This is a genomic window from Micromonospora sp. NPDC001898, from assembly GCF_042891255.1.
In the GTDB taxonomy this organism is placed as follows: domain Bacteria; phylum Actinomycetota; class Actinomycetes; order Mycobacteriales; family Micromonosporaceae; genus Micromonospora.
On record NZ_JBIATC010000003.1, the window covers coordinates 147444 to 192419 of the forward strand.

General features: G+C 74.4%; 37 protein-coding genes (1 of these 37 cut by a window edge). 23 read left to right on the top strand and 14 right to left on the bottom strand.

Annotated elements, in window-relative coordinates:
* On the top strand, positions 1 to 1145 hold the 3' portion of the coding sequence (locus ACFYZF_RS08665; RefSeq protein ID WP_387017337.1) for a sensor histidine kinase. 10 nt of this gene lie to the left of the window's left edge; only the last 1145 of its 1155 coding nucleotides appear in the window; the start codon falls outside the window, past its left edge; its stop codon occupies positions 1143 to 1145.
* Complete coding sequence (locus tag ACFYZF_RS08670; protein WP_387017339.1) at positions 1142 to 1801, top strand: response regulator; 660 nt, start codon at positions 1142 to 1144, stop codon at positions 1799 to 1801. The genes ACFYZF_RS08665 and ACFYZF_RS08670 overlap by 4 nt, the downstream gene beginning before the upstream one ends.
* A 141-nt stretch (positions 1802 to 1942) precedes the next feature.
* Here ACFYZF_RS08670 and ACFYZF_RS08675 read toward each other — a convergent pair whose 3' ends face one another.
* Positions 1943 to 3334, bottom strand: a complete 1392-nt coding sequence (locus tag ACFYZF_RS08675) for an MFS transporter (RefSeq protein ID WP_387017341.1) — start codon at positions 3332 to 3334, stop codon at positions 1943 to 1945.
* Between the two features lie 228 nt (positions 3335 to 3562).
* On the opposite strand from ACFYZF_RS08675, the gene ACFYZF_RS08680 reads away from it, so the two are divergent.
* Positions 3563 to 4048, top strand: a complete 486-nt coding sequence (locus ACFYZF_RS08680; RefSeq protein ID WP_387018367.1) for an iron chaperone — start codon at positions 3563 to 3565, stop codon at positions 4046 to 4048.
* Between the two features lie 63 nt (positions 4049 to 4111).
* Here ACFYZF_RS08680 and ACFYZF_RS08685 read toward each other — a convergent pair whose 3' ends face one another.
* Both ACFYZF_RS08685 and ACFYZF_RS08690 read right to left on the bottom strand, forming a co-directional pair.
* Positions 4112 to 4609: a GNAT family N-acetyltransferase gene (locus tag ACFYZF_RS08685; RefSeq protein WP_387017343.1), complete on the bottom strand. Its 498-nt coding sequence runs from the start codon at positions 4607 to 4609 to the stop codon at positions 4112 to 4114.
* A 153-nt stretch (positions 4610 to 4762) separates the two neighbouring features.
* The gene (locus ACFYZF_RS08690) at positions 4763 to 5734 is read right to left on the bottom strand and encodes an NAD-dependent epimerase/dehydratase family protein (RefSeq protein WP_387017345.1); all 972 of its coding nucleotides are present in this window, start codon (positions 5732 to 5734) and stop codon (positions 4763 to 4765) included.
* A gap of 310 nt (positions 5735 to 6044) precedes the next feature.
* Between ACFYZF_RS08690 and nudC the strand changes: the two genes are divergently transcribed.
* Together nudC and ACFYZF_RS08700 are read left to right on the top strand one after the other, a co-directional pair.
* Complete coding sequence (gene nudC, locus ACFYZF_RS08695) at positions 6045 to 6977, top strand: NAD(+) diphosphatase (protein ID WP_387017347.1); 933 nt, start codon at positions 6045 to 6047, stop codon at positions 6975 to 6977.
* A gap of 537 nt (positions 6978 to 7514) precedes the next feature.
* A complete protein-coding gene (locus ACFYZF_RS08700) occupies positions 7515 to 8858 on the top strand; it encodes a hypothetical protein (RefSeq protein WP_387017348.1) in 1344 nt (447 codons plus the stop codon).
* Positions 8859 to 9005: 147 nt separating this feature from the next.
* On the opposite strand, the gene katG is transcribed toward ACFYZF_RS08700, so the two are convergent.
* A complete protein-coding gene (gene katG / locus ACFYZF_RS08705; RefSeq protein ID WP_387017350.1) occupies positions 9006 to 11282 on the bottom strand; it encodes a catalase/peroxidase HPI in 2277 nt (758 codons plus the stop codon).
* 23 nt (positions 11283 to 11305) lie between these two features.
* Positions 11306 to 11734: a Fur family transcriptional regulator gene (locus tag ACFYZF_RS08710; RefSeq protein WP_387017352.1), complete on the bottom strand. Its 429-nt coding sequence runs from the start codon at positions 11732 to 11734 to the stop codon at positions 11306 to 11308.
* A 290-nt stretch (positions 11735 to 12024) separates the two neighbouring features.
* Here ACFYZF_RS08710 and ACFYZF_RS08715 point away from each other — a divergent pair, with 290 nt between their 5' ends.
* The 6 genes from ACFYZF_RS08715 to ACFYZF_RS08740 are packed head-to-tail and all read left to right on the top strand — an operon-like array spanning position 12025 to position 18038.
* Positions 12025 to 12957 (top strand): STM4015 family protein, encoded by a 933-nt coding sequence (locus tag ACFYZF_RS08715; RefSeq protein ID WP_387017354.1) that lies wholly within the window; start codon positions 12025 to 12027, stop codon positions 12955 to 12957.
* A gap of 7 nt (positions 12958 to 12964) precedes the next feature.
* Positions 12965 to 13912: an STM4015 family protein gene (locus ACFYZF_RS08720; RefSeq protein ID WP_387017356.1), complete on the top strand. Its 948-nt coding sequence runs from the start codon at positions 12965 to 12967 to the stop codon at positions 13910 to 13912.
* Between the two features lies 1 nt (position 13913).
* Positions 13914 to 15044 (top strand): STM4014 family protein, encoded by a 1131-nt coding sequence (locus tag ACFYZF_RS08725; protein ID WP_387017358.1) that lies wholly within the window; start codon positions 13914 to 13916, stop codon positions 15042 to 15044.
* Positions 15032 to 15835: an STM4013/SEN3800 family hydrolase gene (locus ACFYZF_RS08730; protein WP_387017360.1), complete on the top strand. Its 804-nt coding sequence runs from the start codon at positions 15032 to 15034 to the stop codon at positions 15833 to 15835. The genes ACFYZF_RS08725 and ACFYZF_RS08730 overlap by 13 nt, the downstream gene beginning before the upstream one ends.
* Positions 15832 to 17157 (top strand): STM4012 family radical SAM protein, encoded by a 1326-nt coding sequence (locus ACFYZF_RS08735; protein ID WP_387017362.1) that lies wholly within the window; start codon positions 15832 to 15834, stop codon positions 17155 to 17157. The genes ACFYZF_RS08730 and ACFYZF_RS08735 overlap by 4 nt, the downstream gene beginning before the upstream one ends.
* Positions 17154 to 18038 carry an STM4011 family radical SAM protein gene (locus ACFYZF_RS08740; protein ID WP_387017363.1) on the top strand — a complete coding sequence of 295 codons (885 nt, stop codon included), beginning with the start codon at positions 17154 to 17156 and terminating at the stop codon, positions 18036 to 18038. The genes ACFYZF_RS08735 and ACFYZF_RS08740 overlap by 4 nt, the downstream gene beginning before the upstream one ends.
* A 167-nt stretch (positions 18039 to 18205) precedes the next feature.
* Here ACFYZF_RS08740 and ACFYZF_RS08745 read toward each other — a convergent pair whose 3' ends face one another.
* From ACFYZF_RS08745 to ACFYZF_RS08760, 4 genes are read right to left on the bottom strand one after another with little or no spacing between them, the layout of a single operon-like run.
* Positions 18206 to 20278 (bottom strand): beta-galactosidase, encoded by a 2073-nt coding sequence (locus tag ACFYZF_RS08745; protein WP_387018369.1) that lies wholly within the window; start codon positions 20276 to 20278, stop codon positions 18206 to 18208.
* A gap of 22 nt (positions 20279 to 20300) precedes the next feature.
* Complete coding sequence (locus ACFYZF_RS08750) at positions 20301 to 21278, bottom strand: carbohydrate ABC transporter permease (RefSeq protein ID WP_387017365.1); 978 nt, start codon at positions 21276 to 21278, stop codon at positions 20301 to 20303.
* Positions 21275 to 22309: an ABC transporter permease gene (locus ACFYZF_RS08755; protein WP_387017367.1), complete on the bottom strand. Its 1035-nt coding sequence runs from the start codon at positions 22307 to 22309 to the stop codon at positions 21275 to 21277. Before ACFYZF_RS08755 ends, ACFYZF_RS08750 begins: the two co-directional genes overlap by 4 nt.
* The gene (locus ACFYZF_RS08760; protein WP_387017368.1) at positions 22306 to 23973 is read right to left on the bottom strand and encodes an extracellular solute-binding protein; all 1668 of its coding nucleotides are present in this window, start codon (positions 23971 to 23973) and stop codon (positions 22306 to 22308) included. Before ACFYZF_RS08760 ends, ACFYZF_RS08755 begins: the two co-directional genes overlap by 4 nt.
* Before the next feature lie 227 nt (positions 23974 to 24200).
* Here ACFYZF_RS08760 and ACFYZF_RS08765 point away from each other — a divergent pair, with 227 nt between their 5' ends.
* The 3 genes from ACFYZF_RS08765 (at position 24201) to ACFYZF_RS08775 (ending at position 29241) form a co-directional block, all read left to right on the top strand.
* On the top strand, positions 24201 to 25421 hold the full coding sequence (locus ACFYZF_RS08765; protein WP_387017370.1) for an ROK family protein: 1221 nt from the start codon (positions 24201 to 24203) through the stop codon (positions 25419 to 25421).
* Between the two features lie 258 nt (positions 25422 to 25679).
* The gene (locus ACFYZF_RS08770; RefSeq protein ID WP_387017372.1) at positions 25680 to 28184 is read left to right on the top strand and encodes a glycoside hydrolase family 3 C-terminal domain-containing protein; all 2505 of its coding nucleotides are present in this window, start codon (positions 25680 to 25682) and stop codon (positions 28182 to 28184) included.
* 52 nt (positions 28185 to 28236) lie between these two features.
* A complete protein-coding gene (locus ACFYZF_RS08775; RefSeq protein ID WP_387018371.1) occupies positions 28237 to 29241 on the top strand; it encodes a LacI family DNA-binding transcriptional regulator in 1005 nt (334 codons plus the stop codon).
* A gap of 122 nt (positions 29242 to 29363) precedes the next feature.
* Here ACFYZF_RS08775 and ACFYZF_RS08780 read toward each other — a convergent pair whose 3' ends face one another.
* From ACFYZF_RS08780 to ACFYZF_RS08790, 3 genes are read right to left on the bottom strand one after another with little or no spacing between them, the layout of a single operon-like run.
* On the bottom strand, positions 29364 to 29945 hold the full coding sequence (locus ACFYZF_RS08780) for a GerMN domain-containing protein (protein ID WP_387017373.1): 582 nt from the start codon (positions 29943 to 29945) through the stop codon (positions 29364 to 29366).
* A complete protein-coding gene (locus tag ACFYZF_RS08785; RefSeq protein ID WP_387017375.1) occupies positions 29942 to 31321 on the bottom strand; it encodes a sensor histidine kinase in 1380 nt (459 codons plus the stop codon). The genes ACFYZF_RS08780 and ACFYZF_RS08785 overlap by 4 nt, the downstream gene beginning before the upstream one ends.
* A complete protein-coding gene (locus ACFYZF_RS08790; RefSeq protein ID WP_387017377.1) occupies positions 31318 to 32004 on the bottom strand; it encodes a response regulator transcription factor in 687 nt (228 codons plus the stop codon). The genes ACFYZF_RS08785 and ACFYZF_RS08790 overlap by 4 nt, the downstream gene beginning before the upstream one ends.
* A gap of 152 nt (positions 32005 to 32156) precedes the next feature.
* On the opposite strand from ACFYZF_RS08790, the gene ACFYZF_RS08795 reads away from it, so the two are divergent.
* The 9 genes from ACFYZF_RS08795 (at position 32157) to ACFYZF_RS08835 (ending at position 39632) form a co-directional block, all read left to right on the top strand.
* Positions 32157 to 32603, top strand: a complete 447-nt coding sequence (locus ACFYZF_RS08795; RefSeq protein WP_387017379.1) for an STAS domain-containing protein — start codon at positions 32157 to 32159, stop codon at positions 32601 to 32603.
* Between the two features lie 31 nt (positions 32604 to 32634).
* Positions 32635 to 32904 (top strand): GlsB/YeaQ/YmgE family stress response membrane protein, encoded by a 270-nt coding sequence (locus ACFYZF_RS08800; protein WP_387017381.1) that lies wholly within the window; start codon positions 32635 to 32637, stop codon positions 32902 to 32904.
* A 38-nt stretch (positions 32905 to 32942) separates the two neighbouring features.
* Positions 32943 to 33242, top strand: a complete 300-nt coding sequence (locus ACFYZF_RS08805; protein ID WP_387017382.1) for a BON domain-containing protein — start codon at positions 32943 to 32945, stop codon at positions 33240 to 33242.
* Positions 33243 to 33842: 600 nt separating this feature from the next.
* Positions 33843 to 34910, top strand: a complete 1068-nt coding sequence (locus ACFYZF_RS08810; RefSeq protein WP_387017384.1) for an ABC transporter substrate-binding protein — start codon at positions 33843 to 33845, stop codon at positions 34908 to 34910.
* Between the two features lies 1 nt (position 34911).
* Complete coding sequence (locus tag ACFYZF_RS08815) at positions 34912 to 35952, top strand: ABC transporter substrate-binding protein (protein WP_387017386.1); 1041 nt, start codon at positions 34912 to 34914, stop codon at positions 35950 to 35952.
* A gap of 2 nt (positions 35953 to 35954) precedes the next feature.
* On the top strand, positions 35955 to 36839 hold the full coding sequence (locus ACFYZF_RS08820) for an ABC transporter permease (protein ID WP_387017388.1): 885 nt from the start codon (positions 35955 to 35957) through the stop codon (positions 36837 to 36839).
* The gene (locus ACFYZF_RS08825) at positions 36836 to 37627 is read left to right on the top strand and encodes an ABC transporter ATP-binding protein (protein ID WP_387017390.1); all 792 of its coding nucleotides are present in this window, start codon (positions 36836 to 36838) and stop codon (positions 37625 to 37627) included. The genes ACFYZF_RS08820 and ACFYZF_RS08825 overlap by 4 nt, the downstream gene beginning before the upstream one ends.
* The gene (locus ACFYZF_RS08830; RefSeq protein WP_387017391.1) at positions 37624 to 38544 is read left to right on the top strand and encodes an ABC transporter substrate-binding protein; all 921 of its coding nucleotides are present in this window, start codon (positions 37624 to 37626) and stop codon (positions 38542 to 38544) included. Before ACFYZF_RS08825 ends, ACFYZF_RS08830 begins: the two co-directional genes overlap by 4 nt.
* Positions 38545 to 38549: 5 nt before the next feature.
* Entirely contained in the window at positions 38550 to 39632 is a 1083-nt protein-coding gene (locus ACFYZF_RS08835; protein ID WP_387017393.1) for an LLM class flavin-dependent oxidoreductase, read from the top strand.
* Between the two features lie 719 nt (positions 39633 to 40351).
* Here the strand turns inward: ACFYZF_RS08835 and ACFYZF_RS08840 are convergent.
* Together ACFYZF_RS08840 and ACFYZF_RS08845 are read right to left on the bottom strand one after the other, a co-directional pair.
* Positions 40352 to 41299: a diacylglycerol/lipid kinase family protein gene (locus ACFYZF_RS08840; RefSeq protein WP_387017395.1), complete on the bottom strand. Its 948-nt coding sequence runs from the start codon at positions 41297 to 41299 to the stop codon at positions 40352 to 40354.
* Positions 41300 to 41399: 100 nt separating this feature from the next.
* Positions 41400 to 44750, bottom strand: a complete 3351-nt coding sequence (locus tag ACFYZF_RS08845; protein WP_387017397.1) for a hypothetical protein — start codon at positions 44748 to 44750, stop codon at positions 41400 to 41402.
* Positions 44751 to 44976 lie beyond the last annotated feature (226 nt).

Here is a 44976-nt window from a genome sequence, read left to right on the forward strand (position 1 = left end):
TTCGGACGGTTCCGGACTCGTGGCGGCGGTGGGACGTCACGGTCCGGGATCTCCCGTTGGCGCTGCTGCTCGTCCTCGCGTCGGTGGTGCCGGCGCTGCACAACCACGGTACGCAGCTCGGCGATCTGCCGGGGCGTCCCTTCGACGCGCTGACCGTCGTGGTGGTCGCCCTGGAGTGCCTCCCACTCGCCGTCCGCCGACGCTGGCCGGCCCTCTGCCTCGCCCTGGTGTCGGTCGGCTTCGCGATCGACCAGCTCCGCGGCTATCACACGGTCGCGGGCTCCGCGCTGGCCATCGCGCTGGTGAGCGCGGGGGTTCACCTGGAACGCCGTCGGCGTACCACCATGGTCGTAAGCTCCGCCGCGTACGTGGCGCTGGCCGTCGCCCTCGACCGGCTCGGGTCGACCGAGGGCGTGACCGGTTTCGCCACGTTCTACCTGGCGCTGGCCCTCGCCTGGGGCATCGGGGCCTGGCTGCGGCAGTCCCGGGCCGCCGAGGCCGAGCGCCGCCGCCACGTCGCCGTGACCGCCCGCGCCGCCGAACGCACCCGCATCGCCCGCGAACTCCACGACGTGGTGACCCACCACGTGACAGCGATGGTGGTGCAGGCCGAGGCGGCGCGCTACCTGACCGCCGCCCCCGAACGCCTCGACACGAGTCTGACGGCCATCACCGACACCGGCCGGCGGGCCATCACCGACCTGCGGCACCTGCTCGACCTGCTCAACCCCGACCACAGCGCCGAGCCGCGTACGCCGTCCGTCGGCGAGCTCCGCGCCCTCGTGGAGCAGACCCGGCAGGCCGGGCAGCCGGTGGAGTTCACCGAGGAGGGCACGCCGGCCGAGACGACCGGCGGCGCCGAGCTCGCGGCGTACCGGGTCGTGCAAGAGGCGCTGACGAACACCCTCAAGTACGCCCACGGCAGCCGCACCACCGTTCACGTGCACCATGGCGAAAGGGAGATCACGGTGGAGGTCAGCACCGACGGCTCGGGCTCGTACGCCGCGGCCCCCGGCGGGGGCGGGCGCGGCCTCGCGGGGCTCCGCGAACGGGTCGGCGTGCTCGGCGGCGAGTTCAGCGCGGGACGGCGGGTGGGTGGCGGCTTCGTCGTGCGGGCCCGCATTCCCACCGGGAGCCCGTCGTGACCGCGCCGGTCCGGGTGCTGGTCTGCGACGACCAGGCGCTGATTCGCACCGGCTTCGCCACGATCATCGACGCGCAGCCCGACCTCGAGGTCGTCGGCGAGTGCGGGGACGGGCGCGCGGCGGTCGACCTCGCCGGCCGGCTGCACCCGGACGTGGTCGTGATGGACGTACGGATGCCGGTGCTCGACGGGATCGGGGCGACCCGCCTGCTCGCCGGCGCCGGGGTGGCCCACCCCGTCAAGGTGCTCGTGGTGACGACGTTCAACCTCGACGAGTACGTGTACGAGGCGCTGCGCGCGGGAGCGAGCGGGTTCCTACTCAAGGACGCCCCGCCGGCGCAACTGCTGCACGGCATCCGCACGGTCGCGAGCGGGGCCGCGCTGCTGGCGCCCGAGGTGACCCGGCAGCTCGTGGGCAGGTACGCGGCGCGGATCCGTCCCGCCGAGGGCACGCCGCAGAACGTGGGGCTGACCCCGCGCGAACTGGAGGTGTTGCGCCTCATCGCCGACGGCCTGTCCAACGCCGAGATCGCCGCGACGCTGGTGATCAGCCACGAGACCGTCAAGACGTACGTGTCGCGCATCCTCACCAAGCTCGACCTGCGCGACCGGGTGCAGGCGGTGGTCTACGCCTACCGCGCCGGCCTGGTGACCTGAGAGCGCCGGCGGGGCCGCCAGGCAGGCCCTCACGCCCCCTGACGCGGTGAGGCATGGAGAAGACCGAGCAGGCGAGGGCCGGGCGTCGGCCCGCTCCCCCCGTGAGGAGCGGGCCGACCGTAGGCGGGAGGTCCGGCCCCGCTAGGCGGGCTGCTCCGCGTACGGGCGAGTCCGTTCGGCCCACCGCACGACGTACGGCGTCACCAGCCCTCCCGCGACGAACACCCCGCCGAGCAGGAGCCAACCAGGGACTCCCCAGGCGATGCAGAAGAGCGCCAACACGGTGGGGGCGACCACGTTCGCCAGGCCGGCCCCGAACCCGAACAGTCCCATGTACTGCCCCTGGGCGTGGGCGGGAGCGAGGCTGAATCGGAGTTCCAGCGAGCCGGCCGTGTGCCAGAGTTCACCGATCGTGTGGACGATGACGCCGAAGACGATGCCGATGAGCGCAAGGCGCGAGGAGAGTCCTGCCGCTGCGGCCATCGCAGCCATGCCGACGAAGAACGCCACACCCGCACGCCGCATGGCTCTCCCGGCGGTGATGCTGTCAGTCACTCCCCGGCTGGCCCTGATCTGGAGCAGCACCACCAGGGCGGTGTTGACGAATGCTCCCGCGCCGATCAGCCACCGTGGTGCGCTGGTGTGTCCGACGATCCAGAGCGGCAGTGCGAATATCAGCACCTGATGGTGGACCGACATGATGCCGTCGAGCACGGTCACGGCCGCGTACGACCGGTCCTTCAGCACCCCCCAGCGGCTGGCCGTCTGTGGTGCGGGCACGGGCGGCAGCGACGGCAGCGCGGCGATGACGGCGGCGCTGGCCGCGAAGGTGAGCGCATTACCCAGCACCAGGGCCAGGTAGGCCGGACGCGAGTCGTACTGCACTGCGAAGCCGGCGGCCACGGCGGAGCAACTGCCGGCGAGATTCGCGACCGAGCGCAGGTACGCGCGGTATCTGGTGAGATCGGCACCGCCGACTCCGCGAACCAGCGGGCCGCGCGCGGCTCCCCCCGCCGAACGAGCGAGCTCGCTCATGCACAGCGCCACCAGGAACATCCAGAACGACTGTACGAGGACCAGCGCCGCCATCGCCACGCCCTGAATGACGAGCATCCACAGATAGATTTCTCGCGGTCCCCGTCGGTCGGCGAGGTGCCCGACCGGCACGCCGGTCAGGAGGCCAACCGCGGCCGCGATGCCCATTCCGATACCGACCTGCGCCAGGGAAAGCCCGACGACACGGGTGAAGAAAAGCGCGGCGCTGACCATGAAGACGCCGCTGCCGATCATGTTGACGAACGTCGCCAGAGCGAGGATCCGCTGCGGACGCGTATCCGGAATCAACCCCCGCCGGACCAGCATCGACGGCCTTTGCTCCTCCTCATCGGTCGAGTTTCCACCCGATGGATGGCTGTTTTTCTGACCCCGTAAACCCTGCACGGACTTCGGATCCTTCCCCCGTTGATTCGGCTGCGAATTTAGCCAGATCACACGGGGCTGGTAATCAGTAAATCGCTCGATACCGGTGACCACCGGCCCGTGCTAAATTTCTTAGCGTCGGGAAGAGACCGGCAGGTTCAGCCGATCTCCGTCGGCCACGGTCTGCGGTACGGGCATCGCACAGGTCCCGGCGACCTCGCCGCGTGGCGCGGCCCTCCCGCCGACGGACCGGTCAGGATTCGAGAAGGCGCGGCCCGTCACCTGCGGCTAGCGTGGATGACCACGCCGACCACGGTGACGGACGAGAGGAGCGGCACGTACGTGAGCGCTGCGTCGAAAGCCAGCAAGGAGAGCAGCCAGGGCAGGTCCTCCGGGGAGAGCTTCTCCGAGGTCGAGCGCTCCGCCATCAAGGACCGCGCGGCGGAGTTGAAGGCGGAGGCTCGCCGCAGCAAGAGCGCGAACAAGGCGGCGGCCGACGAGAAGGATGTGCTGGCGAAGATCGCCGAGATGGCGCAGCCGGACCGTGCGGTGGCCGAGCGCCTGCACGCCATCGTCGCGGAAACCGCTCCGGAGCTGGCCCCGAAGCTGTGGTACGGCCAGCCCGCCTACGCCCGGGGTGGAAAGGTGGTCTGCTTCTTCCGCAGCGGCCAGGTGGACAAGGAGCGCTACTCGTCGTTCGGGTTCACGGCGGAGGCGAATCTCGATGAGGACCACGGCATGTGGGCAACGTCCTTCGCCGTGACGAAGTTGAGCGAGAAAGGCGAGGCGGCGGTCAAGAAGCTGCTCAACAAGGCCATGCGCGGTTGACCACCTCAGCGAGCGGGCGGGCCACGCGTTGAGTAGGTTGCAGTACCAGTGCGACCGGGCGCGTCACGAGGCCGGCGGCAGCGCGAGCCAGTCCCGCCAGGTGATGTCACGGCCGATGCAGCGGGGCTGCTGGAAGGGCCAGTCGGCGGCGATCCACTGCGGCACCAGCGCGTCGAGCGCACGCTCCGCCTCGCCGCCGACGAGGTCGTCCACCACCCACCAGGAGACCTCCGCGTCCGCGCCGGTGCGCTCGGGCGGGTCGATGTAGACGCAGCCGAGGATCGCCGTCTCCTCCTCATCCAGCAGCGCGTAGTTGAACGACTGGTGCGCGGCGATCTCCTTCTCGTGCCGCAGGAGGTCGATGCGGTCCTCCTCGTACGTCATCGTCTCGCTGGGCCAACCCCAGGCCGGGCCGAAGATCTCCCACAGGCGTTCCCGGGAGCCCATCACGGCGGGGTAGTCGATCGCGGTGTCCGCCTCGCGGATGGGCCGGAGGTGAAGCGCGGTGCCGGGCACGGGCACACGGACGGGGTGGACGAAGTCGTCGGGCAGCCAACTCATGAGGGCCGAGACTACAACCGGCCGGAGGCCTTCGCGACGAACTTTCAGTGGCGGCCGGGCCTCGACGCATCCGCTGCACAACCGCCCAGGAAGCGTCCGGGTGGATTCCTGCTTCGCTGCGCGGTGCCGGCACGGATGCCGGTTTTACCTGCTTCATACGGTGAGCGGTCGGGCTACCTCCAACTTTCCGTGGTCGATCAGCCAGCGGACGGATTCGAGCACGGCGGCCTGCGGTTCGTAGCGCGGCGCGTAGCCGAGCAGGGTTCTGGCCTTCTCGATGCTGAAGCAGTGGCTGCGGTATAGGTGTTCCCAGCTCATCTCGGCGTGCTCCGGCGTCGTGGTCTGACGGAATTCTTCCCAGGTCACCGATTCCAGCGACCCGGTGTGCCCGAACCAGCCGGCGGCCTCGTGGGCGTACCCGCGGACGGTCAGCGCGGTGGGGGCGACGATGCTGAAGTCCTCGCCCGCCGCCGCGTCCCGACGCTCGATTGCTTGCTCGAAGGCCTGGGCGACGTCGGCGGCGTGCACGTGGTGCATCAGCTCGACGCCGCTACCGGGGACCTGCAGCGGACGCCCGGCCGAGAGCGTCTGCCAGACCGCGGGGTCGACGTTGCCCAGCGGGCCGATCGGGTGCCAGCCGGGACCGACGATGTGCCCGGGGTGCAACGACGTGGTCACCAGGCCCCCGGAGTCGGTCTCCTCCTTCAGCATCCGGGCGATGCGGTCCTTCTGGATCCCGTACTCGCCGAACGGGGCGGTGCCCGACGCTTCGGAGATCGGCACGTGGTGACTGGGCCCGTAGCGCCAGACGGACCCACAGTGCAGCAGGTGCCCGGCCCGGCCGCGGAGGCTCCCGACCAGCGCGGTGGCCGACTCCAGGGTGAAGCAGACCAGGTCGACCACGATATCCGGGCGGAGCCCGGCCACCCTGTCGCCGAAGGTGCCCTCACGGTCTTCCCGCTCCCGGTCGGCGACGACCCGGTGCACCTGCTGCCACTCGGGCCCGTCGGCGTAGGGGGTGCTGGTGCCGCGGCTGATGCTCAGTACCTCGTGGCCGGCGCGCACCAGCCGGGGGACGAGGAATGTGCCGATATGGCCACTTCCGCCGATAACGACGACTCGCATGACTGTCCCATCAATGTCCGGGGCCGTGGGGCCGTGTCTTCGGCGTACCGGCCCAGCTCGGGACGGCCGGCGTGCAGCTAGGGTAGAGCTGTCCGCATGGTGGGCCCGGCTGGTCGGGTTGGGCAGGACGAAGGTGAGCCGGCGGTGGCCGTACCCCTCTTCGGTGAGCAGTGCCCGCAGGCCGGCCATGGCGACCCGCCGGGGAGCGCGTTGGTCGTCCGATGCCGGCTGATCTCCCCGGCGGATCGCGGCTGATGGACGGAAGGGCTCATCGCCCCTCGGATGCTGGGGTCCGTGGTAGAAACCCCGCGTGGCGTTCGACGATCTGGCCTACACCGGGACACCGCACGACCGAGTCCCGGGCCGGCGTGCTGACCCCGAGTGGGTTGCCGGCCAGCTCGCCCGCCCCGACGTCCGGCTGGTGCCGATGTGGCGGGACCGCTGCCTTCTCGCCGCCGGCGTCCCGGTCGTCGCGACCGGCGCCCGGGGCCGAGAGATCGCGGCCGCAGCCGACGAGTTGGTGCTGCTCGGCTTGGACGACGGCACGCCCGTCTTCGCCGCCGACGTGAGCGCCGCCGCCGAGCCCGCCGCGCTGCGGTTGTGCGCCGCGCAGACGAGCACCGATCTCCGTACGTTGGCAGCCAGCCAGCCGCACCCGCACGCCGCGACCCTGGCGTACGCCCGCGGTCTGCTCCATTGGAACCGCCACACCCGCTTCTGCGGCGCCTGCGGGTCGCCCGCCCGCAGCGCCCAGGCCGGCCACGTCCGGGTGTGCACCGGCCCGGAGTGCAATCGGCTGCTGTTTCCCCGGATCGAGCCGGCCGTGATCGTGCTGATCGAGATCCCCGGCCCGCAACCGCGTTGCCTGCTGGCCCGGCACCACGGCGCGGGCCCGGACAACTTCTCGTTGCTGGCCGGCTTCGTCGAGATCGGCGAGAGCCTGGAGGGCACGGTACGCCGCGAGGCCGCCGAGGAGGCGGGCGTCGCGGTCGGCCCCGTCACCTACCAGGGCTCCCAGGGATGGCCGTTCCCGTCCGGGATGATGATCGGGTTCATCGGGCAGGCGCTCGACGAGCGGATCGACGTCGACGGTGCGGAGCTGCTCGAAGCGCGCTGGTTCACCCGCGCCGAGGTGGTCGAGCGAATCGTCAACGGCCCCGGCGCGGGGCCTGTCGACTCGATCGGCGGATGGTTGCTGCGCTCCTGGGCCGGACTCGGCGCGGCAGCGGAAGACCGTCCCTGACCCGACCGGACTTCAGCTGTCCGGCTCAATCGCAATGGAACAGCGAAAGAAACCAAGCGTTGATCGCGAACTTTCGTGAGGGGAGTCGGCGCGGGCCGGTGCCCCTGGCGCAGCGGATGCGTTCCTCGACACGGGGCCGGGTGCCGTGGCGGGCTTCCAGCGGTCGCAACGCTCCGGCACCCGGCTTCGCGTCCGGACCGGTGAGCCAGTCGAGGACGGCGTGGCTGGCATGACGTCCGCTACGCGAGGCAACGGGCTCAATCCCCCACCGCATCCCGAGCGGCGTCATCCGCCGCGCGGGAGGCGGCACCTGGGCCCATCTCCGGATCAGATACACCTCGAGGTCACCGCCCTGCTCGCCCACCTTGACGGGCCCGACCCCGGAGCGTCGGAACTCCGCCGGCGAACCAACCGCGTGAGCCTGCTGCGGGGTGGGGTGTTCGTGGCGTGGAGACGGCGGTAACGTAGCGCCCCATCATGCCCGCATCGCCGTCTTGCATCGGGCCTGAGGTCGCCGATCGTATGGAGGATGCCGGAATGTCCACCGGGGAGTCGTTCGCGGTACGCAACGAGCCGAACGGGCGGCCGAGCTTCGAGCAGGCGCTGCGCGGCTACGACAAGAGGCAGGTCGACCGGTACGTCGAACAGGTCGAGGCCGGCACCGCGTCCCTGTCGGCCGAACGGGACCGGGCGCAGTTCCAGCTGCGCAACCACACCCTCCAGTTCCAGCAGCTCCAGGCGGAGCTGACCGAGCTGCGCCAGCGCCCGGCGCAGGTGGACCGGGCGTCCTTCAGGGACCTGGGGCCGGTGGTCGACCAGATCCTCGCACTCGCCGAGAAGCAGGCCGGGCTGATCGCGGAGACCGCCACAGAGCGGGCCGGCGAGTTGCAGGGCGAGGCGGAGCGGGTCCTGGTGGAGGCGCGGGAGCGCGCCGCCCAGACGCTGCACGACCTGGAGGCGGAGCTGTCGGCCCGGCGCGCCGAGCAGGAGAAGGCGTACGAGGAGCGGCGCTCGGCGGCCGAGGCGCAGCTCGCGGACATCCAGGAGCTGGTGGAGCAGCTACGGGTGGACGGCGAGGCCGCCCACGAGCACGCCCAGCAGGAGGCGAAGCGGATCAACGAGCTGACCGCCCAGCAGGTGGAGCAGGCCCGCGTTGCGGCCGAGGCGCTGACCAAGGCGGCCCGTACGCAGATCCAGCAGGAGGTCCAGGCGGCGCGCGCGCAGAGCCAGCAGGAGTTGACCCAGTGGCGGGTCAACGTGGAGCGGGAGATCAACGAGCGGCGGGCGGCGGCCGAGCAGGAGTTGGCCGAGCACCGGGCGGCGGCCGAGCGGGACGTGGCCGGCCAGCTAACCGCCGCGGAGGAGAAGATCGCCACGCTGATCGCCGAGGCGCAGCAGTACTCGACGGAGGTGCGCAAGCGCGCCGACGAGCAGGCGACCGTGCACCAGGAGCAGCTCGCCGCCGTGCAGCAGGAGGTCGGCGGCCAGCGGCAGGCGCTGACCCAGCTGCACGCCGAGCTGGACGGCGCCCAGCAGCAGCTCGCCCGGGTCCGCCAGGAGGGGGCCGCGGTCGAGCACCAGGTCAACCAGTTGCAGCAGCACCTGGGCGAGATCCGGCAGGAGCTGGCGGTCGAGACGAGCCGGCTGGAGGAGGCGCGCCGTTCGGCGGACTCGGTCGAGCAGCACGCCAAGGACGTCCGGGCCCGGGTGCAGCGCGAGGCGAAGCGGGTGGCGGACCTGGCCGCCGCCGCGGTGATGGCCGCCGCGGCCGGGGGCGGCGAGACCGCCGAGTACCCGACGGTGCGGTCCCGCCCGGAGGCGGACCGGCCCGCCGAGGCGGCCGGCCAACAGCCCGCGCCCGAGGTGGCTGCGAGCGCCTGACCTGGCCGCCTCCGACACGTGAGCGGCAGTCGTCCTCGGCCCAGCGGCCGGGATGGCGGGCGGGCATCAGGTCGACCAGCGCGGTGGTACGGACGGGCCCCGGCCGATCGCTGGTGGATCGGCCGGGGCCCGTCGTTCGAAGCCGGGTCAGTCGAGGTCGAACCGGTCGAGCTCCATGACCTTGGTCCAGGCTGCGACGAAGTCGGCCACGAACTTGTCGCGCGCGTCCTGGCTGGCGTAGACCTCCGCGAGGGCCCGTAGCTGGGAGTTGGAGCCGAAGACGAGGTCGACCGCGGTGGCGGTCCACTTCACCTCGTCGGTGCCCAGGTCCCGGATCTCGTACCCGTGCTCCTCGGACTCCGACGCCTTCCACCGGGTGCTCGGGGAGAGCAGGTTGGTGAAGAAGTCGTTGGTGAGCACGCCGGGCCGTTCGGTAAGCACGCCGTGCCGCGTGCCGCCGACGTTGGCCCCGAGCGAGCGCAGGCCGCCGATGAGGACGGTCATCTCGGGCGCGGTCAGGTTGAGCATGTAGGCACGGTCGAGGAGCAGCACCTCCGGCTGGGTCTTCTCGCCGGGACGCAGGTAGTTGCGGAACCCGTCGGCGCGCGGCTCAAGGACCTGGAAGGACTCGGCGTCGGTCTGCTCCGCGGTGGCGTCGGTGCGGCCCGGGCGGAACGGCACGGTCACCTCGACGCCGGCGTCGCGCGCCGCCTTCTCGACGGCGGCCGAGCCGGCCAGCACGATCAGGTCCGCGAGCGAGATCTTCGCGCCGCCGGCGGAGTTGAACTCCCGCTGGATGCCCTCAAGGGTCGTCAGGACCGTCGCGAGCTGCTCGGGCTCGTTGACCTCCCAGCTGCGCTGCGGCTCGAGACGGATCCGCGCGCCGTTGGCGCCGCCGCGCTTGTCGGTGGACCGGAAGCTGGCGGCCGAGGCCCAGGCGGTGGAGACCAACTGGGCGGTCGGGATGCCGGAGTTCAAGATCGTCGCCTTGAGGGCGGCGACGTCGGCGTCACCCACCAGCTCGTGGTCGACGGCCGGCACCGGGTCCTGCCACAGCTGGGGCTCCGCGACCCACGGCCCGAGGAAGCGGCTGACCGGACCCATGTCGCGGTGCAGCAGCTTGTACCAGGCCTTGGCGAACGCCAGCGCGAACTCGTCGGGGTTCTCCAGGAAGCGGCGCGAGATCTTCTCGTACGCCGGGTCGACGCGCAGCGACAGGTCGGTCGTGAGCATCGTCGGCTTGTGCTTCTTCGACGGGTCGTGGGCGTCCGGGATGATCGCCTCGGCGTCCTTGGCGACCCACTGCTTCGCGCCGCCGGGGCTCCTGGTGAGTTCCCACTCGTAGCCGAAGAGGATCTCGAAGAAGCGGTTGCTCCACTGCGTCGGCCGGTCGGTCCACGTCACCTCGAGACCGCTGGTGATCGTGTCACCGCCCTTGCCGCTGCCGTGGGTGCTCAGCCAGCCCAGGCCCTGCGCCTCCAGCGGGGCGCCCTCGGGCTCGGGGCCCACGTGGTCGTCGGCGACGCCGGCGCCGTGGGTCTTGCCGAAGGTGTGTCCGCCGGCGATGAGTGCGACGGTCTCCTCGTCGTTCATCGCCATCCGGGCGAAGGTCTCCCGGATGAAGTGCGCCGCCGCGAGCGGGTCCGCGTTGCCACGGGGGCCCTCCGGGTTGACGTAGATGAGACCCATCTCGGTCGCCCCGACGCCGGCCGCCATCTCCTTCTCGGAGGCGTAGCGCTCGTCGCCGAGCCAGGTGTCCTCCGGACCCCAGAAGATCTCCTCGGGCTCCCAGACGTCCTCCCGGCCGAAGCCGAAGCCGAAGGTCTTGAAGCCCATCGACTCCAGGGCGACGTTGCCGGCGAGCACGAGCAGGTCGGCCCACGAGATCTTCTGGCCGTACTTCTGCTTGACCGGCCAGAGCAGCCGGCGGGCCTTGTCGAGGTTGGCGTTGTCCGGCCAGCTGTTGAGCGGGGCGAACCGTTGACCGCCGTCACCGGCGCCGCCGCGACCGTCCTCGATGCGGTAGGTGCCCGCGGCGTGCCAGCTCATCCGGATCATCAGGCCGCCGTAGTGACCGAAGTCGGCCGGCCACCAGTCCTGCGAGGTGGTGAGGGCCTTGGTGATGTCCTGCTTGATGGCCTCGACGTCGAGCTTGGCGACCTCCCTGGCGTAGCTGAAGCCCTCCCCCAGCGGGTTGCCCTTGGACGAGTGGGCATGCAACACCGAGAGGTCGAGCTGGTTGGGCCACCAGTCCCGGTTGGAGCGCGGACGCCCTCCGGTCTTCGGCGTCGGCGAGTCGATCGCCGGGTTCTCGCTCTCGCTGCCGTGCGCGGTCACGGAGTCGTGCGCGACCGGGCAGCCGGCCGCCTCCTTCTTGTCCACGCCCTGCGCGCTGGAGGGGGCGTTGTCCTGGATGTCGCTCATCTGCATCCTTCCGAACTGGCGGATCACTGGGAGTTGCGTTCGGTCGCACAGCCGGGGCAGGTGCCCCAGTAGACGACCTCCGCCTCGTCGACCGCGAAGCCGTGGTCGTCCGAGGCGGTGAGACAGGGAGCATGGCCGACAGCGCAGTCGACGTCGGCGATCGCGCCGCAGGAGCGGCACACGACATGATGGTGGTTGTCCCCCACCCTGGACTCGTACCGGGCGATCGCACCGGCAGGCTGGATGCGCCGCACCAGACCGGCGTCGGTGAGCGCCCGCAACACGTCATACACCGCCTGGTGGGAAACCGTGGGCTGATCCGCCCGTACCAGCGCGATCACCGTGTCGGTGTCGACATGCGAATGGTCACGCAGCGCTGCGAGCACCGCCAACCGGGGCCGGGTCACACGCAACGAGACCGCGCGCAGCTGAGCCTCGAAGTCGGACGGCACATGATGACCATAGTCCACTCTTCTGGAACGAATCAATTTTCACCCAGGTTCGGTCCGCGCATCTTCGACGCAGAGAGCCGGCCGACCAGCCGGTAGAGTCCCCGCCTCGGCCCGCCGACCAGCCGGCCTCCAGTGACCCTGCCGGGTGGCGGTGTGGAGTGGCGGATCAGCCGGCCGAAACACCCCGGCGTGGTCGGGGTCGACCGGCCGCCACCCGCGCCGGTGATCTTTCTGTCGGCACGGGCTGTTACGGTCGCGCCGCCGCTGAACCAGTCGAGCCGGAGGTTGGCGTGATCAGGTCCCATCTGTCGTCGTTCACCGGGCTGCCCGTGCTGCCCTTCACCCCCGGGATGGTGCTGCCCGAAGATCCGTCGGCGGTCGCCTGGCGGCTGGAGGTGGAGGACTTCGAGGCCGACCCGGAGGAGTTCGCCGCCCTGGTCACGGCCCTGCGCGCCGAGGTGCCCGCCGACGCGGTCCGCGCCCTGGTGATCGGCGAGTGGGGCTCGGCGTACGAGGAGGCGCCGCCGATCGACCTGCTGGTCGACGCGGCACAGCAGTGGACGTCGCTGCGGGCGATCTTCCTCGCCGACCTGGTCAGCGAGCAGTGCGAGATCTCCTGGCTCAGGCACGGCGACATCACCCCGCTGCTGGCGGCGTACCCGTCGCTGGAGGTGCTGTGGGTGCGCGGCGCCAACGAGCTGCGCCTCGACCCGGTGCGGCACACCGGGCTGCGGGAGCTGGTCTTCCAGACCGGCGGGCTGCCCGGGTCGGTGACCCGCGCGGTCGGCGGCTGCGACCTGCCCGCGTTGGAGCGCCTCGAGCTGTGGCTCGGCCGGCAGGACTACGGCGGCGACACGACCGTGGACGACCTGGCCGAGGTGCTGGCCGGCACGCGGCTGCCGGCGCTACGCCACCTCGCGGTGAGCAACGACGCGTTCGCCGACCTGACCGCGCGGGCCGTCGCCGCCGCGCCGGTGGTCCGCCAACTGGAGGTCCTCGACCTGTCCAAGGGGGTGTTCACCGACGCCGGCGCGGAGGCGCTGCTGGCCGGGCAGCCGCTGACCCACCTGCGCCGCCTCGACCTGCACCACCACTTCCTCTCCGAATCCACGCGCGAGCGGATCGCCGCCGCCCTGCCGGGCGTCGAGGTCGACCTGTCGGACCCGCAGACCGTCGAGACGTACAACGGCCGCGAGTACCGCTTCACCGCGGTCGGGGAGTGAGCGGAACATGACCGTCGGATCCCACGCCGACTCCTTCGCCGGTCGCACGGTCGTCGAGGTACCCGCCGACGGCCCGCTGCCCGACGCCGACGGCCCCACGGCCTGGCGGATCGCCGCGCACGACTGGGACAACAGCACCGACCACAAGCTCAACCCCCAGTTCCGCGACGCGTTCGAGCGGTTCGTCGACCGGGCGGGCGAGTCGGTGGAGGCCCTGGTGATCGGCTCCTGGGGATACGCCGCGTTCAACGAGGCCCCGATCGTCCAGCTCTGCGAGGCCGCGCCGCGCCTGCCCCACCTGAAGGCCCTCTTCCTCGGCGACATCGTCGCCGAGGAGTGCGAGATCTCCTGGATGCGGGTGGGCGACGTCAGTCCGCTGCTGACCGCCTACCCCGGCCTGGAGGTGCTGCGGGTACGCGGCGGGGAGGACTTCCGGTTCTCGCCGGTGCGCCACGAGCGGCTGCGCCGGCTGGAGGTGCAGAGCGGCGGGCTGCGCCCCGCCTTCGTCCGGGCGGTGCTCGACTCCGAGCTGCCCGCCCTGGACGAGCTGGAGCTGTGGCTCGGCACCCCCGACTACGGCGGCGACACAGGCGTGGCGGACCTGGCCCCGCTGCTGGCCGGGGAGCGGTTCCCCGCGCTGCGGCGGCTCGGGCTGTGCAACTCCGAGATCGCCGACGACATCGCCGAGGCCCTGGCCGCCGCGCCGGTGGTGAAACGGCTGGAGGCGCTGGACCTGTCGCTGGGCACCCTCGGTGACCGGGGGGCCCTCGCCCTGGCCGGCGGGCAGCCGCTGACCCACCTCGCCAAGCTGGACCTGAGCCACCACTACGCCTCCGAGGAGACCGTCGCGGCGGTGAAGGCGGCCCTGCCGGGCGTGTGGGTGGACCTGTCCGACCCGCAGGAGGAGGAAGAGTACGACGACGAGACGTACCGGTACACGGCGGTGTCGGAGTGACATGCGGCTGACCGTCGTCGGCAACCCCGACAACCGGCGCGTCGGCCTGTTCACCCGGGCCGTGCTGGCCGCCGGCCTGCCCCGGCCTGCGGTGCTGCCCTGGGTCGACGTGCTCACCGGCGCGGCACCGCCGCCGGCGGGCGCACTGGTGCGCGTCGACTCCCCCGGCGAGGACCCGGAGGTGGACCGGCTGCTGCGTCGGGCAGGCGGCCCGGCCCGGCACGGCGAACTGATCGGCCTCGCCGACACGTACGCGGGGCTGGTCGGCGGCCTCGGCCGGGTCGCCGCCGGCGGCGCGGAGCTGCTCAACGACCCGGCCGACGTGGCCGCGCTGTGCGACAAGCGCCGCTGCCACGCCCTGCTGTCCGCCGCCGGGGTTGCGGTGCCGGGCGCGCTGCCCCCGGTCGACGGGTACGCGGGCCTGCGCGCGGCGATGGCGGAGGCGGGCTGGGCGCGGGTGTTCGTCAAGCCCGCGCACGGCTCGTCGGCGGCGGGGGTGATCGCCCTCGCGGTCGGTCCCGGCCGGATCCGGGCGGTCACCCCGATCGAGGTGGCCCCGGACGGCCTGTTCAACTCGCTGAAGGTACGCCACTACGACGACGAGGCCACCGTCGCCGCGCTCGTCGACCGGCTCGCCCCGGAGGGGCTGCACGTGGAGCGGTGGCTGCCCAAGGCGGGGCTCGGCGACCGGGTCGTCGACCTGCGGGTGGTGGTGGTCGCCGGCCGGCCCAGCCACGCGGTGGTGCGCGCCGCCCGGGGGCCGATGACGAACCTGCACCTGGGCAACGCACGCGGCGACCTGGCCGAGCTGCGGGACGCCGCCGGGCCCGCGGCGTGGTCGGCGGCGATGGAGACCTGCGAGCGGGCCGCGGCGTGCTTCCCGCGCAGCCTGCACGTCGGCGTGGACCTGATGTTCCTGCTCGGCTGGCGGCGGCACGCGGTGGCGGAGGTCAACGCGTTCGGGGACCTCCTGCCCGGGGTCTTGGTCGACGGCCGGGACACCTACGCCGAGCAGGTGCACGCCCTGACCAGCGGCCGGTGGGACCGTTGGCGGGCGGCCGGGGCGCGGGCCGGGCAGCCGGTGGGGCAGCCGGGCCCGGCCGGGCGGGAGGTGGTCGCGTGCGGAGCCTGATCGGCGGTCACGACATCTGCCTGGTCACCCTGGACACGCTGCGCTGGGACGTGGCCGACGCGCTGGCCGCAGCCGGGCGCACCCCGCAGCTCGCGCGGGCGCTGCCGGGCGGCCGGTGGGAGCGCCGGCACTCCCCCGCCAGCTTCACCTACGCCGCGCACCACGCGTTCTTCGCCGGCTTCCTGCCCACCCCGGTCACCCCGGGCCGGCACGAGCGGCTGTACGCGGCGGCGTTCCCCGGCAGTGAGACCGCAGGCTCCGACACCTGGGTGTTCGACGCTCCGGACCTGCCGACCGCCCTCGCCGGGGAGGATTACCACACCCTCTGCCTGGGCGGGGTGGGGTTCTTCAACCGGCGCAGCCCGCTCGGGGCGGTGCTGCCCGGCCTGTTCGCCGAGGCGCACTGGGAGCCGGAGTTCGGGGTCACCTCCCCCACCTGCCTGGACGCTCAGCTCGACCGGCTGGCCGAGGTGCTGCCCCGGGTCCCCGCGCGCCAACCGCTTTTCACGTTCCTCAACGTCGCGGCGCTGCACCAGCCCAACCGGCACTACGTCCCCGGCGCCGAGCACGACGACCGCGCCAGCCACGCCGCCGCCCTGGAGTACGTCGACAGCCGCCTCGGCCGACTGTTCGCCCTGCTCACCGGGCGCAGCCGGCCGGTGTTCACGATCATCTGCTCCGACCACGGCACGGCGTACGGGGAGGACGGCCACACCGGCCACCGGATCGGCCACGACGTGGTGTGGACGGTCCCGTACGCCCACTTCATCCTGCAACCGGGAGAATGGTGACCAGCACCGACACGGGCCTCGACGGCTCGCCGTACCAGCAGTACCTGTACGCGTACCCGCACAAGACCTCGTACCGGGCGCTGCGGCCCCGGCCACCGCTGGCCGACGTGTGGCGGGCCGAGGCACGCGACGCGCTCTTCCTCTACGTCCACCTGCCGTTCTGCGAGATGCGGTGCGGATTCTGCAACCTGTTCACCCGGGCCAACGCCCCCGCCGAGCAGGTCACCGCGTACCTGCGGCAGCTACGCCGGCAGGCCCAGCGGGTGGCTGACGCGCTCGGCGGCGACGCCGGGTACGCCCGCACGGCCCTCGGCGGCGGCACGCCGACCTACCTGACCGCCGACGAGCTGACCGAGCTGTTCGACATCGCCACGTCCACGCTCGGGGCGCGGCTGCCCGGCGTACCGCTGTCGGTGGAGACGTCGCCGGCCACCGCGACGCCGGACCGGCTCGCGGTGCTCGCCGCGCACGGCACCACCAGGGTGAGCATGGGGGTGCAGAGCTTCCTCGACGTCGAGGCCCGCGCCGCCGGCCGGCCACAGCGCCGCACGGAGGTGGAGGCCGCCCTCGGCGCGATCCGCGACGCGCGGATCCCGGTGCTCAACGTCGACCTGATCTACGGCATCGACGGGCAGACCGCCGGCACCTGGCGGCAGAGCCTGGACGCGGCCCTCGCGTGGCGGCCGGAGGAGCTGTACCTCTACCCGCTCTACGTGCGACCGCTGACCGGGCTGGGCCGGCGGGCGCACGGCCGGGCGGACTGGGACGCGCAGCGGCTCGCCCTGTACGAGCAGGCGGTGGACGCCCTCGGCGCGGCCGGGTACCGCCAGGAGTCGATGCGGCAGTTCCGCCGGGCCGACGTGCCGGCGCCGGACGGCCCGGACTACTGCTGCCAGGACGACGGGATGGTGGGGCTGGGCTGCGGCGCGCGCTCCTACACCACGGGCCTGCACTACTCGTTCGACTACGCGGTGAGCGTGTCCGAGGTGCGGGTGGTGCTCGACGACTACCTGGCCCGGCCGGCCGACGACTTCCGGTTCGCCGAGTTCGGGTTCACCCTCGACGACGCCGAGCAGCGCCGCCGCTGGCTGCTCAAGTCGCTGCTGCGTGCCGAGGGGGTGGACCCGGTCGCCTACCGGGCCCGGTTCGGCCGCCCGCCCGGCGAGGACTTCCCCGAGCTGGGGCGGCTGGTGGACCGGGGCTGGGCCGCCGACGGCGGGCTGCGGCTCACCCCGGCGGGGCTGGCCCGCTCCGACGCGGTCGGCCCGTGGCTGACCTCCGCGCAGGTGCGCAGCGCGATGACCGGGTACGTGCCGCGGTGAACCCGGCCGGTCAGCGTGGCGGGGCGACGGGCCTGGCGATCCTCTACCGGGGGCCCCTGGCGAGCTGCAACTACGACTGCCCGTACTGCCCGTTCGCGAAGCGGCGCGACCCGCCGGAGCTGCTGGCCGAGGACCGGGCGGCGCTCGCCCGGTTCACCGGCTGGGTGGCCACCAGCACCGACGTGCGGCTGTCGGTGCTGTTCACCCCGTGGGGCGAGGGGCTGACCCGCCGCTGGTACCGGGACGCCATGGTGACGCTGTCGCACCTGCCGCACGTCGACCGGGTGGTCATCCAGACCAACCTGGCCGCCCGGGTGGACTGGCTGGCCGACGCCGACCCGGCCCGGGCGGCGCTGTGGACGACGTACCACCCGGGGCAGGTCACCCGGGAACGTTTCCTGGCCCGCTGCGCGCGGCTGGCGGAGCTGGGGGTCCGGTTCTCCGTCGGGGTGGTCGGCCTGCCGGAGCACCTCGACGAGGCGCGGGCCCTGCGCGCCGCGCTGCCGCCCGAGGTGTACCTGTGGGTGAACGCCGCCGAGGGCCGCCGCTACGACGCCGCCGAGGAGGCGACCTGGACGGCGCTGGACCCGCTGTTCGGCTACAGCGTGCGCCCGCACCTGTCCCTGGACCGGCCGTGCCACGCCGGGGAGACGGCGATCTCCGTGCTCGGCGACGGCACGGTGCGCCGCTGCCACTTCGTCCAGGAGCCGATCGGCAACCTGTACGACGGGTCGTGGCGGGCCGCGCTGCGCCCCCGCACGTGCGTCAACGCGGTCTGCGACTGCCACATCGGGTACGTCCACCTCAAGCCGCTCGGGCTGCGCGACGTGTTCGCCGGCAGGCTGCTGGAACGCATCCCGGCCGCCTGGCCGCCCGGCTGACCCCAGTCCCGCCGACGGGCCTGACCGCGCCCCGCGCCGCTGGACGTACTCCCCGTTCGTGGCTCTCCATGATCATCTGCTGTTACTGGAGAACTCGCCCGGCGTGTCGTCTCACAAATCGACAGACGATCACGGCGGGGCGCGGCTGACGACCAGCCGGGCCAGGGTCAGCGTCCGGGGGCCGCCTCCCGGACCACGGCGGCTCCCCCGGCCGGCACCTCCACGGCGGTGTCGATTGCCGCGCCGGTGAGCAACTCCACCCCGGCGGCCGGCACCCGGCGCGGGCGGTCGGTGTGGTTGAGCAGGAACAGCCAGCTCCCCCGGGCGGAGCGGCGGCGGACCGCCTCCACCCCGGCGGGGGCGGCCGGGCAGGTCGGGGCCGCGCCGGCGGCGAGGGCGGCGTCGGTGAGCAGCCGGCCGTAGGTCTCGTCGTCGGGGCGGGTGGAGACGTACCAGGCGGTGCCGGCCCCGTACCGGTGGCGGGTCACGGCCGGCTGCCCGGCGAGCACCCCGCCCGCGTACGCCCGGACCGGCTCGGCCCCGGCGAGCCGGACCGTCTCGGTCCAGATCCGGCCGGTCCCGCCCCCGGTCAGGGGGAGCTCGTCGTCGTCGGCGAGGGGGTGGAACTCCTCCACCCGGACGCCGAGGACGTCGCGGAACGCCCCGGGGTAGCCGCCGGTGCGGACCCGGGCGTGCTCGTCGGCGACCCCGCTGAGCCAGGTCACCACGAGGTGGCCGCCGCCGTGGACGTACGCCCGGACCCACTCGGCGGTGGCGTCGGAGGCCAGGTAGAGGGCGGGAAGGACGAGCAGCCCGTACCCGTCGAGGTGATCGCCGGGCAGGACCACGTCGCAGCCGAAGCCGGCCCGCCACAGCGCCCGGTGCGCCGCCGCCACCTCCCGGTGGTGGTTGAGCCGCTGCGAGGGCAGGCCGGGGTGTTGCAGGGCCCAGCCGCAGGCGGCGTCCCAGCCGATCGCCACGGACGCCTCGACGGTCGCGCCGTCGGCCTCGGCGACCCGCTCCAGGGCCTCGCCGAGGGCGACGGCCTCCCGGAACACCCGGCTGTCCGGGCCGGCGTGCGGCACGAGGGCGGAGTGGAAGCGTTCCGCCCCGCCGGCCGGGGCCCGCCACTGGAAGTACATCGCGCCGCGCGAGCCCCGGGCGACGTGGGCGAGGCTGTGCCGGGCCATCCTGCCGGGCTCCTTGGTGTGCATCCGCCCGGCGGTGTAGATCAGGTTCGGGGCGCTCTCCATGAGCAGCCACGCCGCGCCCCCGGCGGCGTCACCGGGCGATCGGCCGCCCGCGCCCCCGTCAGCGGTCGCGCCGGGGCCGGTGACCGTCCGAAGCCGGGCGCCGTGCCGGGCCCAGCCCCGGGCCAGGTCCGCCGCCAGGGCGGTCTGCTCCTCCGCGCCGCCGTCCACGGCGGACGGATAGTGGTCGACGGCCACCAGGTCCACCTCGGCGGCCCAGCGGGCGTGGTCCACCGGCACCCAGTCGCCGAGGACGTAGTTGGTGGTGACCGGCACCGCCGGGTTCGCCGCCCGCAGCAGGTCGCGCTGCTCGGCGTACGCCTCCAGCAGGGTGTCGGACCAGAACCGGCGGAAGTCGAGCAGTTGCCCGGGGTTGGCCAGGTACTGGGTGGCCCGGGGAGTGCTGACCTGCGCCCAGTCGGAGTAGTGCTGGCTCCAGAAGCTGGTGGCCCAGGCGGCGTTGAGCGTGTCGAGGTCGCCGTGGCGGGCGGCCAGCCAGCGCCGGAACGCCGTCGCGGTGTGCTCGCAGTGGCAGGTGGTGCCGTACTCGTTGTGCACGTGCCACAGGGCCAGCGCCGGGTGGTGGGCGTAGCGGTCGGCGAGGACGGCGGCGATCCGGCGGGCCGCGCCCCGGTACGCGGGCGCGGCGGCGCAGTAGGTGTCCCGGCTGCCGTGGTGCAGCCGTACCCCGTCGGCGGTCACCGGCAGCGCGCCCGGGTGGGCCAGCGAGAACCAGGGCGGCGGCGAGGCGGTCGGGGTGGCCAGGGCGGCGGCGATGCCGTGCTCGCCCAGCAGGTCCAACGCCCGGTCGAGCCAGTCGAAGTCGTACCGGGCGGGGGCGGGTTCGAGGCGGGACCAGGCGAACACGCCGACCGTGACGAGGTTGACCCGGGCCCGGCGCATGAGGTCGACGTCCTCCCGCCACACCCGCTCGGGCCACTGCTCGGGGTTCCAGTCCCCGCCGTAGCGCAGCCGGCCCTCGTCCCACATGTCGTACGGTCCGTTCACCGGTTCAGCCCTTCACGGCGCCGGTGATGACGCCCTTGGTGAAGTGCCGCTGCACGAACGGGTAGACGATCACCGCCGGGACGACGGTCACCACCACCACGGCCATCTTCACCGCCAGGGTCGGCGGGTACGCCGTGACGCCGGGCAGGCTGATCGAGGCGCCCGAGACGTTCGGCGACTGGCCGGCCAGGATGTAGCTCTGCAACACCCGCTGGATCGGGAACTTGTCGTTGTCGTCGATGTAGAGCACCGAGTTGAAGTAGGCGTTCCAGTAGCCGACCGCGTAGAACAGGCCGACCACCGCGATCACCGCCTTCGACAGCGGCAGCATGATCCGGGTGAGGATGCGGAACTCGCCCGCCCCGTCGATGCGGGCGCTGTCCAGCAGTTCGCCGGGCACGTTCATGAAGAACGCCCGGACGACCACGAGGTTGAACACGCTGATCGCGCTGGGCAGGATCAGCGACCAGATGCTGTCCTTGAGCCCCAGGCCGGTGACCACCAGGTAGCTGGGCACCAGGCCGGGGAAGATGAGGAAGGTCAGCAGGAAGAAGAACAGCAGCCCCCGGTGCCCGACCGAGCCGGGCCGGGCCAGCCCGTACGCGGCGAGGACGGTGAGCACCAGGCTGACCGTCGTGCCGAGCACGGTGACCAGGGTGCTGATCCAGACGGCCCGGGTGATCTGACCGCCGTTGAAGATGGTGAGGTACGCCGACAGGTCGATCTCCCGGGGCACCATCACCATGCCGCCGGCCGCGTCGATCGTGTCCCGGGAGGCGAGGCTGGTCACCAGCACCGCCCACAGGGGCACGAGCACGGCCGCGACGAGCAGGGCGAGCATGACGCCCTTGCCGAGGACGCCGACCGGAGACGGCGGCTCCTCCCACGGGGCCCGCCGGGCGCCCCGCCGCCGGGTGCGCGGCGGGCCGCCCACCGGTGGACCCGCCGGCACCGGCCCGACGCCACTGAGCTGTGTGGTCATGACTTGGAGTACACCCCCTGCTCGCCGAGTCTGTGCGCGATCTTGTTGGCCGTGACGATGAGGAGCAGCCCGACCACGGCCTTGAACAGCCCGGCAGCGGCGCCGAGCCCCCACTGCTGGGTGGCGATGGCCTGGTAATAGACGAACGTGTCGAGCACCTCCGCGGCGTCCCGGCCGACCGCCTCCCGCTGGAGGATGAACTGCTCGAAGCCGACCGACAGCGCGTCGCCCAGCCGCATGATGAGCAGCAGCACGATCACCGGGCGCAGGCCGGGCAGGGTGATGTGCCACAGCCGCCGCCACCGACCGGCCCCGTCGGCAGCCGCCGCCTCGTACAGGTTGGAATCGATCGCGGACAGCGCGGCCAGGAAGACGATCGCGCCCCAGCCGACGTCCTTCCACACCGACTCCGCGGTGACCAGCACGATGAAGGTGTCCGGGTTGGTCATGACGTTCCACGGTTGCAGGCCGGCCTCGCGCATCTCCTGGGCCAGCAGGCCGGCCCCTCCGAGCATCTGCACGAAGAACGTCACCACCAGCACCCAGCTGAAGAAGTGCGGCAGGTAGACGACGCTCTGCACGAAGCCGCGCACCCGGCCGGAGACCAGGCTGTTGAGCAGGATCGCCAGCAGGATCGGCAGCGGGAAGAAGAACACGATCTGGAACGCGGTGATGGTGAGGGTGTTGCGCACGGCGTCCCAGAACAGCGGGTCGGAGAACAGGGCCTCGAAGTTGCCGAAGCCGATCCACTCGCTGTACAGGAACGCCTCGACCGGGTCGTCGCCGACGAACGGGTTGTAGTCCTGGAAGGCGATGATGTTGCCGAGCGTGGGCAGGTAGTGGAAGACCAGCAGCAGCGCGGCGGCCGGCGCGGTCATCGCCAGCAGCGGCCAGTCCCGGCGCAGGCGGGCCCGCAGGGAGGCCCGGGGCCGGGGCCGAGCGGGACGCCGGGGTTCCCGCCGCCCGGGGGGCGGGGCCTCGCCGGCCGCCGCCGGCGCGTCGACCGCGCCGGCGGTACCCGGGCCGCTCATCGGCCGTTGTCGGCGAGCGCCTTCTCGAAGAACGCGCGCCCCTCCTCGCCCCCGGAGGCGAGGAACTCCTTCGTCACCTGGTCGAGGTCGCCGATCGGGCGGCGGCCGCGCAGGATGTCCCGGATCTTGTCCTCCGTCGGCTGGATGATCTTCGACCAGTTGGCGGGCAACTCCAGCTTGATCCCGGCGAACAGGTCCTTCTCCAGCAGGCCGATGTTCTTCTTGTAGTAGTCGAGGTAGGCCTGGACGAAGTTCGGGGTGTCGCCGCTGCGGACCTTCACCGGTACCCGGCCGCCGATGTGGGTGTACTGGGCGCCCAGTTCCTTGCGGCCCAGTTCGGTCGGGATCGGGCTGCCGTCGGCCGCGCGGGTGAAGTGCTTGCCCTCCACGCCGTACTCGCGCAGCTCGAACTCGCGGCTGCCGAACGGCGCGGCGCACCAGTTGAGCACCCGCAGCAGCTCGTCGACCCGGGCGGCGCCGAGGCCCTTCTTGAGGAAGGTGAAGAAGACCGGCTTCTCGCTGCCCCAGATGACGGCCTGACCGCCGGACACCCCGAACACCGGCAGCGGTTGCATGTCGAAGCTCGCCAGCACCTTGGACTGCTCGCCCTGCATGCCCTGCCAGGCGCCGAGCCCGTCCTGGAACATCAGGATCTTGCCGGCCTTGAAGAGCTGCTTCTCGTCGGCGCCCTTGCTGGAGACCGTGTCGGGGTGCACCAGCCCGTCGGAGAACAGCTTGGCGGTGAACTCCAGCGCGGCGCGGTAGGCCGGGTTCTCGAACTTGTGCTCCAGACCGCCGCCGGGCTTCTTGCGCCAGGTCTGCTGGCAGCCGAAGAACTGCTGGACCATGTCGAAGACGCTGCCGAAGGCCCAGACCCCCTTGCCGGGGTCGGTGAGCTTCTTCCCCAGCTCGTACAGCTCGTCGGGGGAGGTCGGGGCGGCCAGGCCCGCCTTGTCGACCAGGTCCTTGCGGTGGAACAGCGCCCAGGCGAACGGGCCGTCGGTGGGGAACGGCACGGCGTACAGCCGCCCGCCCCAGACCGAGTACTCCCACGCGCCGGTGGGCAGCGCGGCGAGGTACGGGTACTTCGCGGCGGCGTCGCCCTTGAGGTGGTCGGTCAGGTCCTCGAACAGCGCCTTGACCGCGTCGGAGAACCGGGCGACCTTGTCGACCTCCCAGTTCGGCACGCTGAGCAGGTCGGGCACGTCCCGGGCGCCGAGCATGGCGTTGAGCTTGTCGGCGTACGTGGTGCCGTCCTGCAGGCTCGGGTTCACGTCGACGCCCAGCTTGCCGTTGACCGCCGCCAGGTAGGAGTTGTTGCCCAGGGTCGGCGGGGTGGGGCCCCACCAGGGGCTCATGGAGCGGATCGCCCCGCCGCCCCTGCCGGGCTGCTCGGTGACCGCGTCGACGAGCTGCTGGGGGTACTTGAGGTAGCCCTCGGGGATCGCCCCCTCCCCCGGGATGTCCGGCTTGAGCACCTCGGCCGACTTGTAGGTGGGCAGCACGGACCGGATGGCGTCGGCCTTGGTGGCGCTGCCCTTGCTGCCGGCTTCCTTGCTGCAGCCGGCGAGGGTGGCGCCGCCCATCGTCGCGGCGGTGCCGAGACCGAGCAGACGCAGCATGGTCCGGCGATCGGTGGATGCGCCTGGCAGGGACGGCTTCACGGCGCACTCCCTTCATCTGACAGGCGGGGCTTGCGGAGCACGAGCGCCCGGCTAGGATTAGTTGGGGTACTAGCCGAACAAACTAATCGACGGTGATCCGACCCACAAGGGAGCGGCGCCCGCGCCATCGGCGAGGCCCTGGGTCGTCCGGTGGGGCGCCGGGGTGCGCGATGATGGACGCGCGAACCGACCGGGATCGCACCGGCAGCGCAGGGAGCGGGCAGATCTTGATCAGCAGGCAGAACGACCCGCAGCCGACCGACCTCGGCGACGTGCGGGTCGCCAACCGGGCCGTGGTGCTGCGACACGTCCGGGTGCATGCCCCCTGCTCCCGGGCCGACATCGCGGCGCACACCGGGCTCAACAAGGCCACCGTCTCCAGCCTGGTCACCGAGCTGATCGACCGCCGGCTGCTGCGCGAGACCGGGCTGACCGAGCACCGGGTCGGACGGCCGGCCACCATGCTCGTGCTCGACGGCGAGCCGTACGCCGCCCTGGGTCTGGAGATCGGCGTCGACGAGCTGGTGGCGGTCGCGGTCGACCTCGGCGGCAACCGGCTGCTCACCTGGCGGCGCGCCTTCCCCGCCCCCTCGTCCCCGCCGGACGAGACGGTCCGCGCCCTCGCCGCGCTGGCCCGCCGGGCCGTCGCCCGGGTCACCGGCCAGGGGCGGGCCGTGCTCGGCCTCACCGTCGGCGTTCCCGGCCTGGTCGACACGGCCGGTTGCGTGCCGCTGTCGCCCGCGCTCGGCTGGCGCGACGTCCCCCTCGCCGCCGCGCTGCGCGCCGCGCTGCGCGACCCGGAGTTCACCGTCACGGCGGACAACGAGGCGAACCTCGCCGCCCTGGCCGAGCAGCGGCACGGCGCCCACGCCGGGGCGGCCAACCTGGTCCACCTCACCGGGGGCGCCGGGATCGGCGCCGGGGTGATCGCCGACGGTCGGCTGCTGCGCGGCGGGCGGGGCTTCGCCGGCGAGATCGGGCACCTGAGCCTCGACCCGGCCGGCCCCGCCTGCGCCTGCGGGCAGGCCGGCTGCCTGGAGGCGCTGACCGGGCTGCCCGCGGTGGTGCGCCGGCTGCTGCCCGACACCGCCGAGGACGGGCCGGTCACCGACTTCCTGCCGGAACTCGACCGGATCCGGGCCCTCGCCGGGCAGGACGACCCGACCGTGCGGGCCGGGCTGGCCGAGATCGGCCGCCACCTCGGGCACGGGGTGGCGCTGCTGGCCAACCTGGTCAATCCCGAGGCGGTTCTGGTCGGGGGCCACTACGCGGCGCTGGGGCCGTGGCTGCTGCCCGCGGCCCGGGCCGAACTCGCCGCCCGGACCCTCGCGCCCCAGGCGGGCGGGTGCCGGCTGGAGGCGTCGACCCTGGGCGGGGCGGCGACCGCGCTCGGGGGCGCGACCGCCGCGCTGGCCACCGTCGAGAGTGGCCGGCTGCCCACCCGCTGAGCGGGGCGAGACCTGGCGGCGACCGCGATCCACGGCCGCCAGCCCTTGACCGCGTCGCCCCGATGGTGCCAACCTCGGAGCAGCCGTCCCGTCCGGGCAGTCGGGGCGGCTTGTTTTCGCAGGTTGTCGAAGCGCTTCGCCGCATCCGGGTCGACAGCCGCACACCACCACCGCGATGCCGCTCGTCACGACGGCCGTCGAAGCGCTTCGACCCGCCGACCGGGCGACCGCCTGCCCATGGAAGGTATCCGATCCGCCATGACCGACAGCATCGGCCGGACCCCCGGCCCGTCCCCCGACGCACGCGTCGACGGCCTGCTGGCCCGGCTCACCCTGTCCGAGAAGATCGGGCTGCTGCACCAGTGGCAGGCGCCGGTCGAGCGGCTCGGCCTGCGGCCGTTCCGCACCGGCACCGAGGCGCTGCACGGGGTGGCGTGGCTCGGGACGGCCACGGTCTTTCCCCAGGTGATCGGGCTGGCCAGCAGCTGGAACGCCGAACTGGTGCGGGCCGTCGGCGCCGCCGTCGGCGACGAGGTGCGCGCCAAGCACCACGCCGACCCCGGACGGGTCGGCCTCAACGTCTGGGCGCCCGTGGTCAACCCGCTGCGCGACCCCCGCTGGGGACGCAACGAGGAGGGCTGGTCGGAGGACCCGGGGCTGACCGGGCGGCTCGCCACCGCGTACGCCACCGGCCTGCGCGGCCGGCACCCGGACCGGCTGCGCACCGCGCCGACGCTCAAGCACTTCCTGGGCTACAACAACGAGACCGACCGGGCCACCACCTCCAGCGACCTGCCGCCACGGGTGTTGCACGAGTACGAGCTACCGGCGTTCCGGGCGCCGCTGGCCGCCGGTGCGGCGGTCTCCGTGATGGCCTCGTACAACCTGGTCAACGGCGTGCCCGCGCACCTGAGCCCGCTGCTCGCGGCCGAGCTGCGCCGGATGGCCCCCGACGAGATCATGGTGGTCGGCGACGCCGGGGCCGCCACGAACATCGCCGGCGCGCAGGCCCACCTGCCCGACCACGTCAGCGGGTTCGCCGCCGCCCTGCGCGCCGGCATCGACAGCTTCACCGAGGACGACACCGACACCCGGCCCACGGTCGAACGGCTCACCGAGGCGCTGGCACGCGGCCTGATCACCGCCGCCGACGTGGACCGGGCGGCGCGACGCGTCCTGTCCGTCCGGGCCCGCCTCGGCGACCTGGACCCGCCGGAGTCCGACCCGTGGGCGGGGGTGTCCCCGGGCGTGGTGGACTGCCCGGCGCACCGGGAACTCGCCCGCGAGGCCGCCCGGCAGTCGGTGGTGCTGCTGCGCAACGACGGGCTGCTCCCGCTGGCTCCGACGCCCGGCCTGCGCCTCGCCGTGCTCGGTCCGCTGGCCGACACGGTGCACACGGACTGGTACAGCGGCACCCTGCCGTACGCCGTCACGCTGCACGCGGCCCTGACCGGGCCGGTGGGCGAGGTGACCACCCACAGCGGGGCGGACCGGATCGCGCTGCGCGCCGGCGGCCGGTACGTGCGCGCGACGGCCGACGACGACGGCGGCCCGCTCGCGGCCGACGCGCCGAGCGCGACCGAGGACACCTGGTTCGACGTCTTCGACTGGGGCGCGGAGGCGGTGGCGCTGCGCGCCGTCGCCAACGGCCGGCACGTCGGGGCCGACGACGACGGCGGCCTCGTCAACGACAGCCCCGGGCCGGGCGGCTGGGTGGTCCGGGAGACCTTCCGGTTCGCGCCGGGCCCGAACGGCACGGTGCTGCTGCGTCACCTCGCCACCGACCGCTACGTCGCCGTCGGGCCGGACGGGCGGCTGCGCGTCGACGCGGCCGGCCCGGACGCGGCCACCCCGTTCGCCGTGGAGCTGCTCGTCGACGGCGCCGCCCGGGCCGCCGAGTTGGCCGCCGCCGCCGACGTGGCGGTCGTGGCCCTCGGCAACCACCCGATGGTCAACGGGCGGGAGACCGAGGACCGGGTCGACCTGGCGCTGCCGGCCGGGCAGGAGGCGCTGCTGCGTGCCGTGCACGCCGCCAACCCCCGGACCGTGCTGGCCCTGACCAGCAGCTACCCGTACGCGATCGGCTGGGCCGACGCCCACCTGCCGGCGGTGCTGTGGTCCGCGCACGGCGGCCAGGAGCACGGGGCGGCGTTGGCCTCGGTGCTGCTCGGCGACGCCGAGCCGGGCGGCCGGCTCACCCAGACCTGGTACGCCGACGCAGCGGACCTGCCCGACCTGCTCGACTACGACATCATCGGCTCCGACGCCACCTACCTCTACCACCGGGGCGAGCCGCTGTACCCCTTCGGCCACGGGCTGAGCTACGCCCGGTTCGACTACGCTGACCTCCGGTTCAGCGCGACGTCGGTGACCGCCGGCGGGGAGGTCGAAGTGAGCGTCGAGGTCACCAACAGCGGCACCCGCGTCGGCGAGGAGGTCGTCCAGCTCTACACCCGGCAGCGCCGGTCCCGGGTCAAGCAGCCCCTGCGTCAGCTTCGGGACCACGCCCGGATCACCCTCGCCCCGGGCGAGCGGCGGGTGGTCCGGCTGCGCCTGCGCGCCACCGAGCTGGGCTGGTGGGACGACTCGCGCGGCGGGCACGTGCTGGAGGACGCCCCGCACAGTGTGCTGGTCGGGCGGTCCGTGGGCGACATCCGACTGGTCGGCACCCTCTCCGTCCGGGGCGCGGCCGGCGGGCCGGTGCGGGCGGCCGACGGCGCGGAGCCGGCCAGGGAGGCCTCCGGTGCCGGCCAGGCCCGGTGAGCGGGCCGGGTCCCGCCCGGCGACGGCGGTGCGCCCGGTGAAGTCCCCCGACCTGGTCACCATCGCCGACGTCGCCCGGCACGCCGGTGTCGCGGTCAGCACGGTGTCGTACGTGCTCAGCGGCAAGCGGGCCATCTCCGAGGTGACCCGGACCCGGGTGCGGGCCAGCATCCGGGTGCTCGGCTACCACCCGAACGCCGGGGCGCGCGCCCTGGCCAGCCGACGGGCCAACGTCGTCGCGCTGGTGCTGCCGCTGCGCTCCGGGATGCAGGTGCCGGTGGTGATGCAGTTCGCCATGGCGGTGGTGACCACCGCCCGCACCGTCGACCACGACGTCCTGCTGGTCACCTCCGACGAGGGCCCCGCCGGGCTGAGCCGCATCGCGGCCAGCGCGATGGTCGACGGGGTCCTGCTGATGGACGTGGAGATGCACGACTCCCGGGTACCGCTGCTGCGGGAACTGGGGCGACCCAGCGTGCTGATCGGCTTCCCCGCCGACGCCACGGGGCTGACCTGCGTCGACCTGGACTTCCACCGGGCCGGCCAGGTCTGCGTCGAGCACCTGGCGGGGCTGGGCCACCGGCGGATCGCCCTGCTCGGTGCCCCCGTCGCCGTCTACGACCGGGGCACCGGATTCGCGCACCGGACCAGGGCCGGCGTCGTCGACGCCGCCGCGCGGCTGGGCGTGGACGCCGTGGTCCGCCCCTGCGAGGAGGGCACAGCGGCCGTCCGCCGGGAACTGGTCGAGCTGCTGGAGCGGTGGCCCGACCTGTCCGGGCTGGTCGTGCAGAACGAGGCGGCCGTCGGCCCGGTGCTGGCCACGCTGCCCACTCTGGGCCGGCGGGTTCCCGAGGACGTGTCGGTCGTCGGGATCTGCCCCGACCAGTTCGCCGAGCAGGCCAGCCCGCGGCTCACCTCGGTGCCCGTGCCGGCCGAGGAGGTCGGCCAGCAGGCCGTGTCGCTGCTCATGCGTAAGGTGCACGGCGAGCCGGTGCCGGACGCCACCCTGCTGGAGCCCCGGCTGACCGTACGCGACAGCACCGCACCGCACCGCTGACCCGGCGGTGGGGCACGGGACGCGCGCGGCGGCGGGCCGGGCCCCCACGGGTGAGCATGACCGCCCCGACCCCGGCGTGGTCGGCGGACGACGGACGGCGGACGGCGGTCAGCGGACGGCGGTCAGCGGACGGCGGTGAGGGCGGTGTAGTCGGCGGCCGTCAGCGGCTGGGCGGAGAGCGAGCCGTCCGCCCGGGGCACCCCGAGAGGGCGGCCGTCGCGCAGGAACGACACGGTGGTGACGTCGTCCCGGGCGTCGAGGGTGCAGACGATCTGCCCGAACGCCAGGACCTCGTCGCTGCGGCCGGTCTCGTCGCCGGTCTGGCCGACCGTCACCCGCGCCTGGCCGCCCGCGACGTCCGCGACGACGGCGCTCATCGCCCCCGGCAACGCGCTGGTCAGCCCGGCGTCCCGCTCGACGACGGTGGGGCCGCCGAGCAGGTCACGCAGCTGGGCGTCGACGTCGGGCGCGCGGTCGACGCGGCGCGACACCGGCACCAGCCGGTCGTCCCGGACGAAGCACAGCGTCTCGGTGACCCGGCCGGTCGGGGCGGTGCTGCCGGCCGTCGCCGGGGACGGGAACGGCCCGGGCGGGATCTCGACCGCCCTGGGCCGGTCCTCGGCGGGCACCCCGCAGGCGGACGCCAGGACGAGCAGGCCGGCCAGGACGGCCGGGGCGACGACGCGCCGGGCGCGGCCCGTCACGGCAGGCTCCCGGGCAGGGTGACGTGGAACCGGGCACCCCCGCCGGGGCGGTCGAGCACGCTCGCCTGCCCGCCGTGCGCGGTGGCGTGCTGGGCTACCAGGGCCAGGCCGAGGCCGGTGCCGTCGCCGGTGCCCCGGGCGTGGGCGGCCCGGCCACGGACGAAACGGTCGAAGATGGCCTCCCGGTCCTCCACCGGCACCCCGGGGCCGTCGTCGTCGACCTCGATCACGCCGGCGTCGCCGTCGCGCGACAGGCGCACCGCGACCGGACCGGCCCCGTAGCGGGCCGCGTTGTCGAGCAGGTTCACCAGCACCTGCGCGACGCGCCGTTGTTCCACCCGCCACGTTCGCGGCGTGCCGGCCGCCAGTAGCACCAGCGAGGCCGGGAGGTCCCGCTCGAGGCAGGCCCGCCGTGCCAGCTCCGCCACGTCGACCGGGGCGCGGTGGGCGGGCTGGTCGCTGCGGGCCAGGTCGATGAGATCGTTGACCAGCCGCTGAAAGCGGTCGATCTCGTCGGCGACGAGACCGGCGGCGGTGGCGGTGCGCTCGTCGTGGTGCTCCCGCCGCCGTTGCAGGACGCTGGCCGCCGCGGCAAGGGTCTGCAACGGCGAGCGCAGCTCGTGGCTGACGTCGGCGGCGAACCGGCGGTCCCGTTCGATCCGGCGGGCCAACTGGTCGACCATGTGGTTGAACGAGGTGGACAGCCGGGTGAGGTCGGGGTCGGTGGCCGGGTCGAGGCGGGCGGTCAGCTCACCGGCGGCGATCTTCTCCGCGGCGTTGGCGACCGCGGTCAGCGGACGCAGGCCGTGCCGGGTGGCGTACCAGCCCAGCGCCGCGCCGGAGCCGGCCACCATGATGGCCACGGCGGTCAGCGTCAGGGCCAGCGCCTGGAACGTCCGCTCCAGCTCCCCCAGCGAGTTGACCTCGTAGTACGTCGCCGAGCCGGACAGCGGCACCCCCACCAGCAGGGCCGCCTGCCCGTCGACGCGGACCCGCTGCACGGCCGGTTTCCCCGCGCCGACGAGCCGTTGCAGCTCCTCGGGCACGGCGGCGGTGAGCCCGACGTCGGCGGTGCGGGCGTGCCAGTCGCCGTCGAGGTTCAGCAGCGCCCGCCGGCTGCCGCCGGTGTCCAGCGAGCGCAGCACCTCCACCACGTCCGGGTCGTCGGTGTCCAGGCCGTTGCGCACCACGGCGGCGTCGAAGTACGCGGCCCGCACCGCGGTGCGCTCCCGCTCGTCCATCAGGGAACGGCGGGTCAGCTCGTACGAGACCAGGGCCATCGAGGCGGCCAGCAGCAGCGCCCCGGCGGCGAACGCCGCGGTGACCCGGGCGCGCAGGCCGAGGCGACGCCGCGCGGGCGGGCGGGAACCCGTCATCGTTGCAGCTTGTAGCCGAGCCCGCGCAGGGTCACCAGATGCTCGGGGTTGGCCGGGTCCGGCTCGATCTTCTGCCGCAGCCGGCCGACGTGCACGTCAACCAGCCGCTCGTCGCCGGTGTCGTACCCCCAGACCCGTTGCAGCAGTTGCTGGCGGGACAGCACCCGGCCGGCGTGCTCGGCCAGCTCGCACAGCAGCCGGAACTCGGTGCGGGTCACCGGCACGCGGTGCCCGGCCCGGCGCACCTCCCCCGCCTCGGGGCTGACCTCCAGGTCACCGAAGGCCAGCACCGGCACCGGCTCGGCCACGGACGGGACGACGGCACGGGCGCGGCGGCGCAGGGCGCGCAGCCGGGCGGTCAGTTCCTTGATCGCCACGGGCTTGACGACGTAGTCGTCGGCGCCGGCCTCCAGGGCGGCCACGATGTCGTGGGTGTCGTCGCGGGCGCTGACCACCACGATCGGCACGTCGTCGTCGCGGCGTAGCTGGCGGATGCACTCGAAGCCGTCCAGGCCCGGCAGCATCAGGTCGACCAGGACGTAGTCGGCCGGGTCCCGGCGCTGGGCGCGCAGCCCCTCCTCGGCCGTGGCAGCGCCGTGGGCGTCGTAGCCCTCGTCCTCCAGTGCGAGCAGCAGCGCCAGCCGGATGCGGTCGTCGTCCTCGATCACCAGTACGGACGTCATATCGGAATCATCCCCAAGGCCGTCCGCCGACGGCCAACCATGTCCCGCGTATGGCGGATTTGTCACGCAACTGTCACACGTCCGCGTGATGCCCGCCAAGCCCGACCGGCACGGTGGTGGGCGTCCGGGTCCGCGAGGAGAGGGGTACGGCCGTGACGACGCCGCTGGCACACCGGGAGTGCACGATCCCCCTGGTCGAGGTGGCCGTGACCGAGTTCGACCTGGCCTGCCTGTCGACGACCGGCACCGTGTTCGACCGGCTGCTGGCCCTGCGCCCCGCCCAGGTCGTGGTGGACCTGTCCGGCTGCCGGCACATCGACGCCGCCGCGATCGGGCTGCTGCTCGACGTGCACCGGCGGCTCACCCGCGCCGACGCGGTGCTCACCGTACGCGACCCGAACCCCCGGATCTGGCGCATCCTGCAGGCCGCCCGCGTGGACCACGTCCTGCCGGTCGTCTCCGGCCGGACGCCGGACGCCGACCGGTCCGACCGGTCCTCCGGGCCGGGGCCCCACCGGACGGGGCCGACGCCCACCGGCCGGGCGGCCGTGCCGGTGCGGGGACTGCCCGACGGGACGTCGGCCGGAGTGGCGCGGTGAGCCTCCGCGCCCTCGTCACCCAGGAGCACCCGTGACCGTCGCCGGACTCGTCAGCGCCCTTCTCGTCGGGCTCGTCGTCGGGGCCCTCGGCCGGCTCGTCGTCCCCGGCCGGCAGACCGCGCCGCTCTGGCTCACCCTGGTCGTCGGCGTGGTCGCCGCCCTGCTGGGCACCATCCTCGCCCGCCTCGTCGGCGTGGCCGGGGCCGGCTTCGGGTTCCAGGACCTGCTCGTGCAGATCGGGTTGGCCGGGGTCGGCGTCGTCCTGGTGGCGGCCACCGCCAACCGCTCCGACTCCGCCTAGACACGCCGGCACCGCACACCGAGAAGGGACCATCCCCCGTGGTCATCCCCTGGCCGTCGCCCGACGACCACTCCTGGGCGGCCGAGCCCGACAGGCCCGGGCCGGCGGACGAGGACACCCGGCTCGCCGCCGCCGTCGCCCGGCGGCTCGGCGACGCCCCGACCGTCCGCCACCGGTCGGTCACGGTCAGCGTGCAGAACCGGGTCGTCATCCTCACCGGGATCGTCACCGACCCGCAGGCCCGGCGGGCCGCCGGGGAGCTGGCCTGGGAGGTCGCCGACGTCGTCGACGTCTGCAACGCCCTGCGGCTGGCCGAGCCGCGCCGTCCGCGCTGGTGACCACGAGCCCCCGCGCCGCCGCCCGGCCCCGCCGGAGCGACCCGGCCGGGGCGTAACCGCAGGGCCCGCAGCGCCCGCACCAGCGCTGCGGGCCCCGTGGTGACGTCGCGCCGGCGGTCGGGGCGGGCCGCCGGGAAGGAAACGGCGTCGGGTCGGGCACCGCGCCGGATCCGGGCCCACCCACGAACTGCCGGCCTCGACGTGAGCTACCGCATGGTGGAAGCGTCTCGCCTTTCCCGCCGCGCCCGTGTCACGCTCCTCCGCAGTAATTCCTACAAGGCCCGTAGGGTTAGTCGGGAAATCGGGGAGGTGCGGCGCCAATGACGCGTGAGTCGTCGGCCACGGCCGCCCTCCCCGCCGCCTTCCGCGAGCCCGCGCTGACCACCCGGCGGTACATCGACCACGGGCTGTTCGGCAGCTGTCGCTGTCGCTGACGCACAGCCACCCCTCCCGCTCCGCCCCGCCCCGTCGCCCCGAACCCGCGCGCACCCCGACCCAGCACGCCGTCGGCCCGCGCGTTCCCGCCGCGCGCACCGACCGTCGACCCGGTGGCCGTCCCGCGCGTGATCCACGCCTGTCTGCCAGAACCGGAGACCAGCCATGTCCACTGCCCCGGCCGCCGTCCACCTCGACGAGCTGTGGTTCACCCGCTGCCCGGTGCCCACCGCCACCGGGATCGCCGCCGACCGGGGCGCCCTCGGTGCCGAGTTCGCCGCCGACGGAATCCGGGTGCGGTCCTTCCAGGACGACCGCGAGAGAGACCTCAACGAGCGGCACTTCACCCACGAGCACCGCACCCTGATCCGGGAGGGCGGCAACGTCCCGGCGCTGTGGGCCCGCTCGCGCGGCACGGACACCCGGCTGATCGGCCTCACCTGGATCGAGGAGCGCCAGGTGATCCTGATCCGGCCCGGCGACGGTCCCCGCTCCCCCGCCGAGCTGCGCGGCCGGCGGCTCGCGGTGCCCCGGCACCCGATCGCCGTCGACTTCTGGGCGGCGATGGCGCTGCGCGGATTCGCCGGGGCGCTCGGCGTCGCCGGGCTGCGGCTGGCCGACGCCCGCCCGGTGGACGTGCCGGCGGGCCCGGAGCACCCCGGGCAGTGGGCGGCGGAGCTGGCCGCGCTGGTCCGTGGCGACGTCGACGCCGTTTACGCCAAGGGCGCCCTCGCGGTCGAGTCGGCACGCCGGCACGGCGTCGAGGTCGGCATCGAGCTGGACGACGAATCCGACCTGCGGAGCCGGATCAACAACGGCACACCCCGGCCGGTCACCGTGGCCGGCTGGCTGCTGGAGCACCGGCCCGACGTGGTCGACCGGTTCCTCGCCGTGCTGGTCGAGGCCGCCGACTGGGCCGCCGCCCACCCCGCCGACGTCGGCCGGATCCTGGCCGCCGAGACCGGCGCCAGCACGGCGGGGGTCGCCGGGGCGTACCGCACCGGCCAGCACCTCGGCCTGCATCTCGACCTGTCCGAGGAGCGGCTCGACCTGCTCGCCGCGCAGGAGCACTTCCTGCGCGCACACGACTTCCTCGCCGCGCCCGTGGACGTGCGCGGCTGGGCCGACCCCGAACCGCTGCGGCGCGCCCACGAACTGGCCGCCCGCCGCCAGCAGAACCCTGCACCGGCCGGGAGCACCGTTCCCTCGCCGACGGATCGCACAGGAGAATGAGATGAGCACAGCACCGACACCTCGCCGTACCCGCCGACGGTTCCTGACCGTCGCCACCGCCGCCGGCCTGGTCGCCACCCTGGTGGGCGTCGCCGGCTGCGGCACGTCCGGCGAGCCGGCCGACGCCGCCGGTGGACGCACGGTCGAGGTACGCATCCCCGACCCTGGCAACGCGGGCGTGCTCGCCCTGGGCAAGAAGGACGGTTCGCTCGACGCGGCGCTGGGCGCGGTCGGCGCCCGGGTGGCGTGGACCGGCAGCTCCGGCCCGTTCGCCCCAGCGGCGCAGGCGATCAACGCCGACCAGCTCGACGTCGCCCTCGGCTCGATCACCTCGGCCGTCGGCGCGCTCGCCGGCAGCCCCGGCTTCACCCTGTTCGCCGCCGCCCAGCCCGACCCGGTCGGCGAGGGCATCCTGGTCAGGGGCGACTCCCCGATCCGCGGCGTGGCCGACCTCGCCGGGCGGAAGGTGGCCGTCAACAAGGGCGGCACCGGCGAGTACCTGCTGCTGCGGGCGCTGGCCACCGCGAACGTGCCCGTCGACCGGGTGGAACGGGTGTACCTGCGCCCCGACCAGTCCGCTCCGGCCTTCGAGTCCGGACAGGTGGACGCCTGGGCGAGCTGGAGCACGTACGTGGTGTCCGCGCTCGCCGGTGGCGCGCGGCTGCTGGTCGACGGCCGCACGATCGGCTCGGACAACGCCACCGTGTGGGCGGTGCGCAGCGCGTTCGCCACCGAGCACCCGGAGGTGGTCCGGGCGCTGTACGCGTACCTGCGGGACAAGGGGGCCGCGTCCCAGGCGGACCCGGCACCGTTCGTGAACGTCTTCACCGACGCCGGCCCGCAGTCCGTGAGCGGTCGGGCCCGGGAGATCACCATCGACTTCGCCCGGCAGAGTTCACCGGTCGAGCCGATCGGCACCGACCTGCTGGCCCGCTTCGACACGGTGGCCCGGTTCTTCGTCGACGCCGGGGTGACCCCGAAGAAGGTGGACGTCGCCGCGCACGTGCTGGACGTGGCGAAGCTGCCGGCGGGTGGGGCGTGACCGTGACCACGGCACCCATCGCTCCCGGTCGGGCCGGGGCCGCCCGGCCCCACCCCGACGCCACCGGGGCCGCCCGGGACGCCGGGCTGGTCGAGCCGCCGGTGCGCCGCCGCCGCGAGCGGCCCCGGTGGGCCGCCACCGCCCTGCGCGCGCTCGGCCCGGTCGCGCTGCTGCTCGCCTGGTACGCCGCCTCGGCTACCGGCCTGCTCAGGCCGTCGCTGCTCGCTTCCCCCGGGCAGGTGCTGGGGGCGGTCGGCGAGCTGTGGGGCAACGGCCAGCTCCCCGACGCGCTCACCACCTCGCTGACCCGCTCGGCGCTGGGGCTGACCTGCGGCCTGGCCGCCGGGCTGGTGCTCGGCGTGACCACCGGGCTGACCCGGCTCGGCGACGAGCTGGTCGACTCGACCGTGCAGGTGCTGCGCACGGTGCCGTTCCTCGCCCTGGTGCCGCTGTTCATGGTCTGGTTCGGCATCACCGAGAGCGCCAAGATCATCCTGATCGCCGTCGCCACCACCTTCCCGATGTACGTCAACGCGGCCAGCGGCGTGCGCACCGTGGACCCGAAGACGGTCGAGGCGATGCGGTCGTTCGGGATGGGCCGCTGGCGGCTGGTCCGGGAGGTCGTCCTCCCCGGCGCCCTGCCCGCGCTGCTCGTCGGCCTGCGGCTGTCGATGACCCTCAGCGTCATCGCGCTGATCGCCGCCGAGGAGATCAACGCCACCGCCGGCATCGGGTACCTGATGACCCAGGCGCAGAACTACGCCCGCACCGACATCCTGGCGCTCTGCATCATCATCTACGGCCTGCTGGGGCTCACCGCCGACGCCGCGGTGCGCGCCCTGGAGTGGCTGCTCATGCCGTGGCGGCGGGCGGGGCGGACCCGGTGAGCGCCGGCGTGGCCACCCCGGCCGCCACGGAGACCGGCGCCGGGCCGACCCCGGCGATCCACGTCCGCGGGCTGCGGCGGGCCTTCGGCGACCGGACCGTCCTCGGCGGCCTCGACCTGGACGTGCCCAGGGGCGAGTTCCTCGCGCTGCTCGGCGCGAGCGGCACCGGCAAGACCACCCTGCTGCGCATCCTCGGCGCGCTGGACCGCCCCGACGACGGCACCGTGCTGGTGCCCCGGCGGCGGACCATCGTGTTCCAGGAGCCCCGGCTGGTGCCCAACAAGCGGGTGCTGGCCAACGTCACGGTCGCCATGCCGCGCGGCGAGGCCACCCGCGTGGTCGGCCTGCGGGCCCTGGCCGAGGTCGGCCTCGCCGGCCACGCCCGGGCCTGGCCGGCGACCCTGTCCGGCGGCGAGGCGCAGCGGGTGGCGCTGGCCCGGGCACTGGTCCGCGAGCCGGAGCTGCTGCTGCTGGACGAGCCCTTCGCCGCCCTCGACGCGCTGACCCGGCTGCGCATGCAGGACCTGGTCGGCGAGCTGTGCGCCGCGCACCGCCCGGCCGTCCTGCTGGTCACCCACGACGTCGACGAGGCGATCCGGCTCGCCGACCGGGTCGCGGTGCTGCGCGGCGGCGTGCTCGTCCGCGACGAGCGGGTCACCGTGCCCCGGCCCCGCGACGCCACCGATCCGGCCTTCCGCGCCCTGCGCGACCGGCTCCTCGTCGACCTGGGCGTCCGCCGCCCCGGCGCGGGGGCCGACCCGACCATTCGAGAGGGAGAACTGACATGAGCATCACCATCGGAGTGCACCGCAGCAACCCGTCGCTGTACCACCTGGCCCGGCTCGGCCTGGCCGAGCGGGCGCTCGCGCCGCTGGGCGAGACGGTGGCCTGGCACCACTACACCGACGGCACGAACACCGCCCGGCTGCTCGCCGAGGGCGTCATCGACCTCGGCGGCACCGGCTCCACCCCGCCGCTGACCGGGCAGGCACAGGGCCACGACATCGTGTACGTCGCGGTGTCCGCCCCCCGCCCCGAGCACGGCGCGCTGCTGGTCGCCGCCGACGGCCCGGTCCGGACCGTGGCCGACCTCGCCGGCGGGACCGTGGTGTTCGGGGTCGGGTCGTGGCAGACGCACCTGCTGGCCAAGGCGCTGCACGACGCCGGGCTGTCCTACGCCGACATCGTGGCGCGGCGGCCCGCCGACGACCCGACCCCGCCGGCGGAGCACCTGGCGGCCGGGGAGATCGCCGGCTGGGTCGCCCAGGAGGCCGAGTTGGCCGCGGCCCGCCGCGCCGGGGGCGTACGCGTCCTGGTGGAGACCGGGTCGGTGATCTCGGACCGGTCGGTCTTCTTCACCCGGCGGGACCTCGCGCAGCAGCGGCCGGAGGTGGTCGCGGCGCTCGTCGGCGCGCTCCAGCGGGCCGACGACTGGGTGGCCGCCCACCTGGACGAGGCCGCCGCCCACGCCGCCGCCGAGTTGGGCGGCGAGGCGGCCGACTGGCACACCGCGCTGGCCGGGCTGCCCTGGCGGCTGGAGAGTGTCCCCGACGCCTTCGTCGCCGAGCAGCAGGAGGCGGCGGACATCTTCGTCGCGGCCGGCTACCTCGACCGGCCGATCACCGTGGCCGACGCCCGGGTGCCGGCGCTCACCCCGCTGGTCGACGCGGCACTCGCCGCAGCGGCCCCGGCGGGCGCGCGGTGAGCGGCGTGGGCACCGAGGTCCTGTGGTACATCATCCCCCGGGAGGGGCGCTACCCGTGGGAGCCGGCCGGTCGGCGGCCGGTCGACCTGGGCTACCTGCAACACCTGGCCGCCGCCGTGGACCGGCTCGGCTACACCGGGGCGCTGCTGGCCACCGACCAGTACGACGTGTGGCCGCTGGGCAGCGCCCTGGCGGCGGCGACCAGCCCGGCGTTCAAGCCGCTGCTGGCGGTGCACCCCGGCCTGATCTCCCCGACCCTGCTGGCGAAGTCCGCGCTCACCTTCGACCACCTGTTCGGCCCGCGCCTGCGGTTCAACGTGGTCAACGGGTCCACCGACACGCTGCGCCGCTACGGCCTGCACCTGGAGCACGACGAGCGCTACCGGCTCAGTGCCGAGTACTGGCAGGTGGTCCGGCGACTCACCGCCGGGGAGGTCTTCGACCACAAGGGCGAGTTCTACGACCTGCCGGGCGCCGGGGCGGACCTGCGGGACCTGCCGCCGGTGCAGAAGGGCGGCATCCCGCTGTGGTTCGGCGGCTCCTCGCCGGCCGGCATCGAGATGGCCGCCGAGCACGTGGACGTGTACCTGACCTGGGGCGAGCCCCCCGCCCAGCTCGCCGAGAAGCTGAACCGGGTGCGTGAGCGGGCCTCCGCCCACGGGCGCACCCTGCGGCTCGGACTGCGGCTGCACCTGATCGTCCGGGACACCGCGGACGAGGCATGGGCCGCCGCCGACCACCTGCTCGACGTCACCAGCCACGAGACGTACGCCCGGCAGCTCGCCGCGCACGGCGAGGACGCCGGGGTGGGCTGGCAGCGGCAGTTCCGCCAGCACGGCGGGCGGGTGCCGGCGAGGGCCCGGGAGCTGGAGACGTACCCCAACCTGTGGCCGGGGATGGGGCTGTTCCGGCCCGGCCCGGGCACCGCCGTGGTGGGCAGCACCCGCCAGGTCGTCGAGCGGCTGGAGGAGTTCCGGTCCCTCGGCGTGGACACCTTCATCCTCTCCGGCAACCCGCTGCTGGAGGAGGCGTACCGGGTGGCGGAGACCGTGCTGCCCGCGCTGGGGATCCGACCCGACCGGTCGTGACCCGGGCGTCACCCGCCCGGCCGGACGGTCACCCCGTCGGCCGGGCGGGGGCCCACCGGATACCGAGGACGCCTCTACAGCGGGGACGCGTCGGTGATCACGACAGCCGCGCCCCGGGCCGCCTCGGACGGGGGCAGCCCGGGTGGGTGATACCGGGGGCAGAGCCAGGTGCCGCTTCGGTGTGAAGTCTCGGCGAGACCGTCGGACCGGGTGTCGTCCGGGGTCATCCGGCCTGCTGGGGGTTTCTGAAGGTGCGGTGCGGTCGGCATCGATCAGGGTTCGGCCGGCGTTGGTGGGGTCTTCGGCGTGGAGGTAGGCGCGGGCGGCGTCGATCAGGTGCGCGGCCCGGTGTTCGGCGGACAGCCTCAGCGGCCCGGCCCAGGTCGAGCCAGAAGTGCACCTGCCGCACCGCCGGCAGCCCCATCAGCGCCCGCGCCGGCCCGTACGCGATGGCGGCTCGTCGGCGTTGGTACCGCTGGTGCAAGACGAAATCATGAGCCCGGACGGCACCTTCATCACGTGACCGCTCCGTCCTGAAGAGACCACCAGCGGCTCCGAGCTGCGCCAGGTTAGCCGGGTCTTTCCCATCTCCTGTTGCTGGACGGTCAACACGACGCGAACCAGCGGAAAGGGATCCCTGGCATTGCGGGTCGCCGAATAGCCTGAAATCTTCGGGCGTAATCAGTCCACCCTGTCCGAGGAAGCGGCCCGTCCTGAGATCAGGGGCGCTCATCCGGGCAGCACACGGTCAGCGCGCCGGGCACGACCCGGACCTTCAACCGGGTCACCTGGCCGCGCGCCCCGCCGTCGAGTTCGTACGTCTTCGGCGCGTCGAACCGTACCCGGATCTTGCGACCTCGGGTGATCCGCACGAACGGCGACTCCTCGGACCGGCCGGCCGCCATCCGGCCCAGGGTGCGCGCCCAGTCCACCGCGCCGCTGGCGGTGGCCACCCCGACCTCCAGGGCCCCGCTGTCGGGCCGGGCGTCGTCGAAGGCGGGGATGCCGCCGGTGATCGTGCCGACGTTGCCGAACAGCACGCAGCTCGCCTCGGCGTCGAACCAGTCCGACCCGTCGACCCGGATCCGGGTGCGCACCAGCTCGCCGCGCACGTGCCGCAGCCCCGTCCACACGTACGCCAGGCGGCCCAGCCGGCCCTTGAGCCTGCGGTCGGCCTCGCCGATCAGGTCGCCGTCGAAACCGGCGCCGGCCATCACCGCGAAGTGCTCCCCGTTGATCCGGCCCAGGTCCAGGCGACGGCGTCGACCACGCAGACCGTTCCGCACCGCCTCGGGCAGGTCGGTCGGGATGCCGAGGTTGGTGGCGAACAGGTTCGCCGTCCCGGCGGGCAGGATCGCCATCGGCACGCCGGTGCCGGCGAGGACGTCGGCGCAGCGCTGCACCATGCCGTCACCGCCCCACACGTAGACCAGCTTCGCGCCCCGGTCGAGCGCCCGGCGTACCTTCTTCGGAGCCTTGCGGCTCTTCGGCACCTCGTACCAGAGCAGGTCGTCGACGCCCGCGCCGACCAGCGTGGCGCGCAGTTCGTCCAGGCCCCCGCCGAAGGTCTTCTTCCGGTGCGCGACGACGGCGACGGTGCCGACCCGCGCGGCGACGGTGCCGACCCGCGCCGGGGCCGCCTCGTCGGGGCGGGCAGGCGTACTCATGACCCCGGGTGTACCCCGGCCGGGTGCCCGCCACGCCTGCCGCCGGCACCCGACCGGCCCGGGTCCGCACCACCGCGACCCGGGCCGTCACCGGCCCGGGTCACCTTGACATGGACAGGGCGAGGGCAGCGTCGCGGACGTCGGCGACCGGGTGCCCGCGCAGCGTCCGCAGCAGGTCCCGCCACGGCGTCGACCAGCCGTACGGCTCCCCGGCCCGGATCAGCGCCAGCGCGAGGAGCCCGGCCGAGTCGCCTCGGGCGGCCAGTTCCCGGGCCGTCGCCAGCAGCAGCCCGGCGTCCACGACGGCGGCGTCCCGGCGCACCCGGCCGGCGAGGGCGTCGGCCAGTTGGGCGGCCAGCGCCGGGCGTCCGGCGGCCAGCTCGAACAGCTCGGTCAGCTCGGCGACGAGCTGCTGCGGGGTGCGCCCGTCGAGGCGCACCAGGGCGGTCAGCAGCCCGGCCGCCCCGGCCACGAACCCCGGGTGCCGGGCCAGGTCGCGGGCGGCGTCCCGGGCCGGGTCGAGGTCGGCGTCGACGCCGGCGCGTTGCGTCCACACCCGCACCGTCCGCAGGATCGCGTCGATCCGGCGGCGGGCCGGCCGGTCCCGCTCCGGCCCGCCCGGGTCGTCGTCGGCCGCGTCGAGGGCCACCAGCCGGCGCAGGGCGGTGGCGAGCGCGGCCCGCTCGGGGCGGTGCGGCAGGTCCAGCAGCGCGCCGAGCAGCATCGACCGGACCGGCCAGCCGGCGTGCGCGTCGAGGTCGGTCAGCGCCTCGACGACCAGGTCGGTGACGTCGGGCGCCCACCGGGCCCACTGCACCAGCCGGGCCAGCGCCACCTGGGAGACCACCTCGTCGCCGCTGCGGCAGGCGGTGACGACCAGGCCGGCGTACCGGGGTCGGTGCGGCTCCGGCACCTCGTACGGCCCGGCGGCCAGCACGGCCAGGGTGTCCTGCCGGCCGCCGCCGACTGCCAGGTCGAGCACCGCCCAGCTCTGCGGCGTGTGCAGCCGCTGCCGGGCGGCGGAGGTGACCGCCGCCCGGACGTCGCGGTGCTGGTCGGGCTGCTGCCACACCTGCCGCAGCAGCGGCACCGCCTCCGGCGGCCCGTGCCGGCCGAGCAGCCGGACGGCCTCCTTGCGGCTGGTCACCCGGCCCCGGCCGAGGGCGACGCCGGCGAGCCGGGCCAGCAGCGCGGACGGGGCGACGAACCGGGCGGCCCGGCCTGCGGCGTACATCGCCACCCGGGCCCGGTCGTCGTCGGCGTGCGCGAGCAGCGTGGTCAGGGCGTCCTCGGGCCGGTCGGTCCAGGGCAGCGCGCCGAGGGCCGCCTCGGCGAGGGTGACGTTCGCCGAGTCGACGTACCGCAGCACCAGGTCGCGGCCGGCGTCGGGAACCCGCGCCGCGCGGGCGAGCGCGGCAGCCCGGGCGTGCATCGGCTGGCCGGCGTCCCGGGCCACCCGGGCCTGGAGGTCGACGTACGCCCGCCGGTGTCGGGGCAGCCAGCGGTCGACGTGCCACGGATGCCCGGGTACCCAGCGCGGCCCGGCCGGCAGGAACGCCCCGCGCGGCGGCGGGCCGAGCAGCACCCGGTCGAGCAGGTCGGTGCGCCGCCCGCAGACCGTCCGCCACACCGCCTCGAACGTGATCACCGACGAATCGGCCGCGAGCAGGAGGGCGACCCGCTCGCCGCGCGGCGTCGGGTCCGCCAGCCACAGGTCGGCGGCGTTCCGGACGACCGAAGAGACGTTGCCCGGGCCGGTGGCCCGGTGCAGCAGTTCCTGGAGCGCAGGCAGCCGCCACGCCCGGCGGCCCAGCGCGCGGGTGACGGCGAACAGGGCGGTGAACTCGCCGCGCGCCATCCCGGCGGTGATCCAGGGCAGGAGCCGGTCGAGGACGACCCGTTCCTGCCCCCGGCGCAGGCCGTGGTCGAGCCGGCCCAGCGGGGGCAGGCGGTGCCCGCCGAGGAGGGCGTCGAGGGTGTCCAGCGCCCAGCCCAGCAGCTCCGGGGTGTCGACGTGGTGGCGCAGCACCCCGCAGGCCAGGTCGCCCAGCGCGGACAGTGTGCGGGTGGACGCGTCCCGGGCGTGGGTGGCGTCGGTGACCAGCGCGGCCAGCACGGGCCGCGAGTGTGCGCGCAGTGGCCGGGCCATGGTCGCCAGGGTGGCCAGCGCCGCCGAACGGACCGGGTCCTGCTCGTTGCGCAGCCCGACGAGCCGGGCCACGGCCTCGGCCACCGCCGCCGGGTCGCCGCTGCGCCGCGCGGCGGTGAGCAGCAGCTCGTACGCCGTCGCCCGGTCCCCCGCGTCGGCGGCGCGCAGGGCGGGCACCAGCGCCGCGGACGCCTCCGGCCAGGGCAGCTCGGCGCTCCACGCCCGCACGGCGGCCTCGTCGGCACGGACCCGCTCCAGGGTGAGCACCCGGCGGGCCTCCCGTTCCCGCCAGCGCCGGGGCAGCACCGCCATGACCGCCGAGGAAGGGATCGCGGCGGCCGTCTCGACGTCGGCGAGCGCGGCGTCGTACAGGGTGCCGCGCGCCGCCGGGGGCAGCGCGTCCAGCAGCGCCGCGAGGCGGGCGTCGTCGGCGCGCAGCCGCCGGGCGAGCGTGACCAGGTCCGCCGGCGGCAGCGCTGCGAGGCGGCGCAGCAACGCCGGGGGCAGGGTGGCCCGGGCCAGCCAGCCGGCGCGGGCGGGGGCGGTCAGCAGCGCGAGCACCCGGGCCGGGGACGCCGCGGCGAGCACGCCGTAGCGGGTGAGGCCGCCGGGGAGCCCGTCGGCCGGGGCGTGGCGTTCGAGCAGGGTGAGCACCCGCTCCGGGTGGCCGACCGCCGTGCCGAGCAGCGCGCCCGCGCGCGTCGCCCACCAGCGGGAGCGTTCCGGGCCGTCGAGGCCGGGCAGCGTCGCCTCGGCGTGGTCGAGCAGGACCCCGGTGTGCCGGCCGACCAGGGCCGCCCCGCCGCCGAGCGCGTGGTCGAGCAGGGGCAGCAGCCGGCGTACCGTGTCGGGGCCACAGGCGGCCAGCAGCGCGACCGCCTCGGCGTCGCCGAACCGGTCGCGGACCGCGTCGACGAGCCGGTCGGCGACCTCCGGGCGACGCAGCGACCGCAGCGACCGGTAGACCAGCCGGCGCAGGTCGGCCGGGGCGTCGGCGAGCAGGGGGTGCAGGTCGTCGGCGGTGAGCCAGCCGGCGCGCAGGCACACACGGACCGCGACGGCCCGGATCGCCGCGTGCGGGTCGTCGAGGGCGGCGGCCATCCCGGCCCGGTCGCCGACGACCTGGGCCGCAGTCACGGCGAGGAACCGGTGGTACGTCGACCCGGCCCGCAGGTCCGCGAGCACTCCGTCCAGCCGGCCGGCGCCGGCAAGGGCCCGGGCCCGGGCGGCGAGGGTCGTCATCCGCTCCCGGTACGGCAGTTCGTCGAGGTCGTCGAGCAGGGCGGCGGTGTGGCGCGACATCGCGCCATTGTGCCCGGCGACGGGCCCGGCGGCCGACTCGTTTTGCGGGGCTGTGACGGTGCTCCCGCGAGCGCCTCACCCGGGTGGCGTGCCCGTCGGGGACGCGGAAGCGGGGCGGGGGGGGGGGCCGGCGGGGGGGGGCGGGGGGGGGGGGGCCGGGCCCCGGGCCGGCGGGGGCGCCGCCCCGGCCCGCCGGGGGTCCGGCGGGGGCCCGCGGGCGGGGGCG

Excerpts from the sequence above, each read along its gene's own strand:
- ACFYZF_RS08845 (WP_387017397.1), bottom strand. The coding sequence starts at position 44,750 with ATGTCGCGCCACACCGCCGCCCTGCTCGACGACCTCGACGAACTGCCG.
- ACFYZF_RS08700 (WP_387017348.1), top strand. The coding sequence starts at position 7,515 with ATGTCCACCGGGGAGTCGTTCGCGGTACGCAACGAGCCGAACGGGCGG.
- ACFYZF_RS08750 (WP_387017365.1), bottom strand. The coding sequence starts at position 21,278 with ATGACCACACAGCTCAGTGGCGTCGGGCCGGTGCCGGCGGGTCCACCG.
- ACFYZF_RS08790 (WP_387017377.1), bottom strand. The coding sequence starts at position 32,004 with ATGACGTCCGTACTGGTGATCGAGGACGACGACCGCATCCGGCTGGCG.
- ACFYZF_RS08690 (WP_387017345.1), bottom strand. The coding sequence starts at position 5,734 with ATGCGAGTCGTCGTTATCGGCGGAAGTGGCCATATCGGCACATTCCTC.
- ACFYZF_RS08815 (WP_387017386.1), top strand. The coding sequence starts at position 34,912 with ATGAGCACAGCACCGACACCTCGCCGTACCCGCCGACGGTTCCTGACC.
- ACFYZF_RS08685 (WP_387017343.1), bottom strand. The coding sequence starts at position 4,609 with ATGAGTTGGCTGCCCGACGACTTCGTCCACCCCGTCCGTGTGCCCGTG.
- ACFYZF_RS08830 (WP_387017391.1), top strand. The coding sequence starts at position 37,624 with ATGAGCATCACCATCGGAGTGCACCGCAGCAACCCGTCGCTGTACCAC.
- ACFYZF_RS08770 (WP_387017372.1), top strand. The coding sequence starts at position 25,680 with ATGACCGACAGCATCGGCCGGACCCCCGGCCCGTCCCCCGACGCACGC.
- ACFYZF_RS08840 (WP_387017395.1), bottom strand. The coding sequence starts at position 41,299 with ATGAGTACGCCTGCCCGCCCCGACGAGGCGGCCCCGGCGCGGGTCGGC.
- ACFYZF_RS08745 (WP_387018369.1), bottom strand. The coding sequence starts at position 20,278 with ATGTGGGACGAGGGCCGGCTGCGCTACGGCGGGGACTGGAACCCCGAG.
- ACFYZF_RS08785 (WP_387017375.1), bottom strand. The coding sequence starts at position 31,321 with ATGACGGGTTCCCGCCCGCCCGCGCGGCGTCGCCTCGGCCTGCGCGCC.
- katG (WP_387017350.1), bottom strand. The coding sequence starts at position 11,282 with ATGAGCGACATCCAGGACAACGCCCCCTCCAGCGCGCAGGGCGTGGAC.
- ACFYZF_RS08725 (WP_387017358.1), top strand. The coding sequence starts at position 13,914 with ATGCGGCTGACCGTCGTCGGCAACCCCGACAACCGGCGCGTCGGCCTG.
- ACFYZF_RS08810 (WP_387017384.1), top strand. The coding sequence starts at position 33,843 with ATGTCCACTGCCCCGGCCGCCGTCCACCTCGACGAGCTGTGGTTCACC.
- ACFYZF_RS08720 (WP_387017356.1), top strand. The coding sequence starts at position 12,965 with ATGACCGTCGGATCCCACGCCGACTCCTTCGCCGGTCGCACGGTCGTC.
- ACFYZF_RS08755 (WP_387017367.1), bottom strand. The coding sequence starts at position 22,309 with ATGAGCGGCCCGGGTACCGCCGGCGCGGTCGACGCGCCGGCGGCGGCC.